The 54,666-nt window shown below is 58.5% G+C and carries 58 protein-coding genes, 2 tRNA genes, 2 pseudogenes and 1 riboswitch (2 of these 63 cut by a window edge); of the genes and pseudogenes, 33 read left to right on the forward strand and 29 right to left on the reverse strand.

Going from position 1 to position 54,666, the window contains the following annotated elements; translation table 11 throughout:
* From FHC48_RS02555 to FHC48_RS02565, 3 genes and pseudogenes are all read right to left on the reverse strand, one after another.
* A protein-coding gene (locus tag FHC48_RS02555; RefSeq protein ID WP_008499829.1) for a DUF1778 domain-containing protein crosses the window boundary here: on the reverse strand, positions 1-43 show its 5' end (the start). Its footprint begins 227 nt before the window's first position; only the first 43 of its 270 coding nucleotides appear in the window; it begins with the start codon at positions 41-43; its stop codon lies beyond the left edge, outside the window.
* Between the two features lie 61 nt (positions 44-104).
* Positions 105-1,022: pseudogene (locus FHC48_RS02560) on the reverse strand (DMT family transporter).
* Positions 1,023-1,140: 118 nt separating this feature from the next.
* Positions 1,141-1,311, reverse strand: coding sequence for a general stress protein (locus FHC48_RS02565; RefSeq protein ID WP_013097201.1), 171 nt, complete (start codon positions 1,309-1,311; stop codon positions 1,141-1,143).
* 391 nt (positions 1,312-1,702) lie between these two features.
* Here FHC48_RS02565 and wrbA point away from each other — a divergent pair, with 391 nt between their 5' ends.
* Positions 1,703-2,299, forward strand: coding sequence for an NAD(P)H:quinone oxidoreductase (wrbA, locus tag FHC48_RS02570; RefSeq protein WP_008499831.1), 597 nt, complete (start codon positions 1,703-1,705; stop codon positions 2,297-2,299).
* Positions 2,300-2,319: 20 nt separating this feature from the next.
* Positions 2,320-2,547: a YccJ family protein gene (locus FHC48_RS02575; protein ID WP_008499832.1), complete on the forward strand. Its 228-nt coding sequence runs from the start codon at positions 2,320-2,322 to the stop codon at positions 2,545-2,547.
* Between the two features lie 35 nt (positions 2,548-2,582).
* On the opposite strand, the gene agp is transcribed toward FHC48_RS02575, so the two are convergent.
* Positions 2,583-3,824, reverse strand: a complete 1,242-nt coding sequence (gene agp, locus FHC48_RS02580; protein ID WP_059363210.1) for a bifunctional glucose-1-phosphatase/inositol phosphatase — start codon at positions 3,822-3,824, stop codon at positions 2,583-2,585.
* 152 nt (positions 3,825-3,976) lie between these two features.
* Here agp and FHC48_RS02585 point away from each other — a divergent pair, with 152 nt between their 5' ends.
* Together FHC48_RS02585 and FHC48_RS02590 are read left to right on the forward strand one after the other, a co-directional pair.
* Positions 3,977-4,420, forward strand: a complete 444-nt coding sequence (locus FHC48_RS02585; RefSeq protein ID WP_220418746.1) for a helix-turn-helix domain-containing protein — start codon at positions 3,977-3,979, stop codon at positions 4,418-4,420.
* Positions 4,421-4,545: 125 nt separating this feature from the next.
* The gene (locus FHC48_RS02590; RefSeq protein WP_059363207.1) at positions 4,546-5,340 is read left to right on the forward strand and encodes an SDR family oxidoreductase; all 795 of its coding nucleotides are present in this window, start codon (positions 4,546-4,548) and stop codon (positions 5,338-5,340) included.
* A gap of 1 nt (position 5,341) precedes the next feature.
* On the opposite strand, the gene FHC48_RS02595 is transcribed toward FHC48_RS02590, so the two are convergent.
* Complete coding sequence (locus FHC48_RS02595) at positions 5,342-5,701, reverse strand: helix-turn-helix domain-containing protein (protein ID WP_008499836.1); 360 nt, start codon at positions 5,699-5,701, stop codon at positions 5,342-5,344.
* A gap of 100 nt (positions 5,702-5,801) precedes the next feature.
* On the opposite strand from FHC48_RS02595, the gene FHC48_RS02600 reads away from it, so the two are divergent.
* Positions 5,802-6,551, forward strand: a complete 750-nt coding sequence (locus FHC48_RS02600) for an SDR family oxidoreductase (RefSeq protein WP_021240816.1) — start codon at positions 5,802-5,804, stop codon at positions 6,549-6,551.
* 1 nt (position 6,552) lies between these two features.
* On the opposite strand, the gene FHC48_RS02605 is transcribed toward FHC48_RS02600, so the two are convergent.
* Positions 6,553-7,056 (reverse strand): DedA family protein, encoded by a 504-nt coding sequence (locus FHC48_RS02605; protein ID WP_059363204.1) that lies wholly within the window; start codon positions 7,054-7,056, stop codon positions 6,553-6,555.
* A gap of 159 nt (positions 7,057-7,215) precedes the next feature.
* Positions 7,216-7,385, forward strand: a riboswitch (M-box (ykoK) riboswitch).
* A gap of 60 nt (positions 7,386-7,445) precedes the next feature.
* Here FHC48_RS02605 and FHC48_RS02610 point away from each other — a divergent pair.
* Positions 7,446-8,447, forward strand: coding sequence for a magnesium transporter (locus tag FHC48_RS02610; RefSeq protein ID WP_021240818.1), 1,002 nt, complete (start codon positions 7,446-7,448; stop codon positions 8,445-8,447).
* 85 nt (positions 8,448-8,532) lie between these two features.
* Here the strand turns inward: FHC48_RS02610 and hpxK are convergent, their stop codons facing one another.
* The 7 genes from hpxK to hpxU form a co-directional block, all read right to left on the reverse strand.
* The gene (gene hpxK, locus FHC48_RS02615) at positions 8,533-9,762 is read right to left on the reverse strand and encodes an allantoate amidohydrolase (RefSeq protein WP_059363203.1); all 1,230 of its coding nucleotides are present in this window, start codon (positions 9,760-9,762) and stop codon (positions 8,533-8,535) included.
* Positions 9,759-11,000 carry an alanine--glyoxylate aminotransferase family protein gene (locus tag FHC48_RS02620; RefSeq protein ID WP_059363201.1) on the reverse strand — a complete coding sequence of 414 codons (1,242 nt, stop codon included), beginning with the start codon at positions 10,998-11,000 and terminating at the stop codon, positions 9,759-9,761. The genes hpxK and FHC48_RS02620 overlap by 4 nt, the downstream gene beginning before the upstream one ends.
* Positions 11,001-11,013: 13 nt before the next feature.
* A complete protein-coding gene (locus FHC48_RS02625; protein ID WP_023292833.1) occupies positions 11,014-11,751 on the reverse strand; it encodes an amino acid ABC transporter ATP-binding protein in 738 nt (245 codons plus the stop codon).
* Complete coding sequence (locus FHC48_RS02630) at positions 11,732-12,388, reverse strand: amino acid ABC transporter permease (RefSeq protein ID WP_071530936.1); 657 nt, start codon at positions 12,386-12,388, stop codon at positions 11,732-11,734. The genes FHC48_RS02625 and FHC48_RS02630 overlap by 20 nt, the downstream gene beginning before the upstream one ends.
* The gene (locus tag FHC48_RS02635) at positions 12,388-13,053 is read right to left on the reverse strand and encodes an amino acid ABC transporter permease (protein WP_059363221.1); all 666 of its coding nucleotides are present in this window, start codon (positions 13,051-13,053) and stop codon (positions 12,388-12,390) included. The genes FHC48_RS02630 and FHC48_RS02635 overlap by 1 nt, the downstream gene beginning before the upstream one ends.
* Positions 13,054-13,057: 4 nt before the next feature.
* On the reverse strand, positions 13,058-13,840 hold the full coding sequence (locus FHC48_RS02640) for a transporter substrate-binding domain-containing protein (protein WP_023311064.1): 783 nt from the start codon (positions 13,838-13,840) through the stop codon (positions 13,058-13,060).
* Between the two features lie 191 nt (positions 13,841-14,031).
* Positions 14,032-14,871, reverse strand: a complete 840-nt coding sequence (hpxU, locus tag FHC48_RS02645; RefSeq protein WP_059363199.1) for a MurR/RpiR family transcriptional regulator HpxU — start codon at positions 14,869-14,871, stop codon at positions 14,032-14,034.
* Positions 14,872-15,013: 142 nt separating this feature from the next.
* On the opposite strand from hpxU, the gene hpxW reads away from it, so the two are divergent.
* Genes hpxW through hpxZ form a run of 4 tightly spaced genes read left to right on the forward strand, consistent with a single transcriptional unit; the run spans position 15,014 to position 18,573 of the window.
* The gene (gene hpxW / locus FHC48_RS02650; RefSeq protein WP_059363198.1) at positions 15,014-16,597 is read left to right on the forward strand and encodes an oxamate amidohydrolase; all 1,584 of its coding nucleotides are present in this window, start codon (positions 15,014-15,016) and stop codon (positions 16,595-16,597) included.
* 10 nt (positions 16,598-16,607) lie between these two features.
* Positions 16,608-16,796, forward strand: a complete 189-nt coding sequence (gene hpxX / locus FHC48_RS02655) for an oxalurate catabolism protein HpxX (protein ID WP_008499849.1) — start codon at positions 16,608-16,610, stop codon at positions 16,794-16,796.
* On the forward strand, positions 16,793-18,190 hold the full coding sequence (locus FHC48_RS02660) for an AtzE family amidohydrolase (RefSeq protein WP_059363197.1): 1,398 nt from the start codon (positions 16,793-16,795) through the stop codon (positions 18,188-18,190). Before hpxX ends, FHC48_RS02660 begins: the two co-directional genes overlap by 4 nt.
* Positions 18,187-18,573 (forward strand): oxalurate catabolism protein HpxZ, encoded by a 387-nt coding sequence (gene hpxZ, locus FHC48_RS02665; protein ID WP_008499851.1) that lies wholly within the window; start codon positions 18,187-18,189, stop codon positions 18,571-18,573. Before FHC48_RS02660 ends, hpxZ begins: the two co-directional genes overlap by 4 nt.
* A gap of 115 nt (positions 18,574-18,688) precedes the next feature.
* On the opposite strand, the gene puuE is transcribed toward hpxZ, so the two are convergent.
* The 3 genes and pseudogenes from puuE to FHC48_RS02680 all read right to left on the reverse strand — a co-directional run bounded on the left by puuE (position 18,689) and on the right by FHC48_RS02680 (position 21,092).
* Positions 18,689-19,621, reverse strand: a complete 933-nt coding sequence (gene puuE / locus FHC48_RS02670; RefSeq protein ID WP_023343720.1) for an allantoinase PuuE — start codon at positions 19,619-19,621, stop codon at positions 18,689-18,691.
* Positions 19,506-20,376: pseudogene (hpxA, locus tag FHC48_RS02675) on the reverse strand (allantoin racemase). Before hpxA ends, puuE begins: the two are co-directional and overlap by 116 nt.
* Positions 20,376-21,092 (reverse strand): GntR family transcriptional regulator, encoded by a 717-nt coding sequence (locus FHC48_RS02680; RefSeq protein ID WP_021240830.1) that lies wholly within the window; start codon positions 21,090-21,092, stop codon positions 20,376-20,378. The pseudogene hpxA and the gene FHC48_RS02680 overlap by 1 nt, the downstream one beginning before the upstream one ends.
* Positions 21,093-21,236: 144 nt before the next feature.
* Between FHC48_RS02680 and FHC48_RS02685 the strand changes: the two genes are divergently transcribed.
* Together FHC48_RS02685 and guaD are read left to right on the forward strand one after the other, a co-directional pair.
* On the forward strand, positions 21,237-22,733 hold the full coding sequence (locus FHC48_RS02685; protein ID WP_008499855.1) for an NCS1 family nucleobase:cation symporter-1: 1,497 nt from the start codon (positions 21,237-21,239) through the stop codon (positions 22,731-22,733).
* A 99-nt stretch (positions 22,734-22,832) separates the two neighbouring features.
* A complete protein-coding gene (gene guaD, locus FHC48_RS02690) occupies positions 22,833-24,152 on the forward strand; it encodes a guanine deaminase (protein WP_059363193.1) in 1,320 nt (439 codons plus the stop codon).
* Here guaD and uraH read toward each other — a convergent pair.
* Both uraH and uraD read right to left on the reverse strand, forming a co-directional pair.
* On the reverse strand, positions 24,132-24,455 hold the full coding sequence (gene uraH / locus FHC48_RS02695) for a hydroxyisourate hydrolase (protein WP_048963250.1): 324 nt from the start codon (positions 24,453-24,455) through the stop codon (positions 24,132-24,134). The genes guaD and uraH overlap by 21 nt on opposite strands.
* Positions 24,452-24,952 carry a 2-oxo-4-hydroxy-4-carboxy-5-ureidoimidazoline decarboxylase gene (uraD, locus tag FHC48_RS02700; protein WP_048963249.1) on the reverse strand — a complete coding sequence of 167 codons (501 nt, stop codon included), beginning with the start codon at positions 24,950-24,952 and terminating at the stop codon, positions 24,452-24,454. Before uraD ends, uraH begins: the two co-directional genes overlap by 4 nt.
* Before the next feature lie 239 nt (positions 24,953-25,191).
* Between uraD and hpxO the strand changes: the two genes are divergently transcribed.
* Genes hpxO through FHC48_RS02715 form a run of 3 tightly spaced genes read left to right on the forward strand, consistent with a single transcriptional unit; the run spans position 25,192 to position 28,345 of the window.
* A complete protein-coding gene (gene hpxO, locus FHC48_RS02705; protein ID WP_021240834.1) occupies positions 25,192-26,346 on the forward strand; it encodes an FAD-dependent urate hydroxylase HpxO in 1,155 nt (384 codons plus the stop codon).
* A gap of 17 nt (positions 26,347-26,363) precedes the next feature.
* Positions 26,364-27,398, forward strand: a complete 1,035-nt coding sequence (hpxD, locus tag FHC48_RS02710; RefSeq protein WP_059363191.1) for a molybdenum cofactor-independent xanthine hydroxylase subunit HpxD — start codon at positions 26,364-26,366, stop codon at positions 27,396-27,398.
* 11 nt (positions 27,399-27,409) lie between these two features.
* Positions 27,410-28,345: a PDR/VanB family oxidoreductase gene (locus tag FHC48_RS02715; RefSeq protein WP_084833562.1), complete on the forward strand. Its 936-nt coding sequence runs from the start codon at positions 27,410-27,412 to the stop codon at positions 28,343-28,345.
* 44 nt (positions 28,346-28,389) lie between these two features.
* Here the strand turns inward: FHC48_RS02715 and FHC48_RS02720 are convergent.
* Positions 28,390-28,477 (reverse strand) — tRNA-Ser (locus FHC48_RS02720).
* Between the two features lie 278 nt (positions 28,478-28,755).
* On the opposite strand from FHC48_RS02720, the gene FHC48_RS02725 reads away from it, so the two are divergent.
* The 5 genes from FHC48_RS02725 (at position 28,756) to FHC48_RS02745 (ending at position 33,797) form a co-directional block, all read left to right on the forward strand.
* Positions 28,756-29,892 carry a D-alanyl-lipoteichoic acid biosynthesis protein DltD gene (locus FHC48_RS02725; RefSeq protein ID WP_059363220.1) on the forward strand — a complete coding sequence of 379 codons (1,137 nt, stop codon included), beginning with the start codon at positions 28,756-28,758 and terminating at the stop codon, positions 29,890-29,892.
* Between the two features lie 128 nt (positions 29,893-30,020).
* On the forward strand, positions 30,021-31,139 hold the full coding sequence (locus tag FHC48_RS02730) for an MBOAT family O-acyltransferase (RefSeq protein WP_059363187.1): 1,119 nt from the start codon (positions 30,021-30,023) through the stop codon (positions 31,137-31,139).
* On the forward strand, positions 31,136-32,569 hold the full coding sequence (locus FHC48_RS02735; RefSeq protein ID WP_059363186.1) for an AMP-binding protein: 1,434 nt from the start codon (positions 31,136-31,138) through the stop codon (positions 32,567-32,569). The genes FHC48_RS02730 and FHC48_RS02735 overlap by 4 nt, the downstream gene beginning before the upstream one ends.
* 17 nt (positions 32,570-32,586) lie before the next feature.
* Entirely contained in the window at positions 32,587-32,805 is a 219-nt protein-coding gene (locus tag FHC48_RS02740; RefSeq protein ID WP_008499867.1) for an acyl carrier protein, read from the forward strand.
* Positions 32,806-32,960: 155 nt separating this feature from the next.
* A complete protein-coding gene (locus FHC48_RS02745; RefSeq protein WP_045406726.1) occupies positions 32,961-33,797 on the forward strand; it encodes an alpha/beta fold hydrolase in 837 nt (278 codons plus the stop codon).
* Positions 33,798-33,898: 101 nt separating this feature from the next.
* Here FHC48_RS02745 and FHC48_RS02750 read toward each other — a convergent pair whose 3' ends face one another.
* The 3 genes from FHC48_RS02750 to FHC48_RS02760 all read right to left on the reverse strand — a co-directional run bounded on the left by FHC48_RS02750 (position 33,899) and on the right by FHC48_RS02760 (position 36,293).
* Positions 33,899-34,156, reverse strand: coding sequence for a YjhX family toxin (locus FHC48_RS02750; RefSeq protein WP_008499869.1), 258 nt, complete (start codon positions 34,154-34,156; stop codon positions 33,899-33,901).
* 290 nt (positions 34,157-34,446) lie between these two features.
* Positions 34,447-34,534, reverse strand: a tRNA-Ser gene (locus tag FHC48_RS02755).
* Between the two features lie 130 nt (positions 34,535-34,664).
* Complete coding sequence (locus tag FHC48_RS02760) at positions 34,665-36,293, reverse strand: ABC transporter substrate-binding protein (protein ID WP_059363185.1); 1,629 nt, start codon at positions 36,291-36,293, stop codon at positions 34,665-34,667.
* 270 nt (positions 36,294-36,563) lie between these two features.
* On the opposite strand from FHC48_RS02760, the gene yccA reads away from it, so the two are divergent.
* Positions 36,564-37,223 carry an FtsH protease modulator YccA gene (gene yccA, locus FHC48_RS02765; RefSeq protein WP_021240844.1) on the forward strand — a complete coding sequence of 220 codons (660 nt, stop codon included), beginning with the start codon at positions 36,564-36,566 and terminating at the stop codon, positions 37,221-37,223.
* 56 nt (positions 37,224-37,279) lie between these two features.
* On the opposite strand, the gene FHC48_RS02770 is transcribed toward yccA, so the two are convergent.
* Together FHC48_RS02770 and FHC48_RS02775 are read right to left on the reverse strand one after the other, a co-directional pair.
* Positions 37,280-37,756: a hypothetical protein gene (locus FHC48_RS02770; protein ID WP_008499906.1), complete on the reverse strand. Its 477-nt coding sequence runs from the start codon at positions 37,754-37,756 to the stop codon at positions 37,280-37,282.
* Complete coding sequence (locus tag FHC48_RS02775) at positions 37,753-38,505, reverse strand: winged helix-turn-helix domain-containing protein (protein ID WP_008499907.1); 753 nt, start codon at positions 38,503-38,505, stop codon at positions 37,753-37,755. Before FHC48_RS02775 ends, FHC48_RS02770 begins: the two co-directional genes overlap by 4 nt.
* 308 nt (positions 38,506-38,813) lie before the next feature.
* Between FHC48_RS02775 and FHC48_RS02780 the strand changes: the two genes are divergently transcribed.
* The 6 genes from FHC48_RS02780 (at position 38,814) to tusE (ending at position 45,048) form a co-directional block, all read left to right on the forward strand.
* Positions 38,814-39,557, forward strand: coding sequence for a hypothetical protein (locus tag FHC48_RS02780; RefSeq protein ID WP_023292856.1), 744 nt, complete (start codon positions 38,814-38,816; stop codon positions 39,555-39,557).
* 75 nt (positions 39,558-39,632) lie between these two features.
* Positions 39,633-40,139, forward strand: a complete 507-nt coding sequence (locus FHC48_RS02785; RefSeq protein WP_021240847.1) for a CS1 type fimbrial major subunit — start codon at positions 39,633-39,635, stop codon at positions 40,137-40,139.
* 72 nt (positions 40,140-40,211) lie between these two features.
* The gene (locus tag FHC48_RS02790; RefSeq protein ID WP_059364092.1) at positions 40,212-42,929 is read left to right on the forward strand and encodes a TcfC E-set like domain-containing protein; all 2,718 of its coding nucleotides are present in this window, start codon (positions 40,212-40,214) and stop codon (positions 42,927-42,929) included.
* A gap of 1 nt (position 42,930) precedes the next feature.
* Entirely contained in the window at positions 42,931-44,088 is a 1,158-nt protein-coding gene (locus FHC48_RS02795) for a CfaE/CblD family pilus tip adhesin (protein WP_059364094.1), read from the forward strand.
* Positions 44,089-44,098: 10 nt separating this feature from the next.
* Positions 44,099-44,650 (forward strand): LuxR C-terminal-related transcriptional regulator, encoded by a 552-nt coding sequence (locus FHC48_RS02800; protein ID WP_008499912.1) that lies wholly within the window; start codon positions 44,099-44,101, stop codon positions 44,648-44,650.
* 68 nt (positions 44,651-44,718) lie between these two features.
* Positions 44,719-45,048, forward strand: coding sequence for a sulfurtransferase TusE (gene tusE / locus FHC48_RS02805; protein ID WP_008499913.1), 330 nt, complete (start codon positions 44,719-44,721; stop codon positions 45,046-45,048).
* Here tusE and yccX read toward each other — a convergent pair.
* The 3 genes from yccX to FHC48_RS02820 are packed head-to-tail and all read right to left on the reverse strand — an operon-like array spanning position 45,045 to position 46,694.
* Positions 45,045-45,326: an acylphosphatase gene (gene yccX, locus FHC48_RS02810; protein WP_032651213.1), complete on the reverse strand. Its 282-nt coding sequence runs from the start codon at positions 45,324-45,326 to the stop codon at positions 45,045-45,047. The genes tusE and yccX overlap by 4 nt on opposite strands.
* Before the next feature lie 11 nt (positions 45,327-45,337).
* Positions 45,338-46,126, reverse strand: coding sequence for an AraC family transcriptional regulator (locus tag FHC48_RS02815; protein ID WP_021240851.1), 789 nt, complete (start codon positions 46,124-46,126; stop codon positions 45,338-45,340).
* A 10-nt stretch (positions 46,127-46,136) separates the two neighbouring features.
* On the reverse strand, positions 46,137-46,694 hold the full coding sequence (locus FHC48_RS02820) for a kinase inhibitor (RefSeq protein ID WP_045406735.1): 558 nt from the start codon (positions 46,692-46,694) through the stop codon (positions 46,137-46,139).
* Between the two features lie 174 nt (positions 46,695-46,868).
* Between FHC48_RS02820 and rlmI the strand changes: the two genes are divergently transcribed.
* Complete coding sequence (gene rlmI / locus FHC48_RS02825) at positions 46,869-48,059, forward strand: 23S rRNA (cytosine(1962)-C(5))-methyltransferase RlmI (RefSeq protein WP_021240853.1); 1,191 nt, start codon at positions 46,869-46,871, stop codon at positions 48,057-48,059.
* Between the two features lie 60 nt (positions 48,060-48,119).
* The gene (gene hspQ, locus FHC48_RS02830) at positions 48,120-48,437 is read left to right on the forward strand and encodes a heat shock protein HspQ (RefSeq protein WP_008499919.1); all 318 of its coding nucleotides are present in this window, start codon (positions 48,120-48,122) and stop codon (positions 48,435-48,437) included.
* A gap of 37 nt (positions 48,438-48,474) precedes the next feature.
* On the opposite strand, the gene FHC48_RS02835 is transcribed toward hspQ, so the two are convergent.
* Complete coding sequence (locus FHC48_RS02835; RefSeq protein ID WP_008499920.1) at positions 48,475-48,888, reverse strand: CoA-binding protein; 414 nt, start codon at positions 48,886-48,888, stop codon at positions 48,475-48,477.
* A gap of 173 nt (positions 48,889-49,061) precedes the next feature.
* On the opposite strand from FHC48_RS02835, the gene FHC48_RS02840 reads away from it, so the two are divergent.
* Both FHC48_RS02840 and mgsA read left to right on the forward strand, forming a co-directional pair.
* Positions 49,062-49,724, forward strand: a complete 663-nt coding sequence (locus FHC48_RS02840) for a curli synthesis inhibitor (RefSeq protein WP_008499921.1) — start codon at positions 49,062-49,064, stop codon at positions 49,722-49,724.
* Between the two features lie 80 nt (positions 49,725-49,804).
* Positions 49,805-50,263, forward strand: a complete 459-nt coding sequence (gene mgsA / locus FHC48_RS02845) for a methylglyoxal synthase (RefSeq protein ID WP_008499922.1) — start codon at positions 49,805-49,807, stop codon at positions 50,261-50,263.
* 59 nt (positions 50,264-50,322) lie between these two features.
* Here the strand turns inward: mgsA and helD are convergent, their stop codons facing one another.
* Positions 50,323-52,377 carry a DNA helicase IV gene (helD, locus tag FHC48_RS02850; protein ID WP_059364097.1) on the reverse strand — a complete coding sequence of 685 codons (2,055 nt, stop codon included), beginning with the start codon at positions 52,375-52,377 and terminating at the stop codon, positions 50,323-50,325.
* 123 nt (positions 52,378-52,500) lie between these two features.
* On the opposite strand from helD, the gene FHC48_RS02855 reads away from it, so the two are divergent.
* A complete protein-coding gene (locus tag FHC48_RS02855) occupies positions 52,501-52,947 on the forward strand; it encodes a YccF domain-containing protein (RefSeq protein ID WP_008499924.1) in 447 nt (148 codons plus the stop codon).
* Positions 52,948-52,966: 19 nt separating this feature from the next.
* A protein-coding gene (gene yccS / locus FHC48_RS02860; protein WP_032651202.1) for a YccS family putative transporter crosses the window boundary here: on the forward strand, positions 52,967-54,666 show its 5' portion. The gene runs 463 nt beyond the window's last position; the window shows 1,700 of its 2,163 coding nt (coding positions 1-1,700); the start codon lies at positions 52,967-52,969; its stop codon lies off the right edge, out of view.

Consider the following 54,666-nt stretch of genomic DNA (forward strand, 5'->3'; position numbering starts at 1 on the left):
CCGTTAAGCGAAGATCGATACGCTGTTTTTTCAGTGCTGGCATGGTTTACTTCACCGTGTACGGTATTTATCCGTACACATCGTAGATAAACCCGTCTGTTTTTTCAATCTAAACCTTCTTCAGCAGTCATGTCGCTCACCGGGTTCCGACGCTTTCTGAGCTTCAACTCGCTCACCAGCACCCCGGCGACAATAAACGCCGCGCCCACAAGGGCCAGCAGCGGCAGACGTTCCCCGGCGAGTCGCCCGAAAATGCCCGCCCAGACCGGCTCGCCGGTGTAGATGACCGTTGCCCGCGTTGGCGATACGCTGCGCTGCGCCCAGTTCATGGTGACCTAGATAATGGCGCTGAAGATACCGAGCCCCAGCGCCACCACGACCAGGCCGGTAGACATCGGCGGCACAGACTCCCCTGCCGGCACCATCGTCGCAAAGGCCACCAGCGAGGCCGTGGCGAGCTGCACCACCGTCACCCGCTTAACGTCGACCTTGCCCGCCCAGGCGCTGATCAGAATAATCTCCGCCGCAATGGCAATCGCCCCAATCAGGGTAATGATCTCGCCCGGCCCCAGCGCCAGAAGATTGTTTTCCGGCCCGGCCAGTAAGATCAGGCCGATAAACGCCAGCACGATGCCAATACAGGACATCAGACCCGGCAGCCGCCCCAGGCACAGCCATTGCAGTAGCGGCACCAGCGGCACATACATGGCAGTGATAAACGCGGATTTGCTGCTGGAGATGGTCTGCAATCCCCACGTCTGCAGGCTGTAGCCCATGGCTATCGCTACCCCAATCGCCACGCCCGCCTTAAGCTCTTTCAGCGTCAGACCCCGCAGCGTTTTAAGGGATATTAGCCCCACGGCTAACGCCGCCGTCGCAAAGCGAAGGCCGACAAAGAAGAACGGATCGCTGAGGGTCACCGCGTACTGAACGGCCAGAAACGTCCCGCCCCAAAACATGGTGATGAGAATGAGGATGGCTTCCTGTGGTTTTACGGAGAATTTAAAGCGTGAGACAGACATGCGGCACCAGCAAATGAGAACAATTCTGTAGTGTGCGTTGCCTTTGGTTACAGTTCAATGTTGCAGAAATAAAAAAACCGCCGGGGGAAACCCGGCGGCAGGGAGTCAACCCGGCGAATTACTTATTACCGCCATGGCTGTTTTTCCCCCCTTTCTTGCCAGCCTCAGATGCGCGCTGAGGGTCATTTTTAAAATTACCCCCGCTATGCTGGCCACCTTTACGGCCTGCTTCTGATGCTCTTTCACGGTCTTCTGCGAAATTACCTGAACCACCACGATGGTTTGCCATCTCTAACCTCCAGAGTGTGAAACATTAGACATCATATTGCATTCAGTAAAAGAGGATTCTTTCACCTCGCGGCTCAAGGACAACGCCTTTATCTGTGCCGCGTGAAACTAAGCTTAGTGGAATGAGGTTATCCGGCAAGCCGAAGGTAATATCCTGCAACATGATCTCAGTCTTTCGGGTGAGATGACGCGGCGGTAATTCATAAGCCTTTCTTATCATTTTAAAAATCCGCACCGGGAAAGTTGTATCATTTTGCTACAAAGCCATTTTTCTCCTCATGTTGTTATAAATCAAATAAATGGCGTTCATTTTTGCAGTCTGGCTGTGATGACATATCTTTAAAAGAGCGCAGCGATCCGCTGTCAGAGAAACCAACGAGGAGTGAAGCAAAATGGCAAAAGTTCTGGTGCTCTATTATTCCATGTATGGACACATTGAAACCATGGCTCACGCGGTAGCAGAAGGTGCAAACAGGGTTGACGGCGTTGAGGTTGTGGTGAAACGCGTACCGGAAACCATGCAGGCGGAAGCCTTCGCGAAAGCCGGGGGAAAAACACAAAACGCCCCGGTCGCCACCCCGCAGGAGCTGGCGGATTATGATGCCATTATCTTCGGCACCCCAACCCGCTTCGGCAATATGTCAGGCCAGATGCGCACCTTCCTCGATCAAACCGGCGGACTTTGGGCATCCGGGGCGCTCTACGGCAAACTCGCCAGCGTATTTAGCTCTACCGGCACCGGCGGCGGTCAGGAGCAGACGATTACCTCAACCTGGACTACCCTTGCTCATCACGGGATGGTGATTGTGCCAATTGGCTACGGCGCGCAGGAGCTGTTTGATATTTCCCAGGTGCGCGGCGGTACGCCGTACGGTGCAACCACCATTGCCGGTGGGGATGGTTCACGCCAGCCAAGCAATGAAGAACTGTCTATCGCCCGCTATCAGGGTGAATACGTCGCGGGTCTGGCCAAAAAACTCAACGGCTAACACCCAACAGGAGGACAAGCATGCCAACTCAAGAATCCAAAGCTCACCACGTGGGCGAATGGGCAAGTTTACGTAATACCTCTCCGGAGATTGCCGAAGCTATCTTTGAAGTCGCGAAATACGATGAAAAGCTGGCCGAGCAGATTTGGGAAGAAGGCAACGATGAAGTGCTGGTGCGCGCCTTCGAAAAAACGGACAAAGACTCGCTCTTCTGGGGTGAGCAAACCATCGAACGTAAAAACGTTTAAGCGTTTCCCCCCGCCATTACGCGGGGGGTTCTCCTTTACTTCGCCGCGTTATTCATCACCGCATTGAATTTATCAACAGGACAGAAGCCGTTCGCATCCACCGGGCAGCCCTTCAGCTCCAGCGTCACGCGCTGCGCCGGAGACTGCAGCGACAGCACGCTGGCGTTGCGCAGCTGCTCTGAGCTCTGATAGACATACTCAATTTTCATCAGCTCCTGGTTGGCATTTTTGTCATGCCAGCGCTGGAAGACAATGTTGCCGCCAATCGGGGTGCGCTCCTGCTGGTCGTGCAGCTGGTACGGTTTGAAATCGAGGGCGGTGAGCAGGGAAGCAATGTTCGAATCATGCCCCACCAGCAGGGTGATCTTAGGCGCTTTCGCCTGCTCGGTGACCAGCGTTTTATCGATATACTTCACCAGCGGTTTCGCCACGTTTTGCGCCACCTCGGTAGAGGTAAACAGCGAGTCCTGATAGCCGTTTTTCAGCTTCGACAGCACGCGCCACTGCTGGTCGGTTTTGATTTCGCCCCAGGCGACCTGGTCGGCCGGGAAGCCTTCGTAATACTGCAGCGTGAACGCGTCCACCAGCGAGTTGCCCACCTTCAGCGGCCCGGAAACGCCGGGCTCTTTTTCATAGTCGGCGCTGAAGGTATCTTTCGCGTCCGCCAGCGAGCAGACCTTTTTCTCTTTGCAGGACGGCGAGTCGGCGTAGTGGGTCATCTGCTCCAGCAGCTTGTAGCTTTCACCAAGCTGCATTTTCTGCCGCTCGGACTCCATCGCCTTGAGCGCTTTTTCGCGGAATTCCGGCGAGTTATCGGTAATCACCGGATTGAATGTCGGGTCCATGGTGCCCATTTTTTCCTGATGGTGCACGGGCACATCGCAGCCCGGGAACGCGCCGGTAATAAAGAACTGTGCGGTGGCGACGGTGCGCTGCAGGCTGTTAGCGTAAGCATAAACGCTATCCGCCGGTGGACATTCTCCCGTCTTCACCATCCCCTGCTGCGCCAGCCACTCGCGCATGTAGTGCCCCATATAGACCTCCAGCACGCCACCTTTGGTGGTGAGCTGGCCGCCCGGCACTTCCCACTCCGGCCACTGCTTCGGCGTGGACTGCTCCAGCACGCTGCCGTTATTGGCCAGCGGCGCGCGCAGGTTGTGACGGCTCATGATTAAAACTTGCTCCAGCTGATACCCTTCCGGCGTCTCTTGCGCCTGTACGCCAAACGTTGCTGAAATGGAACCGGCGACTGCCAGCGCGAGTAGTGCTTTTCTCATCCCTAATTCCTCACTCGTTTTAAAATGTCGCGTTCAGTGTGACAGGTTCGTCACAATTTTCCGGGAAGCATTTCTCAAACTGATGATTAACGTGCTTACGGAGTGTGCCAATTAGTTTTATAATAAAACCGCACCCCACCGGAGAATTCGCTGTGAAACGTACCCGCCTTGAAGAGAGCACCTGCCCCGTCGCCCGTTCGCTGGATATCATCGGCGACTGGTGGTCGCTGCTGATCGTTCGAGACGCGCTTCGCGGTATTAAACGCTTCGGCGAGTTTCAGAAAAGCCTCGGTATCGCGAAAAACATGCTGACCACGCGGCTCAAGCTGCTGGTGGAGGAAGGCATCCTCCGGCTTCAGCCCGCCTCCGACGGCAGCGCCTGGCAGGAATACGTCCTGACCGACAAGGGACGCGCCCTGCAAACCGTGCTGGTTGCCTTGTCCCAGTGGGGCAATGAATTTTTGTTCGCGGAAAACGAATGCGGCACCGTTCTCGTCGATAGCGAACAGCGCAAACCGCTGCGAAAACTGATGCTTATCGCCGACGACGGGCGCGAACTGACGCCTGAAGAGATCGTGGTCAAACTCCCCTCCTGAGCCCACCCGCCAGGCAAAAGCAAAAAAATCTCGCCAATGTGGTTGCATTATAAAACCAAATAACAGAGAGTTAATTCAGTTTCATATTGAAACCAAATAACCCACTTTGCCTGAGGTAATGCATTATGACTACGCAAATCACCACCGCCCTGATCACGGGTGCCTCTTCCGGAATCGGTGCCGTCTATGCCGATCGCCTTGCCGCGCGCGGTGCCAACCTGGTCCTGGTCGCCCGCCGCGAGGATCGGCTGAAAACCCTCGCCGCCGACCTGCGCGCGCGCTACGGCGTGGCCGTCGCTATACTGGTGGCCGATCTCAGCGATGAAGCCGGGATCCGCGCGGTGGAAGAGGAACTGCGCAGCAATACCGCCATTGATACGCTGGTTAACAACGCGGGCACCGCGCAGATGGCGCCGTTCCTCGCGGGCGAGGTGGCGCAGCATCAGGCCATCAATACCCTCAACACCACGGCGCTGATGCGGCTGACCTACGCCATTCTCCCGCGACTGGCGCGGAACAATCGCGGCACGCTGATCAATATCGCCTCGGTGTTATCGCTCCATGTCCGTGCGGGCAGCGCGCTCTACAGCGCCACCAAGGCCTGGGTACTGAGCTTTACCCGCGGACTGCAGGAAGAATTTGCCGACAGCAACGTGCGCATTCAGGCCGTGCTGCCCGCCGCGACCGCGACGGAGATCTGGAGCCATTCTGGCGTCACGGTGGACGATCTGCCGGAAGGATCGGTGATGACCACCGACGATATGGTGGATGCGTCACTGGCGGGTCTGGATCAGGGCGAACCGATCACCATCCCGCCGATGCATGACGTCAGCCTGTGGGACCGCTACGAAGCGGCGCGCCTCGAGCTGTTTAACAGCGCGCGCACCGGCATCCCGGCTCCGCGCTACGTAAAGCAGTAGCCTAACGCTCCAGCTGGTCGCCGTACTCGCTCATCCAGGCGGCCAGCGGCGAGAGCGCATCCTGCAGGGTTAACCCCAGCCCGGTAATCTGATACTCCACGCGCGGCGGGATCTCCGGGTAGACCGTCCGCGTCACCAGCCCGCGCTGTTCAAACAGTCGCAGCTGCTTCGTCAGCTCTTTCTGGGTGATGGGTGCAGCCGCCCGCAGCAAATCGCCAAAGCGGACAGGCGTGTTAATCACAATAAGACGATAAAGGATCGGGATTGCCCATTTGCCGGAAATCAGGTTTACAAACTGCGTCATCGGGCAGGTATAGGCCTCAGATTTTTTTTCACAGCACTCACCCAGCATTTCTGCCATAGCACACCTCTTGCCTCGTTAGTATCCATTTGGTACCTGGTTTCCTTTCGATACTAACGTTTCTATAGTGCTTTCTCCAGTGACATTTCAGGAGAAGAACATGGGTCGTTTAACCGATAAGTATACGTTGATTACCGGCGGCACCAGCGGCATCGGTCTTGCCACCGCGCAGGCGTTTATCGCCGAAGGCGCCCGCGTCGCCGTGACCGGACGCAACCCGGACACCCTCGCCGAAGCTGAGCGCATTCTGGGCGATAAGGCCTGGGTGATCCCGACCGATGCGGGCGATATCACCTCGCAAAAAGCGCTGGCGGAAACCCTCGCCGCCCGCTGGCCGCGCCTGGACGCGGTGTTTCTCAACGCCGGCGACGTGACGCACGCGCCGCTGGAAGCCTGGCAGGAAGAGGCCTGGGACCGTCTGATGAACATCAACCTGAAGGGGCCGTTCTTTTTAATCCAGGCGCTGCTGCCGCTGCTGAACAACCCGTCCTCGATAATCCTCTGCGGCTCCGTGAGCGCGCGCATCGGCCTGCCCACCAGCAGCGTGTATGCCGCGAGCAAGGCCGCCCTGCTGTCGCTGGCGCGCACGCTGTCGGCGGAGCTGCTGCCGCGCGGGATCCGCGTCAACGGCCTGAGCCCCGGTCCGGTGGAGACCCCGGCGTTTACGAAAACGGGCTTAAGCGACGAGGCGCTTAACGCGATGATGGCGGAAATCATCAAGCTGGTGCCGCTCGGCAGAATGGGCTCGACGACGGAGCTGGCAAAAGCCGCGCTCTATCTGGCCTCCGACGAGTCGAGCTACACGGTGGGAACGGAGCTGCTGGTGGACGGCGGCATGGGAAGTCTGTAATTCAAAAGGCGCTGATGCCGGTGACCGCGCCGACATACAGCGCCGCCCACGCGCAGGCGGAAAGCAGGCTGACGGCGTAGACTTTGACGGCGTTAAGCCTGAGCATACCCGCCGCCAGCGGCACGACATAACGCAACACCGCCAGAAAGCGCGACGTAAACAGGGCGATGACGCCGTTTTTTTGCAGCTGATGCTGAACCCGTAAAAACGTAGCGGCATGCTTCGCCGTAAAGCGCGCGACCAGTCGGGTGTGCCCCATCAGCTGGCCGATATGGTAATTCAGCATCGAACCTGCCGTCGCCCCCATCACCACGGCCAGCCACGCCAGCGCCGGGTGCATGCTCCCCTGGCTGACGGTAATGCCCGCCAGCAGCATCACCGACGCGGGCGGCAGCACGGAGGAGATCAGCACCGTCGATTTACTCAGCGCCATCAAAAATAACAGCGCGAAAAGATGTGCCGGATACAGCGCAAAATGATTCAGCAGATTATCAAGCCACGCCATTTTCCTCTCTCCCGTTAATTATTTAATCCTCCATTTAAAGTGAATTACCTTAAATAAACCCTCAACATTTTATTAATAATATTTATCTAAACCGTTCTTAAACATTATTTAATTTTCTGAGCGCTAAATTTAAACAGGCGTATTATCCCTCTCGTTTTACAACGATCTCGTTATGGCGAGGCTCCTGTACAAATACACGTTATCGCTCTGGTAGGTTCGAGAGAACCGGCACAGGGTAAAACAGGCACTGTCGAATCAAGGCTTTGTCAGTATAACTTCCCTTGCGGGATACGGTGTACAGTGCTGAACCCAGGACGTGGGGATCTCCTCTTCGACATGCCCTGTCTTGCTCGCCCCTGAGAGATGTTATTATTCAAAGGGAATTCACTATGTCTTACGCTATTCACAACCAAAACCTGGCATTCAATGACAGCGCGGTCGCGCAATATATGAATACCGATTTTATCGTCCTCGATATTGCATTATGCGTGGCGCTGGCGCGCGAGCAATTCTTCAAAAAATTAAAAGACGATGATATTCCGTCGCATATTTTTATTGAAGACAATGGACGCCTTGCGGGGATGGTTGCCGTGCGCAAGCTGCTACAGACCACAGATACCGTACAGCCAATTAAAAGCCTGATGATTTCGCAGTTTTTGCAGGTCAAACCGGAGGATGAACGTGCCGATGTTGCAGGGCTGCTGGCGCACGGCGACGCAGATGTCGTGCCCGTGGTGACCCACGGCAAACTCGTCGGCTGCCTGACCGAGCGGGAAATTGCCCATCTGCTGGAAGATGACGTCACCGAAGATGCCCAGCTTCAGGGGGCGACGCTGCCGCTGGAGAAGCCCTATCTGGAAACCAGCGCCTTCAGCCTGTGGAAGAAACGCTCCGTCTGGCTGCTGCTGCTGTTTGTCGCCGAAGCCTACACCAGCTCGGTCATTCAGCATTTTGAAGAGGCGCTTGAGTCCGCCATCGCGCTGGCGTTCTTTATTCCGCTGCTGATCGGCACGGGCGGCAACAGCGGGACGCAGATAACCTCCACGCTGGTGCGCGCCATGGCGCTGGGTGAAGTTCATCTGCGCGACGTGGGCCGCGTGCTGCGCAAAGAGATGACCACCTCGCTGATGATTGCCGTGACGCTCGGCATTGCCGGGTGCATTCGAGCCTGGATGATGGGGATCGGGCTGGAGATTACGCTCATCGTCAGCCTGACGCTGGTGTGCATTACGCTGTGGAGTGCGATTGTCTCGTCCGTCATTCCGATGGTGCTCAAGCGCTGCGGCATTGACCCGGCGGTCGTCTCCGCGCCGTTTATCGCGACGCTGATCGACGGTACCGGGCTGATTATCTACTTTAAGATCGCGCAATATACGCTGGGGCTGGAGTGATGTGATTCCTTGCCGGGTGGCGCTGCCGCTTACCCGGCCTACCCATCCCGTAGGCCCGTGCAAGCGCAGCGCCGCCGGGCAACAATCAGATCGCACCAAGCGCTCTCACCGCCTGCCCAAATGCCTCAATCGCCAGGGCAACATCCTCAGCCATCACCGATTCCGCCGGATGGTGGCTTATCCCGCCCTTACAGCGCACAAACAGCATCCCCACCGGCCAGCGTTCCGCCAGGGCGATGGTGTCATGCCCGGCGCCGCTGGGCAGGGATAACGAGCGCCCCTGCACCGATTCAACCGCGTCGCCCAGCAGGCGCTGCAAACGCGCATCGCACGGCGTGGCGGCGATCCGGTAAAACTCCTCGGCGCTGAAGCTCAGCCCGCGACGAGCGGCAATCGCCTGCGCCTGCGCCAGCAGCTCAGCGAGCAGCGCGTCCAGCGGGGCATCCTGCGGGCCGCGAATATCCAGCGAGAGCGCAACCTCACCGGGGATGACGTTGACCGCGCCGGGCAGGCAGCGCAGTTCTCCGACCGTTGCCACCCGGTTGCCGCCCTGCTGCCGGGTGGTGTTTTCAATCAGCACCATCCACTCGGCGGCGGCGGCCAGAGCATCCTTACGATGGTTCATCGGCACGGTACCGGCGTGCCCGGCCTCGCCGGTGAAGCGGCAGTTGAGGCGGCGCGCGCCGTTGATGGCTTCCACCACGCCCAGCGCCAGCCCTTCCTGCTCCAGACACGGTCCCTGTTCGATATGCAGTTCCAGACAGGCGCTGAAATCCTCCTGATGGCGTGCCGCGAGCGCCACGCGAGTGGGATCGAGCCCCGCCTGCACCATCGCCTGCGCCACGCTGATGCCCTGGGCATCGCACGTCTCCAGCCAGCCCTGCGGCCAGGTTCCCGTCAGACCACGGCTGCCCAGCAGGGTGATACCAAAACGGGTTCCCTCTTCGTCGCCAAAGCCGACAATCTCGATGGCCTGCGCCAGATGCCGCCCCTGCTGGTGCAGGCTATCCACCACTTCGATGGCGGTGAGCACCCCGAGCATGCCGTCGTAGCGCCCGGCGTTGCGTACGGTGTCCAGATGCGAGCCGAGCAGCACCGCCTGCGCCCCCTCCTGCGCGCCCTCGTAGCGTCCACAGATATTGCCCACGCTGTCCTGCCAGACGGTCATGCCCGCCTGGCGCATCCACTCCCCAACCAGTTGGTTGGCCTGGAGATGCTGCGTGGAGAGATAGACCCGCGTCAGGCCGTCCGGGGTTTCGCTGATGGCGGCCAGCGCGTCGGCGCGCGCCATCACCCGCTCTGCCGCCGGGCTCATTGCGGCGTCTCGCGACGATAGTGGTCCCACGCGGCCTGCATGGCGGCCCCCTGGGTGGTGGTGAATTTGAGGTAGTTCAGCACCGACTCCAGCGCGCTCAGGGTGGTCATCACGCAGTCCTTGCGCGCATTGTAGCCCATGGTGCCAATGCGCCACACTTTGCCGTGCAGCGGGCCAAACGAGGTGCCGATTTCAATCCCGAAATCCTCCAGCATCAGCTTACGCACCTGGTCGCCGTTGATCCCCTGCGGGATGACCACGCCCAGCACGTTGTTCATCTTGTGCTTCAGGTCGCCGAAGGTCTCCAGCCCCATCGCCTGAATGCCCTTCAGCAGCGCATCGCCGTGCAGCCTGTGGCGCGCGATGCCGTTATCCAGCCCCTCCTGCAGGATCAGCCGCGCGCATTCGCGAGCGCCAAACAGCGCGGTAGTTGCTTCGGTGTGGTGGTTCAGCCGCTCCGGCCCCCAGTAGTCCATCACCATGCCGAGATCGAAGTAGTTGGAGTAGATCATCTCCTCGTCGCCGTCGCGGTGGGCGTCGGTGCGAATACCCTCCTCCACGCACTTGCGGCGGCGGATTGCCTCTTCCATCCGCTCGCTCAGGGTGATCGGCGACGTGCCGGACGGGCCGCCGAGGCACTTCTGCATCCCGGCCGAGACGGCATCCAGCCCCCAGGCGTCGGTCTCCAGCGCGTTACCGCCGAGCGACGCGGTGGCATCGGTGTAAAACAGCACGTCGTAGCGGCGGCAGATCGCGCCAAGCTCGGCGAGCGGCTGCAGCATGGTGGTGGAGGTGTCGCCCTGCACGGTTAGCAGCAGGCGCGGACGAATACGCTTAATCGCATCCTCCACCTGGTCCGGGGTAAACACCTCGCCCCACGGTACTTCGATGGTATGCACCTCCGCGCGGCAGCGGCGGGCAATTTCGCACAGCAGGTGACCAAAGCGGCCAAACACCGGCACCAGCACCTTATCGCCCGGGCGAATGGCGGAGACCAGAATGGCTTCAATCCCCGCGCGGGAGGTGCCGTTCACCAGCATCGTCCAGCGGTTTTCGGTGCGGAACACGCCGCGATAGAGCGCCATCACCTCGTTCATGTAGTGGGTCATGGCCGGATCGTACTGGCCGATCAGCTGGCTCGACATGGCGCGCAGCACGCGCGGGTCGGCGTTGATCGGGCCCGGCCCCATCAGCAGGCGCTGCGGCGGGTTGATTTGCGGAAAGTGTGCGATATCCATTGTTCAGTCCTTATCAGTTGAGGCCGCGCACGGAGGAGATGAACTGCTTCAGTTCCGTGGTCTGCGGGTTGGCGAACAGCGTTTTGCTGTCGCCCTGCTCCCAGACTTTCCCCTGGTGCATAAACACCACGCGGTCGCCCACTTCGCGGGCAAAATTCATTTCATGGGTAACCAGTATGAGCGTCATCCCCTCGGCCGCCAGCTGCTCCAGCACCTTGAGCACTTCGCCCACCAGCTCCGGGTCGAGCGCGGAGGTGATCTCGTCGCAGAGTAACACTTTCGGCGACATGGCCAGCGCCCGGGCAATGGCCACGCGCTGCTGCTGGCCGCCGGAGAGGCTCGACGGGTAGTAATCCAGACGATCGCCAAGCCCCACTTTCTCCAGCATGCGCTGGGCCAATTCGCGGCATTCGGCGGCGCTTTTCTTCAGCACCCGACGCGGGGCGAGCATCACGTTTTCCAGCGCCGTCATGTGCGGGAACAGGTTGAAGCTCTGGAACACCATCCCCACCGAGCGGCTGATTTCGCGCGCCTGGGAATCCCGGTCGGTAATGGTCATGCCGCCCAGCTTGATGCTGCCGTCCTGATAGCCTTCCAGGCCGTTGATGCAGCGCAGGAGCGTGCTTTTGCCCGATCCGCTGCGCCCGATGATGGAGATCACCTGGCCCATGTCGATATCCAGATCGACGCCCTTGAGCACGTGGTTATTACCGTAGTACTTCTGCACCTGATTAATGGTGATGAGAGGCATTGAATTTCGTCTCCAGATAGCGGCTGTAGCGCGACAGCGGATAACACAGAATAAAGTAGCCCAGCGCCACCAGCGCAAAGACCTTAAACGGCTGATAGGTCACGTTGGTCAGCATGGTCCCGGCCTTGGTCAGCTCGACAAAGCCGATGATCGACGCCAGCGCGGTGCCTTTGATCACCTGCACGGCAAAGCCGACCGTCGGCGCAATGCCGATGCGCAGCGCCTGCGGAGCGACCACGCGAAACAGGGTCTGTCCAAAGGTCAGCCCCAGACAGCGCGACGCTTCCCACTGCCCCTTCGGCAGCGCGCGAATGCTGCCGTACCAGATATCGAGCAGAAACGCGCTGGTGTAAAACGTCAGCGCCAGCGAGGCGGCGGTCCACGGCGAGACGTCGATGCCGAACAGCGCCACGCCGAAGAAGGCCAGGAACAGCTGCATCAGCAGCGGCGTGCCCTGAAACAGCTCAATATAGCCGCGGATGATGCGCTTCACCGTGCGCCCGCCGGTGAGGCGCAGCAGCAGGAGCGGCAGCGTTACCGCCGCCCCGCCGACAAACGCCACCAGCGACAGCAGCACCGTCCAGCGCCCGGCCAGCAGCAGGTTGCGAATAATGTCCCAGTCGGTAAAGGTGGTCATCATGCCTGCACCCCCAGCCATTTGCGTCCTGCCGCCATCATCAGCTGGCGCAGGGTAATCGACAGCGCCAGGTAAATGCCGGTTGTCACCAGATAAACCTCAAAGCTCAAAAACGTTCTGGACTGGATCAGGTTGGCGGCGAAGGTCAGCTCTTCATACGAGACCTGCGACACCACCGACGAGCCGAGCATCACGATGATGCACTGGCTCACCAGCGCCGGGTAAATGCGCTGCAGCGCGGGCGGCAGCACCACGCGAATAAAGGTCTGCAGGCGGGTCAGCCCCAGCACGCGCCCGGCCTCCCACTGCCCTTTCGGCGTGACCTGAATGCCCGCGCGGATAATTTCGGTGCTGTAGGCGCCCAGGTTGACCACCATGGCCAATAGCGCCGCTTCCCCCGCCGTCATCTTCAGCCCGAGATTCGGCAGACCGAAGACGATGAAAAACAGCTGCACCACAAACGGCGTGTTGCGGATGATTTCCACGTACGCGCCCCAGATCCGGCTGTACCAGGTGGTGCGTCCGCTGCGGATCGCCGCCCCGAAAATTCCGATTGCCAGCCCGCCGACGGTCGCCATCACCGTCAGCTGAATGGTGACCCACAATCCCGCCAGCAGCGCCGGCCAGTGCGGCCAGAGGGCTGAAAAATCAAGTTGCTCCGTCATCGGCTCAGGCGCCAAGGTTTGCCGGCAGCGGGGCCTTCAGCCACTGCTCTGACAGGCCGTTCAGCGTGCCGTCCTTGATGCCCTGCTCAATCAGCGCGTCCACTTTTGCCTTCAGGGCCGGTTCGTTTTTCTTCAGGCCAATAAAGCACGGCGAGTCTTTCAGCATAAAGCTCGGGACCGGGGCTTTATCCGCGTTCTGGCGCGAAATGGCCGCCACCACGAGGTTGCCGGTCGCCACGTACTGCACCTGGCCGGAGAGGTAGGCGGAGAGCGTGGTGTTGTTGTCTTCGTAGCGTTTCACGTCGGCATCTTTAGGCGCCAGGCCGGTCAGCACCATGTCCTCCACCGCCCCGCGCGTCACGCCGATGGTTTTTCCGCTCAGCGCGGCAGCGTCCTTCAGTTCAGCCCCTTTCGGGCCAAACACGCCGAGGAAGAACGGCGCGTAGGCGCGGCTGAAGTCGATCACCTTCTCGCGCTCCGGGTTTTTACCGAGGCTGGAAATGACCAGATCCACCTTGTCGGTTTGCAGGTACGGCACGCGGTTGGCGCTGGTCACCGGCACCAGCTGCAGCTTGAGCTTCATCTGTTTAGCGAGATAGCGCGCCATGTCGATGTCGTAGCCCTGCGGCTGCAGATCGGTTCCCACCGAGCCAAACGGCGGGAAGTCCTGCGGAACGGCAATGCGAATCGTGCCGCGCTTCTCAATATCCTGAAGCTGGTCAGCCTTTGCCGGCAGCTGCGTGAAGAGGCATGCGGCCCCGGCCAGTGCAATTAACAGTTTTTTCATGGTGCTTCCCCGTAACGTTAACATGAAACAAAAGATTCTTTGAAGGTGATTTTGCAACTAATGTGCCAGATAAGGCGAAGCGGGGAATTTTCTCTTAAAGCCTGATAAAACGCGGGCGGGGCGAAAACGCTCTCCATTTTCGCCCCGCCCTTATGCACCATTTTAATGCAAAGCACCAGCCTGATGCCCCATTATCGCTGTTCGAGTTCGTCCAGCTGCTGGTAGAGGGAGGCAATCTCGTGAATGCGCGGACGGCCTTTATCGAGGATCTCATGCAGGAAGGCGTTCGCCAGCAGGTTGATCAGACTGTTGACCGACGAATAGCTGTCATAGGCGGAGACGCTGTCCAGCGGGGTGCAGAGCTGCCAGCTCGCCAGCGGGAACAGGCTGTGGGCCTGCGGCTCGCACATCAGCAGCACCGGAATACCGCTGCTCTGAAGCTGCTGCAGCAGCGGGCGGATGATGCGCGGGCGACGGCGAAAGGCCATCATCACCACCAGATCGTCCGGCGTTAAGTCCACCAGCTCCTCGCTCAGGCTCTGCCCCGGCTGCGGCAGGACCAGCACCTGACCGCGCGCCTGCAGCAGCTGCTGGCGCAGATGAAGCGCCGCCGGATAGGCGTTACGCATGCCGATAATGACGATGCGCCGCGCCTTCACCATGCAGGCTATGGCGTCGGCAAACTGCTGCGCGTCGAGGGCATTGACCCACTGGGTCAGGTTCGCCATCTCCTGCTTATAGTGGCGCGCCAGCAGCGTGTTGCCCTGCACCGCATCGCGGTTATCGGTGAGCGGCATTCCGCTCTGGCGCAGGGTGCGCAGCTCGTCGCGCATGTCCTTATATTTCTCATAGCCCAGCCGCTTAAACAGACGGCTCACCGTGGCTTTCGACACCCCGCTCAGCTGCGCCAGCTCGGCGCTGTTGTAGCTAATCAGATCGTCAAAATGGTCGAATATAAAGTCCGCCACCCGCTGCTCCTGCGGCGACAGCGACGGGTATTGTGCTTTCAGACGTTCATCTAACTGTTCCATAGCGCCTCTGTAACTTTTGTTTCATTACATTGTACCTTTTTTGTATGTATTCATTATACGTGCCAGTTTACTGAAACTTTTCTTTCAGAACTGGAACAGCTTTTGCAGCACCTTGTGACTTTCAGGGTTACGAGGACGCTTCATGCAAAGTAATGTCTCCACGCACGGCATGGCCGTTGCGCCCCACCATCTTGCCAGCCAGAGCGCGCTGGCGGTGCTGCGCGAAGGCGGCAGCGCGATAGAGGCGATGGTCGCAGCAGCGGCCACCATCGCCGTGGTTTACCCGCATATGAACGGGCTGGGCGGCGATGGCTTCTGGCTTATCGTGCCGCCGGAAGGCGACCCCATCGCCATTGACGCCAGCGGCGCGGCAGGTTCGCGGGCAACGCTTGCCGCCTACGACGGGCTCGCGCATATCCCCCATCGCGGGCCCCGTGCGGCGCTGACCGTCGCCGGCACGGTAAGCGGCTGGGACGAGGCGCTGAAGCTCTCGCGTGAGATGACAGGCAAGGCGCTGCCGCTGGCCCGCCTGCTGGCCGACGCCATTGACTATGCGCAAACCGGCACGCCGGTCACGGCGTCTCAGGCTCACGCCACCGCCAGTAAATTTGAGGAGCTGAAGGACGTGCCGGGCTTTGCGGAAACCTGGCTGGTCGACGGTAAGCCGCCGCAGGTCGGGAGCCGGTTTTACCAGCCCGCCATGGCCACGACCCTGACGCGTCTGGCGGAAGAGGGTCTGGACAGCTTTTATCGCGGCCCGCTGGCGGAAGTCCTGGCGCACGGCATGGAGACGCTGGGTCTCCCCGTGACGCTGGCCGATCTCAACGCCCACGCGGCCCGGCGCACCACGCCGCTGAAGCTGGAGCATCAGCAGGGAGAGATCTTTAACCACGCCCCGCCAACGCAGGGGCTGGTCTCGCTGGCGATACTCGGCATCACCGACCGCCTGAACATGGCGGAGGCCGACGACGCCGACACCCTTCACCGCATCGTGGAAGCCACCAAGCTGGCCTTTGGCCTGCGCGATGCCCACATCACCGACCCGCGCGCGCTGAAAACCGATGTTCAGAAACTGCTGGATCCCGCCGCCCTGCAGGCGCTTGCCGACAGGGTTGACGACGGCCGCGCCGCGCCGTGGGGAACCGGAAAAGGCCCCGGCGATACGGTGTGGATGGGGGTGATGGACAGCAGCGGGCTTGCCGTGTCGTTTATCCAGAGCCTTTATCACGAGTTCGGCAGCGGCGTGGTGCTGCCCGATACCGGCATCGTCTGGCAGAACCGGGGCGCATCGTTCAGCCTCGATCCCGCCCATCTTCTGGCCCTCGCGCCGGGCAAACAGCCGTTCCACACCCTGAACCCGGCGGCGGCGCGTCTGAAGGACGGTCGCGTGATGGTCTACGGCTCGATGGGCGGCGACGGACAGCCGCAAACCCAGGCCGCGCTCTTTACCCGCTACGTTGTCCAGGGCGTCCCCCTGCAGGAGAGCATCACCCGCCCACGCTGGCTGCTGGGGCGCACCTGGGGGCAAACCTCAGACACCTTAAAGCTTGAAGGGCGTTTTTCACCCGAGACGGTCGCGCGCCTGCGGGCACTCGGCCACGAGGTGGAGCTATTCCCTGACTTTAGTGAAGCCATGGGCCACGCGGGCGCGATTGTTCGCCACCCCAACGGGCTGTTTGAAGGGGCATTTGACCCGCGCAGCAACGGCGCGGCCGCCGGATTCTGAGGAGAAAACAATGACGACACACCAACCCGACTGGCAGGCGTACCTGGCGCAGATGGAAACCGTACTCGGCGTGACGCTGGATGACGCCCGCCGGGCCGAGCTGCAGCTGCAGTTTAGCCGCATAGCCAGCATGGCCGCCCCGCTGATGGCGCTGCCGCTCGACGACCGTCTGGAGATTGCAGGAGTGTATAAAGCATGACGCTACACGAGATGAGTATCAGCGCTATTCAGCAGGCGCTGAGCGCTGGGGAGCTGAGCGCTCGCGAGATTGCCCGCCAGACGCTGGAGGCGATTGCGCGCGTGAATCCGCAGATCGGCGCCTGGACCGCCGTGACGGAAGCACGCATGCTCGCCGAGGCTGAGAACATCGACACCCTGCGGCGCGAAAAGCGCCCCCTGCCGCCGCTGGCGGGCGTGCCCTACGCGGTGAAAAACCTGTTCGACGTTGCCGGTCACACCACCCTCGCCGGGGCCGAGCTGTTCAGCCAGCGCCCCGCCGCGGCCGCCGACAGCTTCGCCGTGCGCCAGCTGCGCAGCGCGGGCGGGCTGCTGACCGGGATGGTCAATATGGACGCCTACGCCTACGGCTTTACCACCGAGAACAGCCACTACGGCGCAACGCGTAACCCGCACGATCTGACGCGTATTGCGGGCGGGTCGTCCGGCGGTTCAGCCGCCGCGGTGGCCGCCGGGCTGGTGCACTTTTCGCTCGGCACCGACACCAACGGCTCAATTCGCGTTCCGGCCTCCCTGTGCGGCATCTACGGCCTGAAGCCCACCTTTGGCCGCCTGTCGCGATCCGGCAGCCATCCGTTTGTCGCGAGCCTGGATCATATCGGGCCCTTTGCGCGCCGCGTATGCGACCTGGCGTCCGTGTACGACGCGCTGCAGGGCCGGGACACCAGCGACGGTTTTCAGGCAGAGAGCTCGCGGGAACAGACGCGCCCCCTGCTTGACCGCGGGCTTGACGGCCTGCGCTGCGCGGTGCTCGGCGGCTACTTCACCACCTGGTGCGACGCGGACGCCAGAGACGCCGTGGCGCGGGTGGCGAAGGCGCTCGACGTGCAGGATGAGCTTCAGTTTCCTGACGCCGAGCTGGCGCGTTCCGCGGCGTTTATCATCAGCGCCTCCGAGGGAGGAAATCAGTACCTGCCCGCGCTTCGCCGCGAGCCCGAGCGTTTTGAGCCGCACTCCCGCGAACGCCTGCTGGCCGGGGCGATGATCCCTTCCGCCTGGTACATTCAGGCCCAGCGGTTTCGCGCGCAGGCACGGCAGGCGTTTCACGCGCTGTTTGCACGGGCCGACGTGCTGATTGCCCCGGCAACGCCGCGCAGCGCCACGCGGATCGGCGAGCAGACCATGGAGATTAACGGTCAGCCGCTTCCCATCCGCGCCAGCATGGGGATGCTGACCCAGCCGATTTCGTTTTTAGGCCTGCCCGTGACCACCGTTCCGCTGCGCACCGCGCAGGGCGCGCCCATTGGCCTGCAGCTGATTGCCGCGCCGTTTAACGAGCAGGCCTGCCTGCGCGTCGCGCGGGTTCTGGAAGAGAGCGGCATCACCGATGCCCGCCCGGCGGAGATAGCAGCATGATGAATCACGATGACATTAACCTCCCGTGGGTGGTTGCCGAGGTGACGGCCGCGTTTTACCGCTATGAGGACGCGCTGGTGAGCAACAACGTTGCGGTGCTGGACGAGCTGTTCTGGCACGACAAAAACACGGTGCGGCTGGGGGCGGGTGAAAACCTGTACGGGATCGATGAAATCCGCGCCTTTCGTGCGGCGCGCCCCGCCGCCGGGCTGCAGCGGACGTTGCGCCACACCGTCATCACCACCTTCGGGGAGGATTATGCCGTATGCAGCACCGAATTTACCCGCGAGAGCACGGAACGCATTGGCCGCCAGCAGCAGACGTGGGTGCGGTTTGCCTACGGGTGGCGCATTGTGGCGGCGCAGGTGAGTTTGATGGTGTAACGCTGAAAAACCTGCCCGGTGGCGCTGCGCTTACCGGGCCTACGATGTTCCGTATGCCCTGTGGGCCCTGTAGGCCGGGTAAGGCGCAGCCGCCACCCGGCAAAACATCGCACACTTACTTCTGAAACGGATGCACTTCCCGCCAGTGGTCGGCAATCTGCTGGCGGGTACAGACCCACACCCGCTCGTGCTGCTGCACATAATCCAGGAACCGCTGCAGCGCCCGAAAACGCCCCGGTCGTCCCAGCAAGCGGCAGTGCATGCCTATGGACATCATCTTCGGCGCGCTTTCCCCCTCTTCGTACAGCACGTCAAAACTGTCCTTCAGGTACGTATAAAACTGCTCGGCGGTGTTAAATCCCTGCGCGGTCGCAAAGCGCATGTCGTTCGCATCCAGCGTATACGGCACGATCAGGTGCGGCTTGCGGGAGCCGTCGCTGCAGGCCACCTCCGTCCAGAAGGGCAAATCGTCGCCGTAGTAGTCGCTGTCGTAGTCAAAACCGCCATGCTCCACCACCAGCTGGCGCGTGTTGGGGCTGTCGCGCCCGGTGTACCAGCCGGTTGGCGGCTTGCCGAACAGGTCGGTCAGAACGTGCACCGCCTTGTGCAGGTGTTCGCGCTCCTGGCTGATGTCCATATTCTGATAGTGGATCCAGCGCCAGCCGTGGCTGACCACGTCGTAATCCGCCGCTTTGATCGCCTCCACAATCTCCGGGTGACGCGCCAGCGCCATCGCCACGCCAAAGACCGTCAGCGGCAGGCCGCGTTTCTGAAATTCATTGTGGATCCGCCAGAACCCGGCGCGGCTGCCGTATTCGTAGAGGGAGTCCATCGACATGTGTTTGTCCGGGTAGCTGGCCGCGCCGATGATGTCCGACAGGAACTGCTCGGATCCGGCATCGCCGTGCAGAACGTGGTTTTCCGCCCCTTCCTCATAGTTGAGCACAAACTGCACGGCGATGCGTGCCTGATTCGGCCACCGCGCGTGCGGCGGGTTGCCCGCGTAGCCGCGCAGATCCCGCGGATAATCCTGTTCGAAAAGCCCCATGCCACCCCCAAAATTTAAAATGGATTCAATGCCTGAAATTGTCCGCTTAACGCTTTGTTCTCCGGGAACGCCAGATCGCCGTGCTTGCTGGTCGACAGCCCCAGCGCCACCAGCGACTCCACCATCTTTACCGCCGCGCTGACGCCGTCGATCACCGGCACGCGCAGTTCGCGGGTCAGCTCCTGCGCCAGGGTCGCCATGCCGCCGCAGCCCAGCACGATGGCACCGCAGCCATCCTCTTGCAGCGCCTGTATACAGCGCGCGCGCACCTTCTCCTGCGCCAGACCGCTGCCGTCTTCCAGCGCCAGCACCGGGAGATCGATAGCGTGCAGCGCCGCGCAGTGGTCCTGAAAGCCATACTGGTGCAGCAGATGACGGGCAATGATCAGCGTGCGCGGCAGCGTGGTGACCACCGAAAAGCGCGTCGCGATCAGCGTCGCCATATGCATGGCGGCTTCCGCAATGCCCACCACCGGCCCCTGCGCCAGCTCGCGCGCCGCCAGCAGGCCCGGATCGCCAAAGCAGGCGATGACGTGACCGTGCACGCCCTGCTCTCTTCCGAGCTTGACCTGTTCAAGAACGCCCACGGCGGCGATGGCCTCATCGAAGTGGCCTTCTATAGACGGCACGCCCGCGCTCGGACAGACCGCGAGGATCTCCGTCCCCGGCGCCGCCACCGCGCGGGCCGCCGCGCCGATGGTTTCCGTCATGGCGAGGCTGGTGTTGGGGTTGATCACTTGTATACAGACAGACATTACGACTCCTTGTGGCCGGCAAACAGCCGGGCAAAATCAGGCAGGCACTCGCCCGCCCGCTCGAAGCAGAGGCTGGCGACGATATGTTCAAAATGGTGCATGAGGGCATCGCTTAGTGGCTCAAGCGCCTTCTGGCGCAGCAGATCCACCAGCTGTTCATGATCGTTGCAGCGGCATCCCTGACGCCACGGCGCGCCCCAGGTGGCGATCACCAGCGAAGAACGCTGGCTCAGGCCGGTCACCATCTCCGTGAGCACCTGGTTGCCGGAGATAGCCTGCAGCTGAATGTGGAAATTGGCGGAGTGGCGAATTGCCGCCGGACCGTCATAGGCCTCGTGCGCCTGCTGCTCCTGGCGAATAATGGCCTCCAGCGCGGCAAGGTGCGGCGGCTGGCAGTGCGCCAGCACGTCCGGCAGGTTGGCGACCTCCAGCAGCGCGCGGGTGCGGAAGATGTGCCGCGCCTCTTCCACCGTGGGGCTGGCGACGTGTGCACCACGCTTGGGCGTCAGGGTGACCATTTGCACAGCGGCGAGTCGTTGAAGCACCTTGCGGATGCCCGTGCGGCTCACGCCAAAGACCTCTGCCAGCGCCTCTTCCGGCAATTTGCTCCCCGGCAGCAGCTGGTGTTCGACAATCGCGGTCATCAGCGCCTGGAAGATGGTTTCGTCTTTGTCATGCAGGTCTGGCGCGGTCTGCAGGGCGTTTATGTTGTTCATTCACCACTCCGAATTTTACTTTCCGTTATCGAATCGTATACATAAAAATAAAATATTGCATACAAGATTTATTATTTTGGCCTGGATCCTGCAACACCGTTTGCACTCCCACTCAACGGGTTTTCATTCACAGGAGCAGGTTTCATGCCAAACAGTCAAAACGCGCAGCAGGGTACGGCCGCTGATTCCGGTGCGGTTTACAGCCCACGTCTTTGCAATGAGGATCTGGCACCGACGCGTGACCAGAACTGGAGCTGGTACAACATCTTTTCGTTCTGGATGTCGGACGTTCACAGCATGGGGGGTTATGTGGTCGCCGCGAGCTTCTTTACGCTCGGGCTGGCAAGCTGGCAGGTGCTGCTCTGCCTGCTGGTGGGGATTTGCATCGTGCAGCTGTGCGCCAACCTGGTGGCCAAACCGAGCCAGATGGCGGGCGTGCCCTATGCGGTGATCAGTCGACAGGCGTTCGGCGTGTTCGGGGCCAATATCCCGGCGGTGATCCGCGGGCTGATTGCCTTCGCGTGGTACGGGATTCAGACCTATCTCGCCGCCAACGCCCTGATGCTGGTGGCGCTGAAGTTCTGGCCATCGCTCTCTTCACTCACTACCGGCGCATTCCTGGGCCTGTCGCATCTGGGCTGGATCTGCTTTGCCATTATGTGGGTCCTGCAGGCGATGGTCTTCTGGCACGGCATGAGCGCCATCAAGCGCTTTATTGATATCGCCGGTCCGGCGGTCTATGTGGTGATGCTGGCCCTCGCCGGCTGGATTGTATACAAGACCGGTTTTGACGGGATCTCCTTTACCCTCGCCAGCAAATCCCTGAGCGCGGGCGAGCAGACCTGGCAGATGATCACCGCCACGGCGCTGGTGGTCTCCTACTTCTCCGGCCCGCTGCTCAACTTTGGCGACTTCTCCCGCTACGGCAAAAGCATGGGTGAGATCCGCCGCGGCAACCGCTGGGGGCTGCCGTTTAACTTCCTGCTGTTCTCCATCGTCACCGTGGTCATTGTCTCCGGCACCCAGTCGCTGTTTGGCCGCATGATCACCGATCCGATCGAAACCGTCAGCCGCGTGGGTAACGATCTGGCCGTGGCGATTGGCCTGCTGACGATGATCACCGCCACCATCGGGATCAACATCGTGGCGAACTTCGTCTCCCCGGCGTTTGATTTCTCTAACTGCTCGCCGCAGAAAATCAGCTTCCGCACCGGAGGCATGATTGCCGCCGTCGGCTCGATCCTGCTTACCCCGTGGAACCTGTTCAACTCGCCGGAGCTTATCCACTACACCCTGGACGTGCTCGGGGCGTTTATCGGCCCGCTGTTCGGCATTCTGATTGCCGACTTCTACCTGATTAAGCGCGGCAAGGTGTCGGTTGACGATCTGTTCGACGACACGCCAAAAGGCAAATACTGGTACCGCAACGGTTTCAACCCGAAAGCCATTGGCGCGCTGATCCCGTCCGTTGCCGTGGGCCTGGTCATTAGCTTTATCCCGGCCCTGCATGAGGTGGCAAACTTCAGCTGGTTTATTGGCGTCTTCCTCGGCGGCGTCACCTACCGCTGGCTGGCGCGGGAAGAGCGCGAGACGGCTGGCGCGACGTCGTTTGGCTCCCGCGTGGCGACGCAAAAAGAGTAACCCCTCCCCTCTGGCCGCAGCGTATCTGCGGCCCGTTCATTCTGGCACCGTTCTTGCTGAGCTTTCCCACCCCGCTACGCACACACTAAGGCAGGAACCATGATGGAATACCAGACTGCGATACGCGGTGCATTTTTTGATATTGCCCGGGTCTGCGACAGCGCAGACGCCATTGCCCGGCACGCGCGCTACCTTGAGGACGGCCTGCTGTTTATCCAGAACGGAAAAATTCTGGCGCAGATGCCGTGGCAGGAGGGCGAGCAGTATCTTGACCCCCACAAGGGCTACACCGACCTGCGCGGCAGGCTGCTGCTGCCCGGTTTTGTCGACACCCACGTCCATTACCCGCAAACGGAGATGATCGGCGCCTTTGGCGAACAGCTGCTGGAGTGGCTGACCACCTACACCTTCCCGGTGGAGAGCCAGTTTGCCGATGAGGCCTACGCGAAAGAGATCGCCGAATTTTTCATTCAGCAGCTGGTGAGCAACGGCACCACCACCGCGCTGGTGTTTTGCACGCTGCATCCGGAATCGGTTGAGGCGCTGTTTACCGAGGCCCTGCGCCTCAACATGCGCCTTATCGCCGGAAAAGTAATGATGGACAGGCACGCGCCGGACTACCTGAGCGAAGACGCGAAGCAGAGCTACCGGCAGACGCGGGCGCTGATCCATCGCTGGCATCACCGTGGGCGGCTGGGCTACGCCATTACGCCGCGCTTTGCCCCGACCTCATCACCCGAGCTGCTTGCGGCGGTCAGCCTGCTCAGAGAGGAGTTCCCGGACACCTGGCTGCAGACCCACCTGAGCGAAAACCCCAACGAAGTGGCCTGGGTGAGCGATCTCTGGCCGGAGCATGAGCGCTATCTGGACGTGTATCACCACTACGGCCTGACCGGCGAGCGCAGCGTGTTTGCCCACGCGATCCATCTGCACCACAGCGAGTGGCAGTGCCTGCATGACACCGGCTCGGCGGTGGCGTTTTGCCCCACCTCAAACCTGTTTCTCGGCAGCGGGCTGTTTCGCCTGCCCGCCTGCTGGCAGCACAGGGTGCGGATGGGCATCGGCACCGACGTCGGCGCGGGCACCACCTTCAGCATGCTGCGCACCCTGGGAGAGGCCTACAAGGTCGGCCAGCTTCAAAGCTACCGCCTGCGTGCCAGCGAGGCCTTTTACCACGCCACGCTGGGCGGCGCGCATGCCCTCCGGCTGGATGACAAGATTGGCAACTTCGCGGCAGGCAAAGAGGCGGATTTTGTGGTTATCGACCCCAACGTCACGCCGCTGCAGCGCCTGCGCAATCGGCGCTGTCAGGATATCTACGAGCAGCTTTTCGTGCTGATGACCCTCGGCGACGAGCGCAACATCAGCGAGACCTGGGTCAACGGCGAGCGGGTATGGTCAGCTGCCCCGGTAGGTTGACCATCCGCCCGGGGCAATCACAAACGGCAGATGGAAGTGTTCGTCTGCCCTTTCTCCCGTGACAAACTCAATGTGCGCGCAGGGATAGATCGTCTTCCGGCCGGTATCGCTAAACCACGCCCCGATCTCCGCCACCAGCCGATAGCGGCCCGCGGGCAGAGAGGGGACGAACGCGGCGATGCGCCCCTGGGCGTTGGTCACGCCCGTGGCCAGCGTCTTCCCGTCCTGTTGCAGATGAACCGTCACGCCCTCCGCGGGCTTGCCCGTCGAAATATCGAGAATATGGGTGCTGAGTGTGCTCATTCGTGGATGACTCCTTCCAGGCGCAGCAGCGTAATTTCCCGCAGCTGTTCCAGCGCGGCACGGATTTCCTGCGCGTCGCTGTTCCCCAGCCGCGCGTGCAGGGCCTGTAATATCTCCTCGCCGCTGCGGCCCTTCGCGCGGTTCAGAAAGACGCGTCCAAAGCGGGCTTCGTAGCGGGCGTTGCCTTCACGCAGCGCCCGGGCAAGAGCAGCATCGCGGTCATTCACCGCCCCCTGCTCCTGGCGCGACAGCGCCGCCTCCGCCGCTGAACCCGCTGGCTTTTCCCCGATGCGCGGATGGGCGCTCAGGGCTTGCGCCAGCGCCGCTTCGTCCCAGTTTTGCATCAGCGATTTCGCCGTACTGAACAATTCGTCCCGGCTGGCGTAAGGCCGCCCGTGAACCAGCGCATCGGCCCAGCGGGGAAGCGCCACGCAGGGGTGAATCAGCGCTAACGCCTGTTCGTGGGGAAGATGATTAAAGTCGTGCAGTGCGATCATAGTGTCTCCTTTATTGTCCTTCTCCAGGCTATTGCACAAACCACGCCACCCTGAGCACAGGCGTGAAACAGTCGATTCCACAAGGTCGACTAGGAAATTTTTGATTCATAAAAAGGCACGCTCACCGCGTTTACGCACCTTAGCAGTGCAAACGTCTCCCTTACAACGCTGTTTTCGCCATGCTGCAGCCTGGTACGCAAATTGCTGACTGTCTTTACACCCTGCAAAAGGAGAGAAGCATGAAAGCAATCGTTATTGGCGCGGGTATTGGCGGCCTGAGCGCCGCCGTCGCGCTGAAGAAAGCGGGCATCGACTGTACCGTGTTTGAAGCCGTAAAGGAGATCAGGCCCGTCGGGGCGGCCATCTCCATCTGGCCTAACGGCGTGAAATGCATGCAGCACCTCGGCATGGGCGACATCATCGAGACCTGGGGCGGGCCGATGCGTTTTATGGCCTACAAGGATTACCGGCGCGGCGATACCCTGACCCGCTTTAGCCTTGCCCCGCTGGTTGAGCGTACCGGCGGGCGCCCCTGCCCCGTCTCGCGCGCTGAGCTTCAGCGCGAAATGCTGGACTTCTGGGGTCGCGACAAGGTGCAGTTCGGCAAGCGCGTCGAAGGCGTCCATGAAGACGACGCGGGCGTGAGCGTGACCTTCACCGATGGCACCACCGCCGCCGGGGATTTCCTGATTGCCGCCGACGGCAGCCACTCGGCGGTTCGCCCGTACGTGCTGGGATACACCCCGGAGCGCCGCTACGCGGGCTATGTGAACTGGAACGGGCTGGTGAAGATTGACGAAGAGATCGCCCCGGCGCACCAGTGGACCACCTTCGTTGGCGAAGGCAAACGCGTGTCGCTGATGCCCGTCTCCGGCGGACGCTTCTATTTCTTTTTTGACGTGCCGCTGCCCGCAGGCCTGGCGGAGGATCGCACCACCCTGCGCGCCGATCTCACGGGCTACTTCCGCGGCTGGGCGCCGCCGGTGCAGAAGCTTATCGCGGCGCTGGATCCTGAAACGACCAACCGGATTGAAATCCACGACATTGAGCCGTTCGACAGCCTGGTGCGCGGCAACGTCGCGCTGCTGGGCGATGCCGGGCACAGCACCACGCCGGATATCGGCCAGGGCGGCTGCGCGGCGATGGAAGACGCCGTGGTGCTGGGTGAATGCCTGCGTGAAAACCACAACATCACGCTGGCGCTGCGGCAGTACGAGGCGCTGCGCTGCGACCGCGTACGCGACCTGGTGCTGAAGGCGCGCAAGCGCTGCGACGTCACCCACGGCAAAGATATGGCGTTGACGCAGGCCTGGTATCAGGAGCTCAAAGAGGAGACCGGAGAGCGCATCATCAACGGTCTGTGCGAGACCATTCAGGGCGGCCCGTTAGGCTGAACATAAGAGGGACAACGATGAAAAGAGAACCGACCCCACCCGCCCACTGTACGTTTGAGCCAGAGGACTGGCTGCGTCTGGCGAAATGCTGGCATCCGGTCGCGCGCGCCTGCGACGTCGGTCCGGCGCCGGTCAAAGCGACGCTGCTGGATGAGCAGCTGGTGATTTACCGCATTAACGACCAGGTCGTGGTCGCCCGTGACGTGTGCCCGCACCGCGGCGTGCCGCTGACGCTCGGCTTTCACGACGAGCACGGGATTATCTGCCCCTATCATGGCTTACGCTTTGGGGAGGACGGGCGCTGCAACCGTATTCCCTCCAGCCCCGATCAGCCCGTTCCGGCGAAGCTGAACCTGATTAACTACGCGGTCGAAGAGCGGTTCGGGCTGATCTGGGCCTGCCTGGCCTATGATCCGGAAAAACCCGCGCCGCTGCCCACCATGCCGCACTGGGATGACGACGGATTTCAGCAGATTAACTGCCCGGCGTTTGAGGTGAACGGCTTTGCCGGACGTCAGGTTGAAGGTTTTCTGGACGTGGCGCACTTTGCGTGGATCCACACCGAAACCTTTGCCGACCCCAATAATCAGCTTGTGCCTGCCTATCAGCCACAGGAGACGCCGTTCGGCTTCGTGGCGGATTACTGGAGCGCCGTGAGCAACTATCCCGCCAGTTCCCCCGTGCAGGCTCCGGAAGGGTTCCAGTGGCTGCGCCATTTTGAAATGCACCTGCCGTTCACCGCCACCCTGACGATTCATTTTCCAGGTGAATCGCGGCTGGTGATCATGAACGCCGCGTCGCCGGTGTCATCGCGCGTGACCCGCATGTTCGCCCCTATTGCCCGCAATTTTGACCTGCATATTCCGGTGGAAGATGTGCATGCCTTCAACCTGCGGATTTTTGAAGAGGATCGCCTGATGGTGGAAACCCAGCGCCCGGAAAACCTGCCGCTGGACCTGACGCTGGAAGCGCATATCCCCGCCGATAAAAGCTCGATTGCCTACCGTCGGGGGCTGAAGAAAATGGGCTTTGGCGAGTTTTTCCTGGTATGACGGAGGCCAATATGCTGAGCGTAATTGTTGACGGGCTGTGGCGCGAGGGCGACAAAAGCCTCGCCGTCAGGCTGGTGGCTGATAACGGCGAAGCGCTGCCGGCGTGGCAGCCCGGGGCGCACGTTGATGTCCACCTGCCCTGCGGCGTGGTGCGCCCGTATTCCCTGACCGGAGCATGTGGGGACGAGAGCTATCTTATTTGCGTGGGGCGTGAAACCGCCTCGCGCGGCGGGTCGCGCTACGTTCACGAGACGCTGCGTCCCGGGCAGAAGCTGATGATATCGGCTCCGCGCAACCTGTTTCCGCTGCAGCAGGCAGAGCGGGTTTTGCTCCTGGCGGCGGGGATTGGCATTACGCCGCTGTATGCGATGGCCCTGCAGCTGAAGGCGACCGGAACGCCGTTCACGCTGCATTATTACGTCAGAAACCGGGAAAGCGCGGCGTTTACGCGCGAACTCTCCCGGCTCGGTGAGTGCCTCATTCATACCGCCAGCCCGCGCACAGCGCTGGCGGCACATCTCCCCGCGGCCGAATCGGGCCTTCACGCCTGGGTCTGTGGTCCGGCAGGTTTTATGGAAAAAGTGCGTGAGGTCGCCACGGCAAAGGGATGGGATGACGCCCATCTTCACAGCGAGGCGTTTCAGCCCGTTGCGCCCGCCGCAGGCGGTGAAACCGGGGAGATCTTCACGGTCAAACTGGCCTCCACCGGGGAGCGCTGGCCGGTGCCTGCGGATAAAACCATCGCCCAGGTGCTGCAGGAAAATGGCGTGGCGGTCCCGCTTTCCTGTGAGATGGGGATCTGCGGCGCCTGCCTGACGCCGGTGATTGACGGCGTGGTGGATCACCGGGATAGCGTGCAGTCAGAGGCGGAAAAAGGCGCGATGGACCAGCAGGTGGCGCTGTGCTGTTCGCGAAGCTATTCCGGGGAGCTGGTGATTGGGCTGTAAAACGAAAAAACCCTGCGATATTGCTATCGCAGGGTTTTCAAATTTGGCGGAAGCGTAGAGATTCGAACTCTAGAACCCTTTCGGGTCGCCGGTTTTCAAGACCGGTGCCTTCAACCGCTCGGCCACGCTTCCAAAGTGAGGCGCACTATAAACATCTATTAGCGCCTTGTAAAGCAGGAATTTTTCGATTTTTCCCCACGGGCGTTTGACTGCGCAAAAAGTCACCCAAACGCTGACTTCACATCACTCTCCGCGACCTTGTACATACCGTAACACAGCAACGCTCATCCTTTTAAATCGCTCTGGTATAGAATGCCACAAAAATAGACGGCCATTTGTTGTGTAATTGTTATAAATCTGAATTTCCGCAGATTTAAGACATTACTGCCATGCAGTGTTACTGGTTGATGATGAAAATCAAAAATACGCTTTGCTTACATTTTCTGATGGCGTTTCTGGCCATTTTGTTTCTTTGTCTTCACCCGCTGGTGGCGAGCTTCGATCCGCCGCTTACCTTCCAGCCGCTGATTAAATCAATGGCGGGCACGCCTAAAGAACAGGCGGAAAAAATTGCCACTATTTCTCATGCCTTAGAAGGGAATGCGATATTCTTCATTGGTGCGTCTGAGGTGGCGACGTCAGAAGATGAACATTACGCTGTCTATAATTACTTTAATAAGCAATTGCACAAACCCGTCGTGGCGTATGGCGATGCGTTTGTCGATGACGAAACGCAGTTTTTACTGTTCTCACGTTTTAAAAATAGCCTTAACGCAAACAGTAAAGTTGTTTTGCTGCTGGCACCTGACAGCTTTTACTCAAAAGGCCTGCCTCCCGCTATCTATGCCGATAATTTCCCAGGTTCTGTTTTTACTCCTTTGATGAAGGATCCGCAGGCACGCCCAATATTGGTTAATTATTTAAAACATATTGAGAGTAAAGAAATAAGCCATTTAACCTTTGGCCAAATGCGTGTCTTTGGCTGGCACCCCGATCTGATATGGGACGAGGTGAGTTTCCAGTTTGCCAACGTCTGCACCCTGATAAAAAACGACTGGCTGGCGCTGCTTCACGTCACGCCCCGGACGGAACAGCCGTGGCCGCCACAGCCAACCACCCACATTGCCCCTGACTGGGATAAAGAGCTGGCGAATGCCCGCGAGTTAAATAAAAAGCGCCAGCAGAGCGCGGCCACCCTGTGGATGGACAAAACGATTTACGAGGAGGACGGTACGCGGCAGCAGTGGGATGACACGCCGGTCGTGCCTGCGCAAATCGCTGCCTTCAGTAAAACCGTCCAGCTGCTTAAAGAACACCACGTGCAGGTGATTGCTATCGTCGACCCGGTTAACCCCTGGGCGCTTTACAACACCGATACCTTCCGCCCGGTGGATAAGCAAATTAAAACCATTCTGGAAAAGAACCAGATCCCGTATTTAGATATGTACGCCATGCCTTATCAGAATGGCTGGAACTGGGATCGTTTGCACCCCTCCGAACTGGCCTGGGTTCCTATGATTCGCTTTATTGCACAGAGCTTTAAATAATGAAAATCGCGATCCGTCTTTTTTTCCTTTATCTCCTGCTGGCGATCACCATCGTCGCGTGGACCTCTGTCGATGACAGTATGAGTATGCAACTGCATTTTGAATATCAAAAGTTCTGAGGCCGAATGATGTATAGCTCAGGAATGTTTTTTGTCTGTTTGTTTTCATCCGCCCTGGCGTTTGCGCTGGTCAATCGCCTATTACGCCATCGCCTGACGTATTTATCGGCATTATCCGTCATGGCCGCATTAGGCTGGGGCTATATTTTTCAGGGTGATTACCGTGTTCCCGCGGTCGTTTTTATCAGTTTTTATCTAGTCGCCGCGTTAAAAGAAAAAGGATGGTTAAAAACCTGGCAGGCGATTGTGTTAACGCTGCTTCCTTTATTTTTGGTGAAATTGCACCTTAATCATCATCTCGGCATGATCGGCCTCTCTTTTATGACATTCCGCGCGGTGGATGTGCTGCTCTATCGCAGTAAAAAAGAAGGGCAGAATTTCCTGCGCTATTTCTGCTATCTGTTTATGCCCTTTATTATTCTGGCAGGCCCAATGTACCGCTGGCGGACATGGATGAACGACGTCAGCAAGCCCGTCTTTGCCCTTAACCGCGAACAGTTTTTAGTGGCGCTGGAGCAAATCATTACCGGCATTATCCAGAAGTTCCTGTTTGCCATGCTGGTTGATTCGCTGGTCGTACAGCCCTGGAGCCATAAGCCGTTTACGCTGACCGTGGGCGTGGTGATGTCGATTGCCTATAGCGCCTACCTCTACTTTGATTTTGCGGGCTACAGCAATATGGCCATCGGTGCGGGCCGCCTGTTTGGGCTCAACATCCCGGCAAACTTCAATATGCCGCTTCTGGCAAAGAACCCGCAGGATTTCTGGCGCCGCTTCCACATCAGCCTGTCTGAATGGCTGCGCGATGTGGTCTTTATGCCCGTTTATATGAACCTGATGAAGTTCAATTTTTTCCGTCAGAACAAAACGCTGGCGCAAAATATCGGTATTTTCTGCACCCTGTTTTGCATGGGGGCATGGAATGGCCTGGAACGCCATTACGTCATCAGCGGCGCGCTGTTTGGCACCATTTCTGTCGCGCACAACATGCTGCTGTGGTCAGCCAAACGCAGCCCGGCGTTACACCGCGGGTTGCAGTATCCGGCTGTTGCGTTTTTAGGGCGCATTCTGACGCTGGGAAGCGCCGCGGGCGCCCTTTACATCTTTAGTGGAATGTCACCTCTATGAAAAATCTCTCCGATCTTCAGGAAATGCAGGATTTCTTGCGTGCGGCATTATGCGATCCCGCCTCCCCGCAGCAGCTGGCCATCAGCGGCAGCGACGAAGCCTTAAGCTGGCTGCAGCTTTCCGCTGCCGTGACGGACTGGGCGCAGCGCTATCAGCGTAGCCAGCCTGTTGCCGGTACGCCGGTCGTCTTGTACGGACACCAGCAGGCCGAGTTCGCCGTGGCGATTTATAGCTGCCTGCTGCACAACATTCCGTACATTCCGGTGGACTGCATATACCCGCAGGAGCGCCTGCGGGAGATCTGCCACCTGGCCAGCGCCCCTTACTATTACGATGTCGCGACCCGGCAGTTCATCGCCACGGGTGAGACGGGCAAGGTGCTGGAGGAGCAGGATCTGGCCTACATCATGTTTACCTCCGGCAGCACCGGCAAGCCTAAAGGGGTGCAGATTGGGCGTGAAAGCGTGTGGCACTTCATGAAATGGGTCAGCCAGGACTTTTCGCTGCCGGAAAAACCGGTCCTGATGAACCACGCGGTGTTCAGTTTTGACCTCTCCCTGATCCCTTTGCTGGCGAATCTGGCGATGGGTGGACACATCGTGCTGAACGCCAAAGACGATATTCAGAAAGCGAACTGGCTGGAACGACTGAAAAGCAACGCCGTCTCCGCCTGGGTTTCCACCCCCTCTTTTGCTTACCAGCAGCTGCTTTCCCCGCAGTTCAACAGCGAGTATTTACCTGAACTCAACGTCTTTATCTTCATTGGTGAAGTGTTGAATAAAGCGCTGGTTAAACAGCTTCGCCGCCGCTTCCCGCAGGCCAAAATTATTAACTCCTATGGCCCAACGGAAGCGACCATCGCGACCACCGTGGTCGAGATCACGGATGCGATCCTGAACAGCGACAGCGCCGTGCTGCCGGTGGGGGTCATGATGCCTGAGAGCAGAATGGAAATTTCCGCCGAGGGCGAGCTGATTATCTGGGGTAAAAACGTCATGCGCGGCTACCTCGGCCTGCCGCAGGAGAACGCAGAAAAATTACTCCGTCGGGAAAATGAAGCATTTCGCGGCTACCGGACCGGCGATCTGGGCTATGAAGCGGGGCTTATCTACTGCCAGGGACGCAACGACAGCCAGGTCAAACTGAATGGCTACCGTATTGAAATCAACGAAATTGAAAACCGCCTGCTGGCGATGTCCGGGATTAACGAAGCGGTGGTGATGCCACTGATGAAACCCTGCGGCAGCGTGCTGCGCATTGCCGCGTTCTGCGTGACAGAACTGGCGCCGGATACCATCAAAACCTCGCTGTCGAAGGTGGTTCCCCACTATATGGTGCCGTCACAAATTATCGTAAAAGACGCTTTGCCGCTGAATCCTAACGGCAAAATTGACCGCAAGCTGCTGGACGCTTACGCCCGCACAAATTAATGACTCCAGGAAAAATTATGGAACAAGAAATTCTCGCCCTGTTCGAAAAAGTGTTATCCCGTAAGGTGGGCTTTCACGATGAGCTGATTGAATCCGACATTCTCGACTCCATCCTGGCGGTCGATATGGTGCTGGAAGTGCAGGACGTTTACGGCTGCATGATCCCGCCGACAGACGTGGCGACGGTGCTGAAAACCCCGGCGGACCTGGCCCGCTATATTGAAGAAAACCGCTAAACGCCCCTGCTGTTAATCCTGCCCTGAAGGCTCTGGCGCATCGCGCCAGAGCCCAGACGCAAAATGAATATCCTTCACCGGAATTAAACCAACCGCTTTTGGGATTTCTCCTACACTTTAGGGGTCGTGTTGTTCTTAACAGAGGAGTCTGCGGTATGGCATTCGTAACCACGAAAGACGGCGTCAACATTTATTACAAAGACTGGGGTCCGAAAGAGGCTCAGCCTATTGTCTTCCACCACGGCTGGCCGTTGAGTGCCGATGACTGGGATAACCAGATGCTCTTCTTCCTGGCAGAAGGCTATCGCGTTATCGCTATCGATCGCCGCGGACATGGACGATCGGACCAGGTGAGTGAAGGCCACGATATGGATCATTATGCGGCCGATGCGTCAGCCGTGGTTGAAAGCCTGGATCTGCACAATGCCGTGCACGTCGGTCACTCCACCGGCGGCGGCCAGGTCGCCCGCTATGTTGCGAAGTACGGCCAGCCGCAGGGGCGCGTCGCCAAAGCGGTGCTCGTCAGCGCCGTCCCGCCTCTGATGGTCAAAACGGAGACGAATCCCGGCGGAACGCCGATCGAGGTCTTCGACGGCTTCCGCAAAGCGCTGGCGGCTAACCGCGCCCAGTTTTATCTCGACGTTGCCAGCGGTCCTTTCTACGGTTTTAATCGCGATGGTGCCGACGTTTCGCAGGGTACGATCCAGAACTGGTGGCGTCAGGGGATGATCGGCAGCGCCAGGGCGCACTACGAGGGGATTAAGGCGTTTTCAGAGACCGACCAGACGGAAGATTTGAAAACCATCACCGTTCCCGTTCTGGTGCTGCAGGGCGATGACGATCAGGTTGTGCCGTATAAAAATGCCGCCCTTCTCCAGGACAAGCTGCTGGCGAACAGCGTGCTGAAAATTTATCCGGGCTTCCCGCACGGGATGCATACTACCCATGCGGATACTATCAACGCGGACATACTGGCCTTTATTCGCTCATAACGCCGCGTTTCTTGCCGGGTGGCGCTGCGCTTACCCGGCCTACGCCACGATATCCCGCTCAATGCGTGAACGCCACCCGAGGGTGGCGTTGTTTATTCCGCTTAGCGATTATCCAGCTGGGCGCGAACGTTGTTCAGCCCGGTGGTGTTGATGCGGTAAGGCTGCCCGTTCACGGATCGGATCAGCTTTTTGGCGCGGAGTTTTTTGAAGACGTTCAGCGTGCAGTCGCTCAGCACCAGCCCTTCACGGGTATAGCACTCAACGGACGTGACGCGGCCAGAACTGTCGCGGACGTGCACAATACGTCCACCTTTGGCGAGAACGTGTAAGGTACGTTGTTCCTGACGGGATAAATTCATACTGGAAAACCTGTGTAATCATCATGCGTAAAAACGAGCCCACACCCGCAGGTGCGTGCGTAAGGTTTAAGCGCAGCGATAACCAGTCCGTCCTGAGATGGGCGGGAAGCTGATTATCTGATGAAAACATTCTCCAGCATCAAAGCCTCGGTAAGCGATGAAAAGGTATTTACGGGGTGAATGATAACGCCGGGGTTTTACAGGGAAATAACCGGGTCTTAAAAATGTGAGGCGGATCGGCTAATCCAAAAGAAAAACCCCAGGTCAACGAGTAACCTGGGGTTTATATCTGGCGGAAGCGCAGAGATTCGAACTCTGGAACCCTTTCGGGTCGCCGGTTTTCAAGACCGGTGCCTTCAACCGCTCGGCCACACTTCCTGAGTGAGGCGAACTATAAACACCTCACCGCGTGCTGTAAAGAGTGCCAGCAATCGTTCGCTGTAAAAATAGTCAAAACGTGTTTAATCGGTTGAACTGACAACACATCGACGATTTTATCAGCACAGGCTTAGTGTTTCTTGATGTACATGTCTTTCGTGTAATAGTACCCCAGCTTATCCGGCGTAAAGCCGCCCACCCACGGTTTAACCAGGTGCGTACGGACGTAGTGATACACCGGAATGGCGGGCACATCGCGTCCCAGCAGATCTTCCGCCTGCTGGTAGAACTTACCCCGCTCTTCCGTTGTTTTGGCTTTTGCGGCATTCACCAGCGCCTGGTCGTATTCCGGATTGCTGTACTGGCTGGTGTTTTCGCTGTCGCCGGTGCGGAAGTTGTTCAGGAACGTCGCCGCGTCGTCGTAGTCGGCAATCCAGGCGTAACGCACCGCGTCAAAGTTGTGGGTGTGCATGGTATCCAGCATGGTTTTCCACTCCTGATTTTGCAGCTTCGCGTCCACGCCGAGGTTTTTCTTCCACATGGAGCTGGCGGCAATCGCGATGCGCTGGTGCGATTCAGAAGTGTTATAGAGCAGGTTGAAGCTCAGGGGATGGCTTTCGTTATATCCGGCCTCGTTCAGCAGTTTTTTCGCCTCGGCGATGCGCTTGTCCAGCGGCCAGCTGGCGTAATCCGGGTTCTGGAGCTTGACGCCGCCGATGTCCGGCTGGCTGATGAGCCACGCCGGGCGCTGCCCCTGCCCTAATACTTTTCCGGCAATGATGTCTTTATCGAGCGCCATGTTCAGCGCCTTGCGCACGCGGGCGTCGTTGAACGGCGGTCGGGTGGTATTGAATTCGTAGTAATAGGTCGCCAGCTGCGGGGAAACATCCAGCTGGCTGCCCAGCGTGTTTTTCAACTGAGCAAACTGGTTAATCGGTACCGTGTAGACAATATCGATTTCGCCCGCTTTATAGCGGTTCACATCCGAGGCCTCGGACGTGATGGGCAGGTAGGTCACCTTGTTAATCACGGTGTGCGCGTTATCCCAGTAGCGCGGGTTGCGCTCCGCCACGATGCGTTCGTTGACCACCCACTGCGACAGCTTATACGCCCCGCTGCTGACGAAGTGCTCAGGCTTGGTCCACTTTTCGCCGAAACGGCCAATCAGCACTTTATCCACTGGCACCAGCGACGGGTGCGCCAGCATCGCGAGGAACGCCGCATTTGGCTGGGTGAGCGTCACTTCCAGGGTGGTGTCGTTAATGGCCTTCACGCCCAGCGTGTCGGGGGATTTTTTCCCCTGAGCGATATCGGCCGCGTTGGCGATATGCATGTTGCCCGGATAGCTCGCGTACGGTGACGCCGTTTTCGGGTCAATCAGGCGCTGCCAGCTCCAGACCACATCCTCTGCGGTAATCGCCGTGCCGTCGCTCCAGGTGATGCCCGGACGCAGATGGAACGTCCAGACGGTGTTGTCCTTGTTCTCCCATTTTTCCGCCAGCCGGGGCTGGACCTCACCCGACGGGGAAACGCTCACCAGACCTTCGAATAAATCACTGATAATATTGAATTCGATGTCGCTTTCGACTTTATGCGGGTCGAGCGAAGCCGGTTCACTGCCATTATTCCTGACCAGTTCCTGTTTATCGGCCAGCGCGGTTCCTGCCGGCACGTTAGCCGCCCAGGTCGCCGTGCTGGCGCACAGGATCCCGGCGGTAAGTAAAGAGAGCGTAAAGCGCGTGCGTGTTTGTGGTTTCATGTCCTTCGCCTTATTGTCTGTTTTTGTGACGATCCGGAAATAACTCTTAGCGGCCTTATGGTAATAACGCAATAATTTTCAGTAACCTATAAGAGGTTGATCTGATTAATCGCGTCAAACCGCTGTTCATACTGGTGAAACGTATTTATGCAGAAGAAACAACCAGGTCCCGCGCTAACCTGCTGAGTAAAGATGGGTAAAACCACTTTGAGAGTGACGCGCCGTTTCCTATTCTTTCCGTTAATTACATCTGTCATAAGAGAGTGACTCATGGATCGTATAATTACTTCCTCACGCGACCGCACATCGCTACTCAGCACCCACAAGGTGCTGCGCAATACCTATTTCATGCTCAGCCTGACGCTGGCGTTTTCGGCGATCACCGCCACCGCCAGCACCGTGCTGATGCTGCCGTCTCCGGGGCTGATCCTGACCCTGGTGGGCATGTATGGCCTGATGTTCCTGACCTACAAAACCGCTGACAAACCGGTCGGTATTCTGTCCGCGTTTGCCTTCACCGGCTTCCTGGGCTACATCCTGGGGCCAATCCTGAACGCGTATCTGTCCGCCGGCATGGGTGACGTGATTGGTATGGCGCTGGGCGGTACCGCGCTGGTGTTCTTCTGCTGCTCGGCCTACGTGCTGACCACGCGTAAGGACATGTCCTTCCTCGGCGGCATGCTGATGGCGGGTGTTGTGGTGGTGCTGGTGGGTATGGTGGCCAACATCTTCCTGCAGCTGCCTGCCCTGCACCTGGCGATCAGCGCCGTATTCATTCTGATCTCTTCCGGCGCGATCCTGTTTGAAACCAGCAACATCATTCGCGGCGGTGAGACGAACTATATCCGCGCCACCGTGAGCCTGTACGTGTCGCTGTACAACATCTTCGTCAGCCTGCTGAGCATCCTGGGCTTCGCCAGCCGCGACTAAGCTGACCTGCTGAAACAAAAAGGAGAATGCCCCCGGCATTCTCCTTTTTTTATGCCTTAATCACCCCGGCAAATATAGGTGGGGTAACGCCGGTCCTGAATCAGCCATACGGAAGGCGAGAGTTCAGAGATCGTGAGATAGTAGCGTGCGGTCGGGCTGGCAAAGCTTCCCCACTGGGCATCAGGGGTGTTGTCATTGTGTCGACGCCAGGTCTTGGTGTAGCTCAGGACAATTACCTTATCATCGTCCCGTCGCTCCCACGTAAAATCCACATCCCTGTCAACGATCAGGCTCTTACCTTCAGCCTTTGCAGCGCCTTTGTAGGTGGTCAGGCCGGTGCCGTTACGATGAAAATAGAACTGGGCAACGGCATTGACCTTCACTTCATTTGCCTTTCCTTGATTGCGCGTAAAATTAAACTCGGTGCTGCAGGCCAGCGCATCGCGCTTATAGGCTCCGCCGGTGTAGATAAAGAGCGCAAACGCCCCGCCAACGACTGCGCCACCCAGTCCGAACAGAAGTCTGTTTTTCATTCTTCCGCCCCGCTTTTATAGCGAATAGTTTTACACAGGCTGGCTTCACTCACCGGGCAGGCGCCGATGAAAACCTCATCGGCGGCGGCAAGCGAAAAGCGGGCGCTGAAATAATAAATGTTGTACTCCTCGCGCTCGCACGCGACGTTATTTTTCTTCAGCAGCTCGGCCAATTTTGATAACACCAGCGGTCGGCCATGATCGTTGATCACCCAGAGCCGACAGCCAGCTATTTTTTCCTTAACGGGTTTGAGTGTTGCGGGTACGGTTATCTCAAGCTGTCGGCTAAAAAACAGGCTAAACCCCACGACTGACGTCGTTAATACCGCTAAAACCAGCCACCACTTTTTGGATAAACGCTTATATCCTGACGGCTGCTCAACGGACGGCTGAGATACTTCGGGCGTAACGCTCTCTGCGGGCTTAAAAATAACGTCGGCGTCAAAGCGGAATCCAAACCGGGGCACGGTCACGATATAGTCGTGGCTGTCGCCCAGGGCGTGGAAGCTTTTGCGTAATTCACTTACCGCCTTATTGAGGTTATTTCCCGACGGCGTAAAGCCGAACTCCTCCCACACGCGAGTGATCAACTCTTCCCGGCTCAGGTCGCGCCCTTTATGACGAATAAACTCCTGTAAAAGACGAACGGCCGGAGCCGAAAGCGTTAATACAGACTCGGGTTGCCCAACAATACTTATTGCATGTGCTTCAGGATCGAATAACAACGAATTATTGCATATAAAAAACATCTTTTATTCTCGGCTGTTACCGCATGCTTTTTAATCCCTGATACAACGACAAGAAAATCGCCTCCTGAACTGATTGTTTTTTCATCAGAAGGAGTTTTCTCCCCATCCCGGGTCGCGGTATTTTCGCTTAACTATACAACCTTAAAGCCAGGAAAGCAGGATAAAAAACTGTATATAACGAGTTAATTAATACAAATTTTCACAAACCGCTGTTCTGGTTAAAGTTTCCCTGCCCTGAAGCAATACGTTAGCAGAGGGTGTCCCGTTGTGAATGCGCCGGGAATGAACTCAACGCAGGCGGACAGAAAGTGAAACAGAAAAATAGTGTGAATAAGACAACTGCCTTTTATATCGCCGCGCTGTCATTGCCATTTTTCTCAGAAATGGCACTGGCCAATATGAGCGTGTATCCCATGGAACTTAACGTGGATAAGTCCGGTGCGGCGCAAATTAAGGTGGCGTCAAAAACGGATGATATTCAGTTCATTCGAGTGAGGCAAAAGAAAATTCTTAATCCCGGCACGCCCCAGGAAAAAGAGATTGATGTGGCCTCGTGGAAAGAAGGTGGCGTTGTTGTCACACCGGAAAAATTCGCCCTTGCGGCAGGCGCAATGCGCGTGGTTCGCCTGGTATCGCTTGCACCACCGGAAAAAGAGACGACCTGGCGCGTCTATTTTGAAGGCGTAAAGCAGCCTGACAGCATTATTCCGGGCAAGGCAGAAAGCCCTGCGGCGACGGCAAGACTGGGCGTCAATGTGATCTGGGGCGCCCTGATCCATCTCGCACCGGAAAAAAGCGTGGTTTCACTGACGATTGACCCTCTCAGGGGAACGTTAAAAAACAACGGCACGTTGCGCGTGCCGCTCAGGGAGATCGGTGTTTGTGATGCGGATTCATCGTGTAGATGGATTAAAGAAGACGCGACGATTTATCCGGACACCGAACGGAAATTAAAAACGCTCACGAAGGTACAAGGCCAGAAATATAAATTCCGCTACTTCAACTGGCTGAATAAAAGCGCTGAAGAAGCTGATTTACCCGTCGTGCAATAACACGACGTCACCGTAAAAACCCCACAGGGTTTGATTAAAGAGCCAGGGTGCTCATTTGTAAATATGGAGATATCAATGCGTAAGTACTTTAAACCTCTGATGATTGTTGCCGCGATGACCACGTCCGTTAGCGCGCTGGCGATTCAAAAAGATATTACCGTCAACGCCAGCGTTGATTCACAGCTGGATATGACTCAGGCCGATAACACGCCGCTGCCGGCAAGCATCGATATGCAGTACCTGCCTGGCCGCGGTCTGGAAAGCTACCGTCTGAATACCAAGGTGTGGTCTAACTCCGCCACCAGCAACGTGAAAGTCCGTCTGGTGAGCGCCGCGAAGCTGGCGAATGCCGACGGTGCTGAAACCATCCCTATGACGGTGAAGCTGGGCGATAAAACCCTCTCTACCGCAGATGTTGAATACACCGGTACCGAACTGTTCCCGGGGAGCATTGAAAACGGTTCTGCGGTACTGCCGCTGACCATTTCCCAGACCACCAAAGGCATTCTGAAAACCGGTCAGTACAGCGGCGTTGTCAGCCTGATGCTGACGCAGGCGACGACCACGGAAGGCGGTGCGTAACACCACAGCACCTAAGGAATAACGTCAGAGGGTGCCCACCCTCTGACGTCAGGATGATGTCGAGGCTCGTTCATGGCGTTTCACAGAAATACTCTCCTCTTTGTTGCTTTGTTACCCGCTTCCATCCAACTCGCCTGCGCCGGGCTGGCCGTCCCACCAGGTTTTGAAGATCTGGCAAAGACGCAGCGCCTGTGGACAGAGGTGAACCTCTACGGCGAATCGCTGGGCCTTTTTGAAACGGATATCACGCTTGAAACGGTGAGCTTTGTCGCACCTGAGAACGTGGTAGCGGCCATCAAACGCCGGTTTAATGACGCCCCATCCCTCGTTGCCACCGTCTCTGCCGCGCTGGCCGTTCCGCTTGCCCGTAACGGCAACCTGGCCTGCAGCAGCAACGGCTCCGCAGCGGGCTGCGATTACATCGATACCGATCGCGCGGCCATTATTTATGACGAGAATAACGCCCGCATTAACCTGTTCCTGGACAAGAAATTTCTGCCTAAGCAGACGGCGGAGAATGCATGGTATCAGCCCACGCACGGCACCGAAAATGCGCTGATCCATCAACAAAACATTAACTTCGTTGCCGACAGGGATTATCAGTCGGCCACCGTGCAGGGCAACGGCGCGCTGGCGCTCACCCAGGACGGCTATGTGAATCTCGACTGGACCTGGCTGGGGCAGCGTTCACGGCACCAGCAGCAGCAGGAGGTCACCGTCAACAACGCCTGGTTCCGCCAGGATATCCTGCGTCAGTACTACGTCCAGGCAGGCGAGATGGATACCCGCGATCTGTTCAGCAATGCCGGCGGAAATATCACCCTCAGCCAGCTGCCGCTGGGCAAAATTCGCGGCCTGCGCACGGGTTCAACACGGGCGTGGATGAACCCGGTTCAGCAGTCGAAGGGAACCCCTGTTACCGTGCTGCTTTCCCATGACGCGCGTATCGACGCCCGCCGGGGCAATCAGCTGCTGGCGAGCTTTTATCTGAATGCCGGAGCGCAAACTCTGGACACGCGCTCGTTCCCGGACGGGAGCTACACCGTGACGCTCTCCATCTATGAAAATAACCGGCTGACGCGCACCGAGCAGGTGCCGTTTACCCGAACCGGCATTACGCCATTCGACCGCGTCGAGTGGTTCCTGCAGGCGGGCGAAACCGATAATAGCGATCAGAACGAAGAACGCCGCGCGGTTGCGCAGGCGGGCGTACGCCTGCCCGTCACCCCGACGCTGGCGCTGACCAGCGGCGCAACGTTCAAGAAAAATCAGCGTTTCCTGGAGAACGCACTCGACTGGAGCCGGGGCTTCAACGCGGGCCCGATCGATGGCGTGCTGAGTACCCGGTTTAGCTACCTCTACGGCAGCGAAGGCCAGCGCGGCAATATTCAGCAAATCAGCTACAACGACGGTTTTTCTTTGAGCGTCTATCGCAACGCGTTATCCGCTGAAAACTGCAACACCCAAAGCGCGGGATTTGACGCCGTGAACGGCTGTTATCGCACCCTCTCGGTGATGTTCTCCGTCCCGGTCGGCGCCTGGTATGCGAGCCTGGGGTATTCGGATAACCGCAACGAAGGCCGGTACGTTTCACGCCGGGAGCTGCCGGACAGTGACGATCGCCACGATGCGGGTTTGCCGTGGGAATCGGTCTATATGACCCGCTCGCGCACGCGGGCCTGGCAGGCTGGCCTGAGCAATGCCTTCAGCACCCATGGCCTGAATATTAACAGCAGCATTAACCTGTTCATGCGTAACGATGACGCTCGGGAAGGCAGGGATAAAGGCGGCTACCTGAGCGTGAGCCTGTCCATGGCGCATAACCGCCAGGGCGATGCGTCAAGCTACACCTCTCTGGGCGCGACATGGCAGCACCAGCAACGTGAAAAAAACCAGATGAGCTACAACGTGGCGCATAACTGGTATGCCGATGCCCGCGGCGAAAATGAGTACGGCCTCAGCGCGTCGGGCATTAACAGCGACTCGCTGAATACCTCAGCCTATACGCGCCAGGGCGGACGATATGGCAACGGGAGTCTGACCGTCAGCGACGCCTGGGATCGTCAGGATCGTCGCCATACGCTGAGCAGCAGCGGCAACTACAGCTCGACGTTTGCGCTGTCCCGCTCTGGCCTTTGGCTGGGCCGCTGGAGCGACGGTCGCCCTGCTTCCGCCGTCGCGGTGAACGTGACCACGCCGGAAGATGCTCAGGATCCGCGCGTCGCCGTGTCGCTGGATAACGGCGGCAGTGCCGATATTCCAGGCAATAGCCGCGCCCTCTTCGCGGTGCCGGGCTATCAGCAGACAACGTTGACGGTTAACGAATCGCTGGATGTCTCACGAGGAGCCAGCAGTGAAATCACGCAAGGATCGGGCAGCAGAACGCTGTTTATGGTGCCTGGCAAACTGCTGCGCCGGGACGTGCAAACCACCGCAAGCTACACCTGGCTCGGCCAGTTAACCGACGAGCGTCACTCGCCGTTTATCGGCGGCGTGCCGCTGAACGTGAACGGCTGGAGCGACCTTGGCAACGGCGGGTTTAGCGCCCAAAGCGACGCCCTGCTGCATAACCTCTACCTGGTGCGTCAGCAGCAGTTTTATCAGTGCGCGCTGAACGTGAAGAGTATGCGCGACGTGGTGCGTTATGTCGGGTCGATCCCCTGTAAGGAGTTAACCTTCTCCGCCCTGCCGGATGCCGTCCAGCAGCAGGCACAGCTGATGCTGGCCGGACGGTCGGTCCCTGCTGGACCGACTGCCATGAACACCGATAGCCTCACTAAAGGGAAATGATGTGATTAAGTGCCTCTTTATTTTTCTGTTCTTAAGCCTGTGGGCCAGCCAGACGCTGGCAGGCTCTCCCGCGGGACGAAATACCAGCGTAGGGATCAGCTTCGATCGCACCGCGCCGCCCGCGCGTTTTGACATCTGGTTTCATGAATCGGGCGGCTTTGACGCCGCCGATCCGCAAAAGTGGGGGCGCAATACCCTGACCTGTCAGTCCCGTACCGATACCACGAACGGCGCCTGCATGAACTCACCGGTCTGGTTCTCGGCGAACCCGGCCGCGCCTTATGCCATCAATTTAGCGTTTACCCATTCCCTTACCGGCAAGACGGTGAATATCAAGGTGTATGGCGATCACTACATGTTTATCAACAATAAAGTGTTCACCTTTGCCAGCTTTGTCACGGGAGGGACGACGGAAATTGCTAACTGGAACAGAGAGCCCTACTTCGATTTCTATATCGTGAAAAGCGAACTGGATAAGCTCGCCCTGCCGGGGATCTGGACCGCCACGCTGAAGCAGAACCTGCGCCAGTGGGGAAGCGCCGACTGCGGCGGCAACTTCAATGACGTGAATGTCGGCTGTCCTGGCTATCTCACCATCGCCAAATGGCAGGCAAATATTCGCATTGAGGTGGTCGACCCGGGAAACCAGCAGATTTATCTGCCGGCCTTTCCGCACTCCACGCCCATCGTTAACCTCAACCTGACCAACTTCCCGGGGCGACCCGGGGGCAGCGAGATCAAGGGGGAAAACACGCTGGATATGTGCCTGTACGACGGCAAAAACAGCACCAGCACCCGCGCCTATCTTCGTTTTGAAGATGACGGGCTTCCCTCAGCGGGACGTGCCGAAGGGGCGTTTTCTATCCGGCGGCGCGGTGGAAGCCAGACGGATGCGCGGGACCGTCTCGACTATCAGGTCTCCGTTACCCATCCCATCACAGGCGCAACCGAAACCGTCGCGAACGGTAAAACCGTAGTCTGGCAAGGCACTAACGATCCGCAGTATCTGCGTCAGGTCGTGCTGCCCGGCGGACGCGAGAGCGTACTGTGCATTCCTGCACCGATTATCCTGAAAACCCCCGCGTTCGCCGCCAGCAGTAAAAACGCGGGCGACTATACCGGCACGCTGCGCGTCATCTATACGCCCAGCACGTTATAACGAGGTCACCGTGAGTTACGCCATTCTCGACAATAATCGATTTTACGCCGAAGGACTGCGCTATGCGCTGCTGCGTCGGGGCGTTCAGTTAGAAGTCCAGAGCGATACTGTACAATGGCAGCCAACGCTGCTTACCCGCCGCGTGATTGTCGTCCGCTGCCGTTTTTCCGTGGCGGCGACGCATCAGGCGCTGATCAACATTTTGCTCAGGCTGGAAGCCGCCCGCTGGAAAGGCAGCCTTTATCTGGTCTGCAACGAAAAGGGGTGGGCGCTGGCGACGCATTTACGCAAGCGTTTCAGTACGCTAACGCTTTATATCATCGACGACAGGATCGCCGTTGCCGATGCGGCGTATTTGCTGGCAAAAGAGCCACGCCGCGTTCGAAGCCTGGACTGCTGCCTGACCGTTCCTGAATTCAACGTGCTCGATCTGATGCTGACCGGGTTGCCGGTCCGCCACATTGCCATCGTGACGCACATGTCGGAGAAACAGGTTTCAACCCATAAATGCAACGCGCTGAAGAAGCTCAATGCCAACAACCTGCTTCAGCTGCTCCTGTAGGTCACGGTTTATCCTGAGCCCGCTTTTTTGCTACACTGTCGCCGATTTTTCACCTACGACAGAAGATTATGTTCATTTTTGCAGGCCAGGAAATTGAGACCGATAGCGAAGGCTATCTGAAAGATACAACGCTCTGGAGCGAACCGCTGGCGGAGAAAATTGCGGAAAACGAAGGGATTACTCTTTCCCCCGAACACTGGGAAGTGGTGCGTTTTGTGCGCGAGTTTTATCTCGAGTTCAACACCTCTCCGGCCATCCGCATGCTGGTCAAGGCGATGGCCAATAAGTTCGGTGAAGAGAAAGGCAACAGCCGCTATCTCTATCGTCTGTTCCCGAAAGGTCCGGCAAAACAGGCCACCAAAATTGCCGGCCTGCCTAAGCCGGTGAAGTGTATTTAATACCGAATACCGAAGTTGACGTATTCGCGCCCCGGTTGATGGGGTTCCGTTAAGACCTTATCAACCCGTGCGCTGCGCGGCCCACCCGCTTTCAGCCACGCCACCAGCTTGTCGACCTGCTCCGCTTCGCCACAGGCGACCACCTCAACGCTGCCGTCATCCATGTTGCGCGCGTATCCCGTTAGCCCAAGCTCAATCGCTTCGCGCTGGGTACTGTAGCGGAACCCCACGCCCTGAACGATGCCGTGAACCCAGGCAATGGTGCAGACTTTTGACATTTTTCTTCTCCTTAACGTAGCGTTTTCGGCAAACAGCCGTAGTGTTGCCGGAAACGGGCGGTGAAACGAGAGCTGGAAAGATACCCACATTGTAATGCGATTTCGCCGATCGGTAATCGGGTTGACTGTAGCTGTGACAAAGCCACGGCCATCCTCACCTCCTCGACAATCTGGCGAAAACTCTGTGATTCCTCGCGTAACCGTCTTCGCAGCGTCGGCACGCTCAGGGCCAGACGGCTGGCGACGTCCTGCGCGGTCCAGGCTCTGGCGGGCGACAGCATAATGAATTGTCGCACCTGCTCGGTCAGGTTATTGCTTCGCTCGATAAGCAGCGGACCTGCCACGCCGTCATGCAGCAATGCCAGCAACAGACCGAAGGCCTGATGTTTTTGCAGCGCCTCCGGTAACTCCTGACGCACGGCGTGCAGCAGGTTATCCCACATAAACGCCAGCCCCTCGCTCAGCGGAGCGCAGAGCGAATGCAGCGTCGTGCGTGGCCAGGATTTCAGGTAATGCGCTTTAAACTCGGCAACGATTTCCGGCGATAACATCAGCAAGTCCGAGTGAAACAGACCGTTTGCAGGCTGATTGATGATCTCCATTGCCGTATTGGCAGGGATAATGATGAGTTCATCCCGGGTGGCCACCAGGCGGTTATCGTCCTGCACAATCACCTTGCTGCCGTGAGTGATATGGCAAATCGCCGGGAAAAAGAGCTTAACCTGGTGCAGGCGATGCATTTTGCTGGCACTCACTTCACCCGCCGTGAGATGTTTATGTCGAAAATGGAACTCCTGCACCTCGCCATCCTTATCTGCTGTAGGTTGCGGTTAACTGAGCCTTTGCCAGAACGTGACTATTGAGCATAAAGCCGACCAGCGCGCCGCTCGCATTGTTGTCGACGGGCAGGGTATCCACGTCCAGCGCCCAGACGGTCATCTGATAGCGGTGAGGCTTGTCCCCGGCTGGGGGACATGCGCCGCCGAATCCAGAATAACCGAAATCATTACGCCCCTGCACAGCGCCAGCAGGTAATTTTTCGCCATTTGGGTTACCGGCATCAGCGGGCAGCGTCATTGTCTTCACGGGAATGTTGGCTACTGTCCAGTGCCACCAGCCGCTGCCGGTAGGCGCATCCGGGTCATAGACCGTAATGGCAAAACTTTTCGCACCCGCGGGCGGATTTGTCCACGCCAGCTGCGGGGACTGGTTACCACCGTGGCAGCCGAATCCCTCGAATACCTGCGGCTGCGCTAAATGGCGCTCGCCGGAAATATCCTGACTGGTGATGCTGAAAGGCGTTGCGGCTAAAACCTGAAAACTCATTGCCGCCAGAGCGGCTATTGCGATCACACTGCGCTTTTTCATGGGGGGGTTCCTTTGCTGAACTGGAATCCCACTGTATATCCCGCCGCAGTGCCGTAATGTGCTTAAGCGATTTGATTTTGTGCCGAAACGCTCAACGGCATCCGCAGATGATTGCGCCTTGCTGAGTGTGCTACTCTACGCGCCATTTCCCTGAAATCGACAGAACAGCAAATTATGAGTGTACGTTTAGTGTTAGCCAAAGGGCGCGAGAAATCCTTACTGCGCCGTCATCCCTGGGTCTTTTCCGGCGCGGTTGCCCGTATGGAAGGCAAAGCCAGCCTCGGTGAAACCATTGATATCGTGGACCACCAGGGGAAATGGTTAGCGCGAGGCGCCTACTCGCCAGCCTCCCAGATCCGCGCGCGCGTCTGGACATTCGATAAAGACGAAACCATCGACATCGACTTCTTCGTCCGCCGTCTGCAGCAGGCGCAGCAGTGGCGCGACTGGCTGGCTAAACGCGACGGGCTGGACAGCTACCGCCTGATTGCCGGTGAGTCTGACGGCCTGCCGGGCGTGACCATCGATCGCTTCGGTAACTTCCTGGTGCTGCAGCTCCTGAGCGCCGGGGCGGAATACCAGCGCGCTGCGCTGATTAGCGCCCTGCAAACGCTGTTCCCGCAGTGCGCCATTTACGACCGCAGCGATGTGGCGGTGCGCAAAAAAGAAGGCATGGAGCTGACTCAGGGGCCGGTCACGGGTGAACTGCCGCCTGCCCTGCTGCCGATTGAAGAGCACGGCATGAAGCTGCTGGTGGATATTCAGGGCGGGCACAAAACGGGTTACTACCTTGACCAGCGCGACAGCCGTCTCGCGACGCGTCAGTACGTTGCCGACAAACGCGTGCTCAACTGCTTCTCCTACACCGGTGGGTTTGCCGTTTCGGCGCTGATGGGCGGCTGTGCCCAGGTGGTTAGCGTGGATACCTCGCAGGAAGCGCTGGACGTGGCAAAACAGAACGTCGAGCTGAACAAACTGGACTTGAGCAAAGCCGAATTTATACGCGACGACGTCTTCAAGCTGCTGCGTAAATACCGCGACCAGGGCGAGAAGTTCGACGTCATCGTGATGGATCCGCCAAAGTTTGTGGAGAACAAAAGCCAGCTGATGGGCGCCTGCCGCGGATATAAAGATATCAACATGCTGGCTATCCAGTTGCTGAACCCGGGCGGGGTTTTGCTCACCTTCTCCTGCTCCGGCCTGATGACCACAGATTTATTTCAGAAAATCATCGCTGATGCCGCAATAGATGCTGGCCGTGATGTACAATTTATAGAGCAGTTCCGTCAGGCAGCCGATCACCCCGTGATTGCTACCTACCCGGAAGGACTGTATCTGAAAGGGTTTGCCTGTCGCGTCATGTAACTTGAAAAGAGAAATATTGCCCGCACATAACGTGTAAGTCGTATTTCCCGGGAGGTGACTATGATTGCCAGCAAATTCGGTATCGGCCAGCAGGTCCGCCACACTTTGCTCGGGTATTTGGGTGTGGTCGTGGATATCGACCCGGAGTATTCCCTTGATGAGCCGTCAGCAGACGAGCTGGCGGTGAACGCAGAGCTTCGCGCTGCACCCTGGTACCATGTGGTGATGGAAGGTGACGACGGGCAACCCGTCCACACCTACCTTGCCGAAGCGCAGCTAAGCAGCGAGCTGCAGGAAGAGCATCCGGAGCAACCCACTATGGATGAACTTGCTCAGACTATCCGCAAACAGTTACAGGCTCCGCGCCTGCGGAACTAAGCGTGTAAAAAAAGCCCGATAAACGGGCTTTTTTTTATTACTTCGCCAGCCCCAGACGGGGGATGTCGATCGCCGGACAGCGATCCATGACGACGTTCAGCCCCGCATCCCGCGCCAGCACGGCAGCCTGCTCGTTAATCACGCCCAGCTGCATCCACAGCGTTTTCGCCCCGACGGCGATAGCGTCCTGCGCCACTTCCCACGCCGCCTCGGAATTACGGAAGACGTCGACCATATCAATTTTTTCCGGCACGTCAGCGAGCGTGGCATAACCCTGCTGGCCCAGTAAGGTTTTCCCGGCCACTTTTGGCGAGACCGGGATGACGTGATAACCCTGATCGAGAAGGTATTTCATCACCCGATAGCTGGGACGATCGGGTTTATCGCTCGCGCCCACCAGCGCAATGGTACGCGTGGATGTCAGAATCTCGGCAATATCGTTCTCTTTCATGGTTTTTCTCCTGGCTTTTTTAAAAGTGTACGCCAAACCGCACATCTCAACCATCCATCCCATACCGATGCATGAGGGCAAAACGGCCAAATATGTCTATATGTTAGTAAACGTGATTATCGAAAAATTTTGATACATTAATGCGGCAACAGGATTTCTGACGGGAGCCTTCTATGAAAACCGGTATTGCCACTGCTCTGATTGCGTTAGTGATGCCGGTCTGCGTTTTTGCGACCACGCTCCGGCTCTCTACCGATATTGATCTTCTGGTACTGGACGGAAAAAAGGTCTCCAGTTCGTTATTGCGCGGTGCGGACAGTATCGAGCTGGATAACGGACCGCATCAGCTGGTATTCCGCGTAGAAAAATCGATCGGTCTGGCCAATCACGAGCAACGGATGTACATCTCCCCGCCGCTGATCGTCAGCTTTAATACCCGACAAATCAGTCAGGTGAATATTACCCTGCCACGCCTTGAAACGGAGAAGGAATCAGCGGCCTTCGACGCGTCTCCCCGCATTGAACTGCTGGACGGGGATGCGATGCCGATTCCGGCGAAGCTGGATATTCTGGCGCTGACGACTTCACCGAAAGGTCCGGACTACGAGGCCGCGACGCAGACCTATAACAAAGCCGGTAAACGCGCGTCGCTTCCTCAGTTTGCCACCATGATGGCCGACGACAGTACGCTGCTTTCCGGCGTCTCTGAACTGGACGTCATTCCACCCCAGTCCCAGGCCCTGACGGAACAGCGCCTTAAATTCTGGTTCCAGCAGGCCGATGCCGACACGCGGGCCCGGTTTTTACAATGGGCAAAACAACAACCTTCATCATAAGCCACATTTTTTACGCCTTTCTCTTGCAGCGTCAGACGGTTCCCGTCATCGTGTAGGCAGTTAACCTGATGGATATGATTATGGAACTGACAACACGCACGCTCCCGGAACGCAAACACATTGCTCTGGTAGCGCACGATCACTGTAAACAAATGCTGCTTAACTGGGTTCGCCGCCATCAGTCTTTGCTGGAAAAGCACGCCCTGTCGGCGACCGGCACCACCGGTAACCTGATCCAGCGCGAAACGGGTCTGGAGGTAAACGCCATGCTGAGCGGCCCGATGGGCGGCGATCAGCAGGTCGGCGCACAGATTTCCGAAGGGAAGATTGATGTGCTGATCTTCTTCTGGGACCCGCTAAACGCGGTTCCGCACGACCCGGACGTCAAGGCCCTGCTGCGCCTGGCGACGGTGTGGAATATTCCGGTGGCGACAAACCTCTCGACGGCGGATTTCATCATCGAATCGCCGCAGTTTAACTCGCCGGTAGATATCCTTATTCCGGACTATCAGCGTTATCTTTCAGAGAGATTGAAGTAGCTTTTTTTGCCGGGTGGCGGCTACGCCTTACCCGGCCTACCCATCCTTACCCCTCGTCGTTATGGCTTCCGCGCCACCGGCACATCAATACTCTTCAAAATATCGACAAACACGGATGGCTCTTCTTTATTGAACAGCAGCCACACGCGATGGCGCGCGCGGGTCATCGCCACATACAGCAAACGCCGCTCTTCGGCATCCGGAAAGTCTTCCGGCACCGGCAGCAGGGCCTGCTCCATGACCGACTCGCGGGCCGGGGCCGGGAAACCGTCGCTCCCCTCTTTCAGCCCCAAGACAATCACATAGTCGGCCTGCTGCCCTTTGCTGGCGTGAATCGTCATAAATTCAAGCTGCAGCTTCGGCCAGCGGGTGGCCGCCTTTTCCAGCGCCTCGGGTTTGAGGTGATGGTATCGCGCCAGCACCAGGATACGTTCATCAGGCTTCGCGTAGCCGCTGAGCTTGTCCAGCAGCGGTTCCAGCTGGTCTTCCGCCAGCAGGGTCACGGCTTTTTTATCCCCTGCCCGCAGGCTATTGAGCGGCTTTGCCAGCTGATGCGGGTTCTGCTGGATAAAGCGGTTGGCGATTTCACCAATCCGTGAATTGAAGCGGTAGGTGGTGTCTAGATCGCTGCGATCGCCTTCGCCAAAATAGTGATGGAATGCGGTCGTCAGCGAAAGCTGCGCCCCGCTGAAGCGATAGATAGCCTGCCAGTCGTCACCCACCGCAAACAGCGAAGTATGCTTATTTTGCGCCCGTAGCGCCGAAAGCAGCGCTGCGCGCTGCGGAGATATGTCCTGAAACTCATCCACCAGAATATGTTTCCACGGGCTGACAAAGCGCCCCTTCTCCAGAATGATGATGGCCTGGTGGATTAGGCCGGAAAAATCGACGGCATTTTCCGCTTTCAGCGCGGTTTTCCAGGCCTTCAGCAGCGGCGCCATCAGCTTGACCCGCTTCGAAAACAGATCGCGGATCGCCTCCGGCGCGCTTTCAATCATCTCTGCCTGCGTTCCGCCGTGCATTCGCATCAGGCTGACCCAGCGGTCAAGCCGTGAACCCAGCCGACGCGCCAGTTTGTCATCCTGCCAGAAGCTGCCCTCCGGCACGTCCCAGTCGAGCTCCTCCTCGAGCCACTGGCGCCACCCTTTCGCCTGCGCCTTTTTCTCACTGCACTGCTGGCGCCACGTTTTGATAAACAGCGCCTGGCGCGCCTGCGCGTCGTTTTCCAGCTTACTGATAGCAGGCACTTTTTTACTGCCCTGCTGAATAATATGCAGGGCAAGGGCATGGAAGGTTCTGGCCGTGATATCCCGGGTATGCAGACGTTCCTGGATCCGTTCGTCCATCTCCTGGGCAGCCTTGCGGCCAAAGGCCAGAAGCAGAATTTGATCGGCGACCGCTTCCCCGGTCGTCAGCAGCCAGCCGGCACGCGCAACCAGCACCGACGTTTTACCGCTACCGGCCCCCGCCAGCACCAGCAGCGACTGCTCGCCGTTGACCACCGCGCGCGCCTGAGCCGGATTAAGCGGAGATGACTCCACCGTACTGAAAAAGTCGGCGTATTGGGTGAGCATGGCGTCCGTCCAGGCCTGGTTATGGGCGAGTCGGCTTTTATCCTTATCATTCAGCCAGGCCTGGCACTGGCGCCAGGCGTCGCGACAATTGTCAAACTCCTCAAGACGCGCCACGGATAACGGCAGCGCCGAGAGTGCCTGCCGGATCTTTTGCTGCAACCCGGCGGTCTGCTGACGGGTGAGCCACGAATGCTGCGCGTTGCTTTGCGCGATATCGTCCAACACCTTTTGAAGCACTCCGGCGGCAATCACGCTCATATCCTGACTCCACTGCTGCCAGAGCGCGTTCAGGTGATGGTGGAAACGCTGGGTTTCTGCCCACTCGGTGCCGTGAAGACGCACGACTTTATCGTCAGGCAGTACGAACTCGAGTTCGCCCCACACCAGCCCGCGTTTGCAGTGGATAGCCAGAAGCTGATTAAACGGAATAAGGTATTCGTGGCGTTCTCCAGAGACTTTTACCCCGGCATTAAGGAGAACCACCCGGTCGTAAGGGTGTTGCGCCAGACGTTTGCCTAACGACGTTGCTTTCAGTTCCATGTTCCGCCAAATCCACGAAGAGATAATTTACCTGACAGTGTAACTGCCAGTTTTAAGGTGCTCCAGCCTAAAAAAACGTTACAATCATTGGGCGTTAATTTTATCGAAAGGAAGTGAGGGTTTATGCGTACCGTTCTGAATGTGTTGAATTTTGTGCTGGGCGGTTTTGCCACCACCCTTTCCTGGCTTTTTGCCACGCTGGTGAGCATCGTCCTGATTTTTACGCTCCCCCTGACTCGCTCCTGCTGGGAAATCACAAAACTCTCCTTCGTCCCCTACGGGAATGAAGCCATCCACGTTGACGAGCTGAATCCGGAGAGCAAAAACGCCCTGATGAATACGGGGGGTACCCTACTTAACATTCTGTGGCTGATTTTCTTCGGCTGGTGGCTCTGCATCATGCATATTTTTGCGGGTATTGCGCAGTGCATCACGATTATTGGTATTCCGGTGGGGATCGCGAACTTTAAGATCGCCGCTATCGCTCTTTGGCCCGTCGGGCGCAGGGTTGTTCCGGTCGAAGTGGCCCAGGCGGCGCGTGAAGCCAATGCGCGTCGTCGTTTTCAGTAACTAAGGACTGGCCGCGTTTATGCTAAGCCCACTGCTTCGCCGTTATACCTGGAACAGCACCTGGCTTTATAACGTCAGGATATTTATCGCACTCTGCGGCACGGTTGCCCTGCCCTGGTGGCTGAATGACGTCAAGCTCACCATCCCGCTCACGCTGGGCGTCGTGGCCGGGGCGCTGGCGGACCTGGACGATCGTCTGGCCGGGCGTTTACGCAACCTGGTCATCACGCTCGTCTGCTTTTTTATTGCGTCAGCGTCCGTTGAGTTACTTTTCCCCTGGCCCTGGCTGTTTGCCCTGGGTCTGACGCTCTCAACCAGCGGGTTTATTTTGCTGGGCGGCCTCGGGCAGCGCTATGCCACTATCGCGTTTGGCGCCCTGCTGATCGCCATCTATACCATGCTGGGCGCATCCCTCTACGACCAGTGGTACCAGCAGCCGGTTCTGCTGCTGCTTGGCGCCATCTGGTATAACCTGCTGACCTTAACCGGTCATCTGATCTTCCCTGTTCGTCCTCTGCAGGACAACCTTGCCCGCAGCTTTGAGCAGCTAGCCCACTATCTGGAACTGAAATCCCGGCTGTTCGACCCGGATATCGAGGAAGAAAGCCAGGCGCCGCTCTACGATCTGGCGCTGGCAAATGGTCAACTGGTCGCCACCCTTAACCAGACAAAAGCCTCTCTGCTGACCCGTCTGCGCGGCGATCGCGGTCAGCGCGGAACGCGAAGAACCTTACACTACTATTTTGCCGCCCAGGACATTCATGAACGCGCCAGCTCCTCGCACGTCCAGTATGCCGCCCTGCGAGAGAAGTTCCGCTACAGTGACGTGATGTTCCGCTTCCAGCGCCTGCTCTCCATGCAGTCCCAGGCGTGTCAGCAGCTCTCGCGCTCCATTCTGCTGCGCACGCCCTATCAGCATGACCCACGTTTTGAACGCGTATTTAGCCATCTTGATGCGGCACTCGACCGCGTTCAGGCCAGCGGAACGTCACCGGAACACATTAAAGCGCTGGGCTTTCTGCTGAACAACCTGCGGGCGATTGACGCACAGCTGGCGACCATCGAGTCCGAGCAGGCGATGGCGCTTCCGGGCAGTGAAGTCGACAATCAGCTTGCTGATGACAGCGTGCACAGTTTTAGCGATATGTGGCTACGCCTGAGCCGCAACTTTACCCCGGAGTCGGCTCTCTTCCGCCACGCGGTGAGAATGTCGCTGGTGCTGTGCGTGGGTTATGCCTTTATCCAGATAACCGGGCTGCATCATGGCTACTGGATCCTGCTGACCAGCCTGTTCGTCTGCCAGCCGAACTATAACGCCACCCGACACCGTCTTGCGCTGCGCATTATCGGCACGCTGGTCGGCGTCGCAATCGGCCTGCCGGTGCTTTATTTCGTGCCTTCCGTCGAAGGGCAGCTGATTCTGATCGTGATCACCGGCGTGCTGTTTTTCGCGTTTCGCAACGTGCAGTACGCCCATGCCACCATGTTCATCACGCTGCTGGTGCTGCTCTGCTTTAATCTGCTGGGTGAAGGGTTTGAAGTCGCCCTGCCACGCGTGATTGATACGCTGATTGGCTGCGCGATTGCCTGGGCCGCGGTCAGCTTTATCTGGCCGGACTGGCGTTTTCGCAATTTGCCGCGCGTGGTAGACAGGGCGATGAATGCCAACTGTCGTTACCTTGACGCAATTCTGGAGCAGTACCACCAGGGCCGCGATAA

This window comes from Enterobacter sp. EC_50 (assembly GCF_019584525.1).
GTDB classification, from domain to species: domain Bacteria; phylum Pseudomonadota; class Gammaproteobacteria; order Enterobacterales; family Enterobacteriaceae; genus Enterobacter; species Enterobacter roggenkampii.

Coding starts and splice junctions, on each gene's coding strand:
- FHC48_RS02565 (WP_013097201.1), bottom strand. CDS start 1,311: ATGGCAAACCATCGTGGTGGTTCAGGTAATTTCGCAGAAGACCGTGAA.
- wrbA (WP_008499831.1), top strand. CDS start 1,703: ATGGCAAAAGTTCTGGTGCTCTATTATTCCATGTATGGACACATTGAA.
- FHC48_RS02575 (WP_008499832.1), top strand. CDS start 2,320: ATGCCAACTCAAGAATCCAAAGCTCACCACGTGGGCGAATGGGCAAGT.
- agp (WP_059363210.1), bottom strand. CDS start 3,824: ATGAGAAAAGCACTACTCGCGCTGGCAGTCGCCGGTTCCATTTCAGCA.
- FHC48_RS02590 (WP_059363207.1), top strand. CDS start 4,546: ATGACTACGCAAATCACCACCGCCCTGATCACGGGTGCCTCTTCCGGA.
- FHC48_RS02595 (WP_008499836.1), bottom strand. CDS start 5,701: ATGGCAGAAATGCTGGGTGAGTGCTGTGAAAAAAAATCTGAGGCCTAT.
- FHC48_RS02600 (WP_021240816.1), top strand. CDS start 5,802: ATGGGTCGTTTAACCGATAAGTATACGTTGATTACCGGCGGCACCAGC.
- FHC48_RS02605 (WP_059363204.1), bottom strand. CDS start 7,056: ATGGCGTGGCTTGATAATCTGCTGAATCATTTTGCGCTGTATCCGGCA.
- FHC48_RS02610 (WP_021240818.1), top strand. CDS start 7,446: ATGTCTTACGCTATTCACAACCAAAACCTGGCATTCAATGACAGCGCG.
- hpxK (WP_059363203.1), bottom strand. CDS start 9,762: ATGAGCCCGGCGGCAGAGCGGGTGATGGCGCGCGCCGACGCGCTGGCC.
- FHC48_RS02620 (WP_059363201.1), bottom strand. CDS start 11,000: ATGGATATCGCACACTTTCCGCAAATCAACCCGCCGCAGCGCCTGCTG.
- FHC48_RS02625 (WP_023292833.1), bottom strand. CDS start 11,751: ATGCCTCTCATCACCATTAATCAGGTGCAGAAGTACTACGGTAATAAC.
- FHC48_RS02630 (WP_071530936.1), bottom strand. CDS start 12,388: ATGACCACCTTTACCGACTGGGACATTATTCGCAACCTGCTGCTGGCC.
- FHC48_RS02635 (WP_059363221.1), bottom strand. CDS start 13,053: ATGACGGAGCAACTTGATTTTTCAGCCCTCTGGCCGCACTGGCCGGCG.
- FHC48_RS02640 (WP_023311064.1), bottom strand. CDS start 13,840: ATGAAAAAACTGTTAATTGCACTGGCCGGGGCCGCATGCCTCTTCACG.
- hpxU (WP_059363199.1), bottom strand. CDS start 14,871: ATGGAACAGTTAGATGAACGTCTGAAAGCACAATACCCGTCGCTGTCG.
- hpxW (WP_059363198.1), top strand. CDS start 15,014: ATGCAAAGTAATGTCTCCACGCACGGCATGGCCGTTGCGCCCCACCAT.
- hpxX (WP_008499849.1), top strand. CDS start 16,608: ATGACGACACACCAACCCGACTGGCAGGCGTACCTGGCGCAGATGGAA.
- FHC48_RS02660 (WP_059363197.1), top strand. CDS start 16,793: ATGACGCTACACGAGATGAGTATCAGCGCTATTCAGCAGGCGCTGAGC.
- hpxZ (WP_008499851.1), top strand. CDS start 18,187: ATGATGAATCACGATGACATTAACCTCCCGTGGGTGGTTGCCGAGGTG.
- puuE (WP_023343720.1), bottom strand. CDS start 19,621: ATGGGGCTTTTCGAACAGGATTATCCGCGGGATCTGCGCGGCTACGCG.
- FHC48_RS02680 (WP_021240830.1), bottom strand. CDS start 21,092: ATGAACAACATAAACGCCCTGCAGACCGCGCCAGACCTGCATGACAAA.
- FHC48_RS02685 (WP_008499855.1), top strand. CDS start 21,237: ATGCCAAACAGTCAAAACGCGCAGCAGGGTACGGCCGCTGATTCCGGT.
- guaD (WP_059363193.1), top strand. CDS start 22,833: ATGATGGAATACCAGACTGCGATACGCGGTGCATTTTTTGATATTGCC.
- uraH (WP_048963250.1), bottom strand. CDS start 24,455: ATGAGCACACTCAGCACCCATATTCTCGATATTTCGACGGGCAAGCCC.
- uraD (WP_048963249.1), bottom strand. CDS start 24,952: ATGATCGCACTGCACGACTTTAATCATCTTCCCCACGAACAGGCGTTA.
- hpxO (WP_021240834.1), top strand. CDS start 25,192: ATGAAAGCAATCGTTATTGGCGCGGGTATTGGCGGCCTGAGCGCCGCC.
- hpxD (WP_059363191.1), top strand. CDS start 26,364: ATGAAAAGAGAACCGACCCCACCCGCCCACTGTACGTTTGAGCCAGAG.
- FHC48_RS02715 (WP_084833562.1), top strand. CDS start 27,410: ATGCTGAGCGTAATTGTTGACGGGCTGTGGCGCGAGGGCGACAAAAGC.
- FHC48_RS02725 (WP_059363220.1), top strand. CDS start 28,756: ATGAAAATCAAAAATACGCTTTGCTTACATTTTCTGATGGCGTTTCTG.
- FHC48_RS02730 (WP_059363187.1), top strand. CDS start 30,021: ATGTATAGCTCAGGAATGTTTTTTGTCTGTTTGTTTTCATCCGCCCTG.
- FHC48_RS02735 (WP_059363186.1), top strand. CDS start 31,136: ATGAAAAATCTCTCCGATCTTCAGGAAATGCAGGATTTCTTGCGTGCG.
- FHC48_RS02740 (WP_008499867.1), top strand. CDS start 32,587: ATGGAACAAGAAATTCTCGCCCTGTTCGAAAAAGTGTTATCCCGTAAG.
- FHC48_RS02745 (WP_045406726.1), top strand. CDS start 32,961: ATGGCATTCGTAACCACGAAAGACGGCGTCAACATTTATTACAAAGAC.
- FHC48_RS02750 (WP_008499869.1), bottom strand. CDS start 34,156: ATGAATTTATCCCGTCAGGAACAACGTACCTTACACGTTCTCGCCAAA.
- FHC48_RS02760 (WP_059363185.1), bottom strand. CDS start 36,293: ATGAAACCACAAACACGCACGCGCTTTACGCTCTCTTTACTTACCGCC.
- yccA (WP_021240844.1), top strand. CDS start 36,564: ATGGATCGTATAATTACTTCCTCACGCGACCGCACATCGCTACTCAGC.
- FHC48_RS02770 (WP_008499906.1), bottom strand. CDS start 37,756: ATGAAAAACAGACTTCTGTTCGGACTGGGTGGCGCAGTCGTTGGCGGG.
- FHC48_RS02775 (WP_008499907.1), bottom strand. CDS start 38,505: ATGTTTTTTATATGCAATAATTCGTTGTTATTCGATCCTGAAGCACAT.
- FHC48_RS02785 (WP_021240847.1), top strand. CDS start 39,633: ATGCGTAAGTACTTTAAACCTCTGATGATTGTTGCCGCGATGACCACG.
- FHC48_RS02790 (WP_059364092.1), top strand. CDS start 40,212: ATGGCGTTTCACAGAAATACTCTCCTCTTTGTTGCTTTGTTACCCGCT.
- tusE (WP_008499913.1), top strand. CDS start 44,719: ATGTTCATTTTTGCAGGCCAGGAAATTGAGACCGATAGCGAAGGCTAT.
- yccX (WP_032651213.1), bottom strand. CDS start 45,326: ATGTCAAAAGTCTGCACCATTGCCTGGGTTCACGGCATCGTTCAGGGC.
- FHC48_RS02820 (WP_045406735.1), bottom strand. CDS start 46,694: ATGAAAAAGCGCAGTGTGATCGCAATAGCCGCTCTGGCGGCAATGAGT.
- rlmI (WP_021240853.1), top strand. CDS start 46,869: ATGAGTGTACGTTTAGTGTTAGCCAAAGGGCGCGAGAAATCCTTACTG.
- hspQ (WP_008499919.1), top strand. CDS start 48,120: ATGATTGCCAGCAAATTCGGTATCGGCCAGCAGGTCCGCCACACTTTG.
- FHC48_RS02835 (WP_008499920.1), bottom strand. CDS start 48,888: ATGAAAGAGAACGATATTGCCGAGATTCTGACATCCACGCGTACCATT.
- FHC48_RS02840 (WP_008499921.1), top strand. CDS start 49,062: ATGAAAACCGGTATTGCCACTGCTCTGATTGCGTTAGTGATGCCGGTC.
- mgsA (WP_008499922.1), top strand. CDS start 49,805: ATGGAACTGACAACACGCACGCTCCCGGAACGCAAACACATTGCTCTG.
- helD (WP_059364097.1), bottom strand. CDS start 52,377: ATGGAACTGAAAGCAACGTCGTTAGGCAAACGTCTGGCGCAACACCCT.
- FHC48_RS02855 (WP_008499924.1), top strand. CDS start 52,501: ATGCGTACCGTTCTGAATGTGTTGAATTTTGTGCTGGGCGGTTTTGCC.